The sequence below is a fragment of the Polaribacter marinivivus genome, from assembly GCF_042651285.1.
In the GTDB taxonomy this organism is placed as follows: Bacteria; Bacteroidota; Bacteroidia; order Flavobacteriales; family Flavobacteriaceae; genus Polaribacter; species Polaribacter marinivivus.
In genome coordinates, this window is record NZ_JBHSCY010000001.1 from 1,148,560 (window position 1) to 1,206,230 (window position 57,671).

The window sequence follows — 57,671 nt, forward strand, 5'->3', positions numbered from 1 at the left end:
ATGTTTTTACCAAAGGCTAAAGAACATAAAATCTTAGCTCAAATTTTTCAGGCTATTCGTATAGAAGTCAATGAAGAATTAGATGTTTTAAAAGAGTTTTTAGAGCAAATTCCAAATCTTTTAAAAGAAGAAGGTAGGTTAAGTGTAATTTCTTATCACTCTTTAGAAGATAGATTAGTAAAAAGATTTATAAGAACTGGTTTGTTTGAGGGTGAACCTGAAAAAGATATGTTCGGAAATTCAAATGAACCTCTAAAAAAAGTTGGAAAATTAATAGTTCCTTCAAAAGATGAAATTAAAATTAATAATAGAGCAAGAAGTGCAAAATTAAGAATTGCGACTTTAAAAAATTAGAATGACAAAAGTTAAAAAGGGAATATATGCTTTTTTAAGAGGTAGTTTTTTAACAGACGAATCTGCTGTTAAAAATTGGAGGATTATTGTCTTTGTTGTTGCGCTTTTATTAATAATGATTACAAGTGCTCATAGAATAGATAAAAAAGTAATAACCATTGCAGAGCTTAATAAAAAGAAGAGAGAATTAAGAGCAGAATATGTAGATACAGGTACTATTTTAATGCGAATGAAAATGGAATCTAGTATCAGAGAAAAAGCAATAGAAAGAGGTTTAAAACCGTCAGAAACACCACCAAAAAAAATAAAAGTAACCTATAAAGATTAATCAATTGGCAACTCAGAAAAAAAGCATACTTACCAAATTCTACATAGTAGCTGCTTTTATGACGCTTTTTTTGTTGGCTATTGTGTTTAGGGTTGTTAATATCCAATATATCCAAGGAGAAAAGTATAAGCAACTATCTACAGAACTTACTATTAAACAAGATACCATTTATGCAAATAAAGGAAATGTTTATGCTGCAGATGGTAATTTGTTAGCAACCTCGATGTCTAAATATACCATTAGAATGGATGTTGTAGCTGTAGATACTAATGTTTTTGAGAAAAATATTGCAGCACTTTCTAAAGAGTTGTCATCTATGTTTGGCAAACCTGTTAGCTATTATGAAAACAAATTAAGAAGAGCTAAAAGTAGAAAAAACAGATACCTACTAATTGCAAGAAATGTTGGGTATAATGATTATCTAAAAATGAAAACCTTTCCGATTTTTAACTTAGGTGTTTACAGAGGAGGTTTTATTGCAGAGCATAAAACAGTTCGCGAACATCCAATAGGAAAAATTGCAGAACGTACAATTGGCTATGATGATTTTAGAGGTGAAGCAGGTATAGAAGGAGCTTTTGCAGATTTTATGCAAGGTGAAAATGGTTTAAGATGGAAACAGAAAATTGCAAAAAATCAATGGAAACCAATTTCTGATGTTAACGAAAAAGAACCTGTAGATGGGCATGACGTAATTACAACTATAGATGTTAATATTCAGGATATTACTCATCATGCTTTATTAAAACAACTTGAAATTTTTGAAGCAGATCATGGGTGTGCAGTAGTTATGGAAACTGCTACAGGTGAAATAAAAGCCATATCAAATTTAGGTAGAACATCTAAAGGTAAATATTACGAAAAAAGAAATTATGCTGTTTGGGAGAGTCATGAGCCTGGTTCTACTTTTAAGCTTGCCAGTTTAATGGCTGCTTTAGATGATAAAGTAATCGATACTTCAACTGTTGTGGATACAGAAAAAGGTAAAATTTACATACATAATAGAAAAATAGAAGACTCTCATAGAGGTGGTTATGGTAAAATTTCTGCAGCAAGAGTGTTTGAAGTTTCTTCTAATGTGGGAATTGTAAAATTGATGAAAGAACATTATGATGAAAACCCAGAAAAGTTTATTTCTAAATTAGAAAAATACGGATTTACTAAGCCTGTTGGGTTCCAAATTAAAGGAGAAGGTAAACCGTTTATTCCAACTCCAGATAATAAAAGTAGATGGAATAAAATTTCTTTAGAATGGATGTCTTGGGGTTATGGAGTATCAGTAACTCCTATGCAAACATTAATGTTTTATAATGCTGTAGCTAATAATGGAGTTATGGTAAAGCCAAGATTTGTCAAAGAATTAAGAAAACAAGATAAAGCAGAAAAAGTTTTTAAAACTGAAGTTGTTAATCCAAAGATTGCTTCAGAAGAGACTTTAAAAAAGGTGAGAAAGGTGATGGAAAATGTTGTTGTAAAAGGTACAGCAGAAAATATTTATTCACCTAATTTTTCGATGGCAGGTAAAACAGGTACAGCCAAAAAATTTATTCCTAGAACAAAAAATAAAGATGGAGAATGGGTAGGAGGTTATTATTCTACAGAAAGATATGTAGCTTCTTTTGCAGGGTTTTTTCCAGCAGAAAAACCTAAATATTCTTGCATAGTTGTTATTCATGATCCAGATAAAAAGAAAGGTTATTATGGGGCCACTGTTGCTGCTCCTGTTTTTAAAGAAATCGCACAAAAAATATATACAACTACACCTATAGATAATCAATCTGTAAAAGATAAAACAGAGTTTGCTGCTATAGATAAAGATTATAAAAATTACGATAAAAAGTTAAGTAAAGAATATTCATTAATACCAAATGTTGAAGGAATGAATGGTATGGATGCTGTATCTCTACTAGAAAATATTGGGTTAAAAGTTGAATTTTCTGGTGTTGGAAAAGTAAACTATCAATCTTTAAAAAAGGGTGAAAAATTAGTTAAAGGAAAAACAATTGTTTTAAAATTATCATAAGCTGAAGAATTTAAAAGACATATTATATAAGGTTAGTATCAATCAAGTATTTGGTAGTACAGATGTTGCTATCAATCAATTAGTTTTTGATTCTAGAAAAGTTAAAAAGAATGATGTTTTTATAGCTCAAAAAGGAGTTAATGTAGATGGTCACTTATATGTTGATAAAGCAATTTCTTTAGGAGCTACAGTTATTATTTGTGAAAAAATTTCATTTGATAAACAAGAAGGAATAACCTATATAAGAGTTAATGATTCTAATGCAGCTTTAGCAATAATGGCTGCCAATTTTTATGATAATCCTTCTGCAAAATTTCCTGTAGTTGGAGTTACTGGTACTAATGGAAAAACTACTATTGCTTCTTTACTTTATCAATTATTTAATAAAGCAGGGTATAAAGTTGGTTTATTGTCTACAGTAAAAATTTTAGTTGATGAAACAGAATATAAAGCCACACATACTACTCCAGATTCAATTACTATAAATCATTATTTAGATTTAATGTTAGAAGAAGGTGTTGAGTATTGTTTTATGGAAGTAAGTTCTCATGGAATTCATCAAAAAAGAACAGAAGGTTTAACTTTTACTGGTGGTATTTTTACCAACCTTTCTCATGATCATTTAGATTATCATAAAACCTTTTCAGAGTATAGAGATGTAAAAAAAGAATTTTTTGACAACTTGCCAAAATCAGCTTTTGCATTAACAAATATTGATGATAAGAATGGCAACTATATGTTGCAAAATACACAAGCAAAAAAATATAGTTATGCTTTAAAAACGGTTGCAGATTTTAAAGCAAAAATTCTCGAAAAACAGATTTCTGGAACATTAATTTCTATTGATGGTATAGAGGTTTGGACTAAGTTAATAGGTGTATTTAATATCTATAATCTTACAGCAATTATTGCAACAGCAGAGCTTTTAGGGTTAGAAAAGTTTGAAATTTTAAGAATTGTAAGTGAATTAGAAAGTGTAAGTGGTCGTTTTCAATATACAATTTCAGATGATGGAGTAACTGCAATCGTAGATTATGCACACACACCAGACGCATTAAAAAATGTTTTAGAAACCATTAATGATATCAGAACTGGTAATGAGCAAGTGATAACTGTTGTTGGTTGTGGAGGAGATAGAGATAAAACTAAAAGACCAAAAATGGCTCATATAGCTTCTCATTTAAGTAATCAAGCCATTTTTACTTCAGATAATCCAAGAACTGAAGAGCCTCAATCTATATTAGATGAAATGGAATTGGGTGTTTCACCAGAAAATTATAAAAAAACACTAACAGTTTTAGATAGAAGACAGGCAATTAAAACGGCTTGTAAACTAGCCGTAAATGGAGACATTATTTTAATTGCAGGTAAAGGGCATGAGTCTTATCAAGAGATAAATGGTGTAAGATCTCATTTTAATGATTTAGAGGAAGTTAGTAATTGTTTTAATCAACTAAAAAACAAATAGAATGCTGTATTATTTATTTCAATACTTAGAAAACGAGTTTAGTTTGCCAGGAGCAAGTGTATTTCAATTTATCACTTTTAGAGCAGCAGCAGCTTTTATTTTATCATTGTTAATTTCTGCAATTTATGGTAAAAGAATTATTAATTTTTTAAGAAATCAACAAGTTGGAGAAACAGTAAGAGATTTAGGATTAGAAGGTCAAAAGCAAAAAACTGGTACTCCAACCATGGGTGGTTTAATCATCATTTTAGCTACATTAATTCCAGCAATTCTGTTGGCAAAATTAGATAATATATATGTCATTATTTTATTAATTACCACTGTTTGGATGGGTTTAATAGGATTTTTAGATGATTATATAAAAGTATTTAAAAAAGATAAAGACGGTTTAAAAGGAAAGTTTAAAGTTTTAGGTCAAGTTGGTTTGGGGCTTTTTGTAGGTGCTATGCTTTATTTTAACGATGGTGTAACTATAAAAGAGCAACTTCCTATAGAACAGCAAGTAGTGCAAGAAAATGGAAGAAAAAAAGTATTTGGTGAAGCACATAAATCAACTAAAACAACAGTTCCGTTTTTAAAAAATAACGAGTTAGATTATTCAAAAGCATTACAATTTTTAGGAGATGGCTATGAAAAATTTGGCTGGATTATCTTCATTTTTATTACTGTTTTTATAGTAACAGGAATTTCAAATGGAGCAAACTTAACAGATGGTATAGATGGTTTGGCTGCTGGTTCTTCTGCAATTATGGTAATAACCTTAGCCGTTTTTGCATGGGTTTCTGGTAATATCATTTTTGCAGATTATTTAGATGTTATGTACATCCCAAATTCAGGTGAAATGACAGTTTTTATCCTTGCTTTTGCAGGAGCTTTAGTTGGGTTTTTATGGTATAATACTTACCCAGCACAAGTGTTTATGGGAGATACTGGAAGTTTAACTATTGGAGGCATTATAGCAGTAATTGCAATTGCTATAAGAAAAGAATTATTACTTCCAATACTAGCAGGAATTTTTGTTGTAGAAAACCTATCTGTGATTTTACAAGTTTCTTGGTTTAAATACACTAAAAAGAAATTTGGGGAAGGAAGACGCATTTTTAAAATGTCGCCTTTACATCATCATTATCAAAAGTTAAGTTATCACGAAAGTAAAATAGTTGTTCGTTTTTGGATTGTTGGCATTTTGTTAGCAGTATTAACAATAGTAACATTAAAATTAAGATAAAAAAGAGCTTATCCTAGCTTTCCCTTGGGAGAGGATAGGCCTCTTTTATTAAAGATGAAAAATCAAGAAATAAATATAAGTAATAAGATTTCCAATAATATAGGAAGCAAAAAACTTGTGGTTCTTGGTGGTGGAGAAAGTGGAGTAGGTACAGCTATTTTAGGAAAGCAAAAAGGTTACGAAGTTTTTGTGTCAGACAAAGGCGAAATAGCAGAAAAATATAAAGAAGTTCTTTTACATAATAATATAGATTTTGAAGAAAAACAACATTCAGAAACAAGAATTTTAAAAGCTGATGTTGTTATGAAAAGTCCTGGTATACCTGATAATGTTGCACTCGTTGTAAAACTTAGAGAAAATAACATTCCTGTTATTTCTGAAATGGAGTTTACTCAGCAATTTACAAATGCAACTATTATTGGTATTACAGGATCAAATGGTAAAACTACAACAACTTTATTAACGCATCATATTTTAAAAAATGCTGGATTAGATATAGGTATTGCAGGTAATATTGGAGATAGTTTTGCCCTTCAAGTTGCCAATGAAAATAGAAAAAATTACGTGTTAGAAATTAGTAGTTTTCAATTAGATGGAATAGAGAAATTCAATAGCCATATTGCAATTTTAACAAATATTACTCCAGATCATTTAGATAGGTATGACTATGATTTTAATAAATACATAGCCTCAAAATTTAGGATAACAAAAAATCAAAAAGAGACAGATTATTTTATTTATGATGCAGATGATGAAGCTATAAATAATTGGTTAAAAAAAAATAAAACAAAAGCAAAATTAGTTCCATTTTCACTCAAAAAAGAGTTGAGCTTTGGAGCTTATTTAAAAGATGAAACAATAATAATAAATATAAATAAAGAGAATATACATATGCCACTATCAACCTTATCAATCAAAGGAAAACACAACACAAAAAATGCGATGGCAGCAACCATGGCTGCTCAACTTTTAAAAGTTAGAAAAGAAACAATTAAAGAAAGTTTGGCAAGTTTTGAAGGTGCAGAACATCGTTTAGAAAAAGTCGCTAAAATTAAAGATGTAGAATATATAAACGACTCTAAAGCAACCAATGTAAATGCAACTTTTTATGCTTTAGAATGTATGGATAAACAAACTGTTTGGATAGTAGGAGGTGTAGATAAAGGCAATGATTATACAGATTTACTTCCACTTGTAAGAGAGAAAGTTAAAGCAATAGTTTGTTTGGGTCTTGATAATGATAAAATTAAAAATACGTTTAGTAATGTAGTTGATATTATTGTGGAAACTGCAGGTGCAGAAGAAGCAGTTAAAGTATCAGAGAAATTATCAGAAAGAGGTGATGCTGTTTTATTATCACCAGCTTGTGCAAGTTTTGATTTATTTGAAAATTACGAAGATAGAGGTCGTCAATTTAAAAAAGCGGTAAGAAATTTATAAAAAGTGAAAACCATTTTTCAACATATAAAAGGTGATAAAACTATTTGGGCAATAGTTGCTGTTTTGGCAATATTCTCTTTTATGCCTGTATATAGTGCAAGTACAAACTTGGTTTATGTTGTAGGTTCTGGTTCTACTTTAGGGTATTTAATAAAGCACATGGTATTATTAATTATGGGCTTTGCAATTATTTATGGAGTGCATAAAATACCTTATCGTTATTTTTCTGGTGGTTCAGTTTTAATGCTTCCTATAGTTATTGTTTTACTTGTTTTTACTTTGGCTCAAGGCACCACAATTGGAGGTGCAAATGCAAGTAGGTGGATTCGAATTCCGTTTGTAGGTATTGGTTTTCAAACATCAACTTTAGCAGGATTAGTATTAATGGTTTATGTAGCAAGATATTTAGCTAAAAATAAAGAAAAACAAATAAAGTTTAAAGAAAGTTTGTTGCAACTTTGGTTACCTGTTGCAGCAGTTTTAATACTTATTTTACCTGCAAATTTTTCTACAACTGCCATTATTTTTGTCATGATTTTAATGGTTACTTTTATTGGTGGATACCCTATTAAATACATTGGTTTTATTATAGGAGCAGGTGTTTTGGCTTTAGCATTTTTTGTATTAGTAGCAAAAGCTTTTCCTGATGCAATGCCTAATAGAGTTCAAACATGGCAAAGTAGAATAGAAAGTTTTTCTAATGATGATGCAAAAGAAGCTTATCAAGTAGAAAAAGCAAAAATAGCAATAGCAACAGGAGGTCCTGTTGGTTTAGGTCCTGGGAAAAGTGTACAAAAAAACTTTTTACCACAATCTTCATCAGATTTTATTTTTGCAATAATTATAGAAGAATATGGTTTATTAGGTGGTATTTTAATAGTATCAATTTATTTTTTATTATTCTTTAGAATATTTGTTGTGGTTAAAAAAACAACTACAATATTTGGAACATTATTAGTTATAGGTGTTGGTTTTCCAATTATTTTTCAAGCAACCATTAATATGGCTGTTGCTACCAATTTATTTCCTGTAACAGGTCAAACATTACCATTAATAAGTAGTGGAGGTACTTCTATTTGGATGACTTGTTTTGCTTTAGGTATGATCTTAAGCGTTAGCGCATCAAAAGAAGAAACAGAAGAAGATATTTTAGACGATAACCCTTTAGATATTTTGCATGAAACCATATAATATACTTATTTCTGGAGGAGGTACAGGAGGACATATTTATCCTGCTTTAGCAATAGCAAATGAAATTAAATTGCGATATCCTGATGCAAATTTTCTTTTTGTTGGTGCAAAAGATAGAATGGAAATGGAGAAAGTACCACAAGCTGGCTATGATATAAAAGGTTTATGGATTTCAGGTTTTCAAAGAAAATTGACTTTAGATAATGTGTCATTTCCATTTAAATTAACGAGTAGTTTATTAAAGGCAAGAAATATAATCAACAATTTTAAGCCAGATGTTGTTATTGGAACTGGTGGTTTTGCAAGTGGGCCAACTTTAATTATGGCACAAAGAAAGGGAATACCTACATTAATTCAAGAACAAAATTCTTTTCCTGGAATTACTAATAAATTATTAGGAAAAAAAGTAGATAAAATTTGTGTGGCTTATGATAATTTAGAACGCTTTTTTCCAGTTGATAAAATCATAAAAACTGGTAATCCTGTACGTCAAGATTTACTATATATCCATACAAAAGTAGATCAAGGAAAATCTCATTTTAAACTAGATCATAAGAAACAAACTATTTTAGTTTTAGGTGGTAGTTTAGGAGCAAGAAGAATAAATCAATTAATTGAAGAGAATCTAGATTTTTTTAAAACTCAAGGAGTACAAATTATCTGGCAATGTGGAAAATTATATTTCGATGAATATAAAAAACACAATGATTTAGATTTTGTGCAAGTGCATGAGTTTATCAATACTATGGATTTAGCATACGCAGCTACAGATATCATAATTTCTAGATCTGGTGCAAGTTCAGTTTCAGAATTATGTATAGTAGGTAAACCAGTAGTTTTTATTCCTTCTCCAAATGTGGCAGAAGACCATCAAACAAAAAATGCAAAATCTATTGCAGATCAGCATGGAGCTATTTTACTAAAAGAAACAGATTTAGACACTTTTGCAATTGTTTTTGAGACTTTACTAAAAGATAAAGGTAAACAAGCGCATTTAGCAGAAAACATAAAAGAATTAGCATTACCAGGAGCAACAAATGCTATAGTTAACGAAATTGAAAAATTATTAAATAGTTGAATTTAAAAGAGATACATAACGTCTATTTTGTTGGTATTGGTGGTATTGGTATGAGTGCTATTGCTCATTATTTTGTATCTAATGGAAAACAAGTTGCAGGCTATGATAAAACACCTTCTCATATTACTAAAACCCTAGAAAATAAAGGAGTTATTATTAACTTTGAAGATAGTGTTAGTTTAATTCCAACTTCATTTTTAAATTCAAAAGAAACATTGGTTGTTTATACACCAGCAATTCCTAAAAAACATAATCAATTCAATTATTTTTTAGAAAATAATTTTACTGTTTTAAAAAGGGCAGAAGTTTTAGGAGAAATCACAAAAAATACGACCTGTTTAGCAGTTGCTGGTACACATGGTAAAACCACAACATCATCTATTTTAGGTCATATTATGACTGTAAAAAAGGCTACCTCTTTTCTTGGTGGCATTGCAGAAAATTACAATTCAAATTTAATTTTGGGTGATGATAAAATTTCTGTAGTGGAAGCAGACGAGTTTGATAGGTCTTTTTTAAAGTTATCCCCAGATATTGCTTGTGTAACATCTATGGATGCAGACCATTTAGACATTTATGGAGAAGCAAAAGAGTTAGAACTCTCTTTTAGAGCGTTTTCTGATAAAGTTTCTCATACACTTATAGTTGCTAATGGCTTGCCACTAGAAGGGTTAACTTATGGTATAGAGGATGATTCAGATTTTTGTGCTTATAATATAAAAATTGAAAATGGAGCTTACCTTTTTGATGTAAAAACACCAAAAGAAAATATAAAAAATATAATTTTTCATTTGCCTGGTAAGCATAATGTTATGAATGCTTTAGCTGCTTTAGCAATGGCAAATGTTTATGGGGTTTCATTAGAAATAATTAAAGAACAGTTAGCTAGTTTTAAAGGAGTAAAACGTAGGTTTTCTTATAAAATTAAAACTAATGATTTGGTGCTGATAGATGATTATGCGCATCACCCTACAGAAATAAATGCAGTAGAAAAAGCCGTTAGAGAAATGTATCCAAAAGAACGTGTTTTAGTTGTTTTTCAACCTCATTTATTTAGTAGAACAAGAGATTTTATAGACGATTTTGCAAATGCACTTACAAAGTTCAATGAAGTACTTTTATTAGATATTTATCCTGCGAGAGAGTTGCCTATTGAAGGTGTAAATTCTAATTGGTTATTATCTAAAATTGATAATAAAAATAAAAAAATAACAACTAAAGAAAATTTACTTTTCGATATTAAACAATCTTCATCAAAAATTGTTGCAATGTTAGGTGCTGGAGATATTGGAGTAATGATAGAAGAAGTTACAGAACAACTTTTAAAACCATTGACTAATGAAGTTTAAACGAATTTTAAAATATCTCTTATTTCTATTATTAATAATAAGTCTTGGCTTTTTATATAGTTTTTCTTCAAAGAGAAATTCAGATAAAAAAGTATCAGAAATTATTATCGAATTTGAAGATGGAGATAATAATTTTTTAACACATTCAATGGTTAATAAATTGTTAATACAAAAAAATAAAACGGTTAAAAACCAAGCAAAATCTGTAATAGATTTATACAAACTAGAAAACGAGGTATCTAAAAATCCGTATGTCGAAAAATCATCTGTTTTTTTGACCATAGAAGGTAAGCTAAAGACTGTAGTTAAACAACGTGCACCTGTAGCTAGAATAATTACTGATAAAGATTCTTATTATGTTGATAAACAGGGGGTAAAAATCCCATTATCTAACAATTACTCTGCTAGAGTAATGCTAATTTCTGGTGTAAAAAACATAGAAGATATTAAAGAAATTATGCCTTTAATATCTAATATTTTAAAGGATGATTTTTTAAAAAAAGAAATCATTGGAATACAAAAATCTGACGCAAATGAATTTCAATTTGCTGTAAGAAGTGGAGATTATAAAATTGATTTTGGAAAATTATCTGAGATTGATATAAAATTTAAAAAATTAAAAGCGTTTTATAATAAAACATTTGAAGATAAAACAATTCAAAATTATAAAACAATTAATATAAAATATCACAACCAAGTTGTGTGTACAAAATAAACTGAAATGGAGAATAATAAAATAGCTGTAGGTTTAGATATTGGTACAACCAAGATTGTTGCTATGATTGGTCGTAAAAATGAGTACGATAAAATTGAGGTTGTAGGTATTGGTAAAGCAAAAAGTTTAGGAGTAAAAAGAGGTGTTGTAAGTAATATTACCCAAACCATTCAATCTATTCAACAAGCAGTTGACGAAGCAGAAAGCGTTTCTGGTTTTAAGATAGAAAATGTAGTTGTAGGTATTGCAGGTCAACATATTCGAAGTTTACATCATAGTGATTATATCACAAGAGACAATGCTGACGAGGTAATAGAAGAAACAGATATAGATGACTTGGTAAACCAAGTTCATAAGTTAGTAATGTTGCCAGGTGAAGAAATTATTCATGTTTTACCACAAGAGTTTAAAGTAGATTCTCAAGCAGATATTAAAGAACCAATAGGCATGTATGGGGGGCGTCTTGAAGCCAATTTTCATGTAGTAGTTGGGCAAGTTTCATCTATAAGAAATATTGGACGCTGTGTAAAAAGTGCAGGTTTAGATTTAAGTGAAATTACATTAGAACCTCTTGCATCAGCACAAGCTGTGTTAAGTCAAGAAGAAAAAGAAGCAGGTGTAGCTTTGATAGATATAGGTGGAGGTACAACTGATTTAGCCATATTTAAAGATGGAATCATAAGACATACAGCAGTAATTCCTTTTGGCGGAAATGTAATTACAGATGATATTAAAGAAGGCTGTTCAATTATTGAAAAACAAGCTGAATTATTAAAAATAAAATTTGGATCTGCTTGGCCAGGAGAAAATAAAGAAACAGAAATTGTTTCAATACCTGGCTTAAGAGGAAGAGAACCAAAAGAAATAACGCTTAAAAATTTATCTAAAATTATACATGCTAGAGTTCAAGAAATTATAGAGCATGTCTTTTTAGAAATTAAAAATTATGGACACGATACTGCAAAAGGAAAACTAATTGCAGGTATTGTATTAACAGGTGGTGGTTCTCAATTAAAGCATTTACGTCAATTAGTAGAATATATCACAGGTATGGATGCTAGAATCGGTTTTCCAAACGAACATTTAGCTGGTGATTCAGATGAAGCTTTATCAAGTCCATCATATGCTACAGCTGTTGGTTTATTAATGGAAGGTTTAGATAAAGATGTAAAAGTAGTAGAAGAGGCAGTAGAAGAACAAATTGAAGAAGAAATTTCAACTAGTCCAGAAGAAGAATTAAAACCTCTAATTGAAGAAAAAGTTAAACCAAAAAAGAAATCTTTCTTCGAAAAGTTCACAGAAGGATTAAAAGATTTTTTGGATAACGCAGAATAAGACTAAAACAAATATCAATACAACAAAAACAAATAAACGTTATTATGAACGCAGAATTTGATAACATTATTTTTGAAATGCCCAAAACAAAGTCTAATACCATAAAGGTTATTGGTGTTGGTGGAGGAGGTAGCAATGCTGTAAACCACATGTACACACAACAAATAAAAGGTGTAGATTTTGTAATTTGTAATACAGATGCACAAGCATTAGAAAACAGTCCAATACCTAATAAAATTCAGTTAGGGGCAAGCTTAACTTCAGGTTTAGGAGCTGGTGCTAATCCAGAAATAGGAGCACAAGCAGCTAAAGAAAGTATGCAAGAAATTCAGCAAATGTTAAATACCCAAACAAAAATGGTATTTATTACTGCTGGTATGGGTGGAGGTACAGGTACAGGTGCTGCACCAATTATTGCAAAAATTGCAAAAGATATGGATATTCTTACTGTTGGTATTGTAACTATGCCATTTCAGTTCGAAGGTAGAATGCGTTCAAAACAAGCACAATTAGGTATAGATCAATTACGTCAAAACGTAGATTCGCTAATTGTTATTAATAATAATAAATTAAGAGAAGTTTATGGAAACCTTGGTTTTAAAGCAGGTTTCTCTAAAGCTGATGAAGTTTTATCTACTGCTGCTAGAGGTATTGCAGAAGTAATTACACATCATTACAAACAAAACATAGATTTACACGATGCTAAAACTGTACTTTCTAACAGTGGAACTGCAATTATGGGTTCTGCAAGAGAAGAAGGAACAAATAGAGCTAAAAATGCAATAGTTAAAGCATTAGATTCTCCTTTATTAAATGACAATAAAATTACAGGAGCTAAAAATGTATTATTATTAATTGTTTCTGGTACAAGTGAAGTTACTTTAGATGAGATTGGTGAAATCAACGATTACATTCAAGATGAAGCTGGTTATGATGCCAATATTATTATGGGTATTGGAGAAGATGAAGAATTAGGAGAAGCAATTTCTGTTACCATTGTTGCTACAGGTTTTGCAGCAGATCAGCAAAACTCAATTACTAATTCTGATGAAAAAAAAGTAATTCATACTCTAGAAGATGAACAAAAAGCAACCTATAATTTTAGCGAAGAAAAAGTTGTTAAAACGCCATCTCTAAATGAAGAATTACCAAAACAGAACAATGAAAAAATTATTCATGTTCTAAGTGATGAAGATGATGCTCCAAAAATGGATTTGGTAAAAACTTCAGAAATTATTGCGAACATGCCTGTTTATTATGATGAAATAACAGCAAAGCCAGAAAAAGAAATCGACTTTATTATTACTAATGTTACACCTCAAAAAGAAGTTGTTAGTGAGCAAGTAGAAGAAGATTTGGGTGAAAATTTATTATTTGATTTACCTCTAAATTCTTATACAGAAGTTACTCCAGAAAAAGAGATAAAACACGAGTTAGTTGAAGATTCTAAGATTAACATTAATGAAATAGAAGTTTTTGGAGCTGAAGAAATAAAGTTTGAAAAAGAAGCTACAAAAAGATATGTTTTAGAAGATTTCGATGCTCAGCCAACTATAGGTAAAAGTTCTGCATTTTCTAATACAGAAAAAGTACAGGAAGAAGAAGGATTAAACTTTGAGTTAAAAACTAAAATGCCTCAAGCAGAAATAAACGAAATTGAAACTGAAAGTGAAGAGATATCTCCTTTAAGTCTTAATATTTCTGAATTAAGAAAAAGATCTGAAGAAAGAAAACTTAAAATGAAAGGTTTTAATTACAAGTTCAATGATCAGTTAAATAAAAATATTGATGAGATAGAACGTCAACCTGCCTACAAAAGATTAGGTGTAGATTTAGATAAAAACGCAGTTTCTAGTAAAACAGAAACCGCTATTAAAAAAGAATCAGATGATTTGGGCTTAAAATCTAACAACTCTTTTTTACACGATAATGTAGATTAATTTTATAATTAAATATAATTAAAAAGCACATCAAAAACGATGTGCTTTTTTATTTTACCTTTTATCGAATATTTCTTTACCTTTTATCGATACTAAATTGTATAAAAACAGAAACCCCATTAAAAAAGACCTTTACTAAACTAATTTTGCTTAAAAATTAGACTATAATGCATATAAATTGGGTTTTATCATTAAGAAATTTAGTAAAAACATTAATCATTATAATAGGTGTTTTTGGATATGGTCAAGAAGACCCTTTTAATTGTGATTACAATGCATATTTATTTCAGTATAATGATATTTATGCATTAGATTTAGCTTCAGGTAATTCATATTTAGTAAAAAAAGATATTACACCTGGCAATATTAATGCAGTGGGTTATAATCCTGCAGATGGTTATATCTGGGGATCATTAAGTACACCATCTAAATCAATTGTAAAAATTGGTAAAAACTTTAGCACAGAGGTTGTTTATATCCCAGAGCTTCCAACATCTAACAGATATGTAGGAGATGTAAGAGAAGATGGAGTTTACTACTTAAAACCAGGAGGTTCTACGTACTATTTAGTGGATTTAAATCCAAACAGTAATACTTACAAACAATTCATAACTTCAAAAACATTATCATCTAATATAAATATTCACGATTGGGCTTTTAATGCTGTAGATGGTTTATTGTATACAGTAGAAAAAGGAACTAATATTTTATATAGAATAGATCCAGAAACAGGAGTAGCAACTTCATTAGGTGTAGTTCCTATTTTAAATGGTGTTAATTATACTTTTGGTGCAGTTTATTTTGATGTAGAAGGTAGATTTTACGTTTCTGCAAACCAAACAGGAACTGTATATGTAATACAAGACGTTCAAAATTTAGAAATCGGGTCTGTCATAGAATCAAATTTATTTGCATTTGGACCTTCTAGTAGTTTAAATGATGGTGCAAGATGTCCAACTGCTCCAGTACCACAAGAAGATTGCAGAAATGGTATAGATGATGATGGAGATGGTTTAACAGATTGTGATGATCCATCTTGTTCAGGAGTAGCAGAATGTCCTATAATAAGCCTTGAAGTATCTACAGGGAATGAAGGAGGTTTAGAAAGTAATGATAGATTATCTTCTTTAATAAATAAAAGAAATTATTTAAGAGCTAAATCAAACTATAAGTTTGATAAAAAATTAGCCAAAAAGATATTAAAATCTGAGTTTTACAGTAAAAATGTATCTAAAAATGCTAGTGTATCTTTAAGAGATTTAATTCCTTTAGATGTATTATCTGGAACAGAAACTATAGAATCTTCGCCATCAGATTTAATCTCTATGACAAATGCTACAGAACTGTATTCAGTAGATTATATAAAAGACAACAAAACCATTGCTGTAGTATTAGCAACTAAGACAGAAAATGGAGTATATGAGCATACTAAATACATTTGTGATAGACTATTAGGTGCAGAGTTATTGTCTGTTTCTACCATAGAAATTAGAGAACATACTTTTATAAAATCGATTATAAAAAACACAGATGGTTCTAAAGAATTTGTACTAAGTTTTTCAGGTAAACTTACAAATAACGACACTAATTTTGCTATTGATAGCCACTGGAATATTGATAAATATGAAAATAATGCTACGTATTATAATTTTCAAATTTGGACAAATCAAATAGATGATTTACTATTATTAGGAGAAAAAGCATTAGAATTATTTAATTCAAAAAGAGAGATTATAGCCTATAATAATTCAACTCCACCTGCAGTTTTCGTAAAAAAAGGGAAATACGTAAATGGTACTTTAGAATTAGAAGTAGTTAACAGAAATAAAACCGAAACTATTACTTACAGTTCTGGTTTTAAAAGAACAGAAACATCACAAACAGAATTTGCTAATAAAACAATTTCTTTAGATGGCTCTTATTTAAATTCTATGGTTATAAATACTGGTAATGTTTTTGACATAGGTTTTAGACTAGAAAATGGAATAGATACCCCAGATGATTTATTTATGTCTGATGGAGTTTGGGGTGCAGATGATTCTTCGAATGAAACAGCTTTAAATAAATTTGAAATTACTCAGAATGAGAATATTTATGTTGGTTCTGGTCATAGAGTAGAGAGAAATATTTCTTTAGAAGCAACTACAAGTTCTTATGTTGCTGCTTACAGATCTTTTACGCCAAGATTTATGCCTGTAGATTTATCTCAATTTGATGCTTTAGAGTTTAATGCAAATGGTACAGGAGAATTAGAAATTACCATCATTAAAAAAAGTATTAACGAATGGGAGAATCAGTTTAAAACTTCAATTAGTTTAAATGATACAGACAATCACTTCGTAATTCCTTTAGAATACTTTACTTCTAAAACCGTAAATAATATTGATTTAAATGATGCAGTAAGCATAGTATTTACAATGTCATCAAATGGTACAGATGTACAAACAAAGAAAATGAACTTAAAAGATATATTATTTTCTCAAAGAGCATTAAGTGTAAACGAAAATATTATAGAAGAGAATGAGTCTATAATTTATCCAAATCCTATGACTAATAAGTCTGAAATAAGCTTTTATTCAGAAGTAAACGCTAACACAAATATTGAAGTTTATAGTTTAACAGGAGCTTTAGTTAGAAAAATCGAAATTGATACTCAAATAGGAAATAATAAAGTAGAAATCTTCAAAGATGGATTAAAATCAGGACTTTATATTTTAAAAGTAACAAACGATTATAGAAAGTATAATACAAAAAAGTTAATTGTAAATTAAGATTAGATAGTCTCCTATTTATTCCCCAATTACTAAAAAACCTCTAAAATAAAAGCCACTAAAATGATAATTTAGTGGTTTTTTTTATTTTTTTTATTGATTGTCGTAAACCATCAATATTACAAAAATGATTATTATCTGCTTATTTTTAAATATTTAGGTTGTAACAAAGTTTTTTTCTTTTCGTCTTTATAGTGTAATCAATTTAAATCAAAAATTATGAAAACAACATATTCAACAACAATAGAAAGAGGAATTTTAACTTCTGCTTATAAGCGTGAAATTAAAGAAAGCATTAAAGCTACTAAAAGAGATTCTTTAGTAAAGTTTAAAAAGTTAATAGAAGATCATCATGCAAAAGCGCAAAGTCAAACAGGCACAATATTACAAGTAAGTTTATTTGCTTTTGCATTATTATTAGTTATTGTATAAAAAAAATCTCACAGAAATACATCTGTGAGATTGTAGTAAATATATTTTATTATAAATATTTAGTTTAAGGCTTCTTTGATTCTTTTTATAGCTTCTCTAATATCTTTTTCTGAAGCTGCGTAAGAAATACGAATACAGTTTGGAGAACCAAAAGCATCACCAGTAACAGTAGCAACATTGGCATTCTCTAAAATAAATAAAGAAAAATCGCTAGCATTTTCAATTTTTGTTCCTTTTATGGTTTTTCCAAAAAATTCAGAAATATCTGGAAAAACATAAAAAGCACCTTCAGGAACATTTACTTTAAAACCGTCAATTTCTCTTAATAAATCAATAACAATATCTCTACGAGTTTTAAACTCATCTACCATGTATTGTATTTTTGAAATTGGCGCTAAAACTGCAGTAATTGCAGCTCTTTGTGCAATACAATTTGTACCTGATGTTATTTGACCTTGCATTTTAGTACATGCTTTTGCAATCCATTCAGGAGCACCAATATAACCTATTCTCCAACCAGTCATAGCAAATGCTTTTGCAAGACCATTTACTGTTATAGTTCTGTCATACATGCTTTCGATAGCAGCAAAACTAAAAGGTTTAAAATCGTAATTAATATGCTCGTAAATTTCGTCAGATAATATATATATCTGAGGGTGTTTTTCTAAAACTTTAGCCAAAGCTTTATACTCAGCTTCACTATAAATAGTTCCACTAGGGTTGTTTGGTGAGTTAAAGAAAATCATTTTTGTTTTCGGCGTAATTGCAGCTTCTAATTGTTCTGGTGTAATTTTAAAATCAGTTTCAATAGAAGAAGGAATTTCTACATACTTAGCTTCACAAAGAGTGGCAATTGCAGAATAACTTACCCAATAAGGTGTAGGCAAAATTACTTCATCACCAGGATTTAATAAAACTTGTGCAACGTTTGCAATAGATTGTTTTGCACCTGTAGAAACTACAATTTGATTTGGTTTATAAGATAAATTATTATCTCTTTTAAACTTTTCGCAAATAGCTTCTTTTAATTCTCCATAACCATCTACTGGTGTGTAAGAATTATAGTTTTGATTAATAGCTTCTATTGCAGCATCTTTAATAAAATTTGGAGTGTTAAAGTCTGGTTCTCCCAAACTTAACCCAATAATATCTTTACCTTCTGCTCTTAATTCTCTTGCTTTTGCAGCCATTGCCAATGTTTGTGAAACTGGCAAACTGTTAATTCTGTCCGATAATGGATGTGACATTTTTACTTTAAATTGTTATTTTTTAATTTATGCTAATTCAGGTTTTTTTCCTAAAACTCCTAAATGTCTAAAATGCTCAATAATGGCTCTTCTTGTAGTTTCGTACTCATGATATGGCAAATTAAACTCTTTTGCAGTTTCTTTTACAATTTTAGCTAATTTGCTATAATGTACATGAGAAATATGTGGAAAAATATGATGTTCAACTTGATGATTTAAACCACCTGTATAAAAGTTTATCAACCAGTTACTAGGAGCAAAGTTAGCTGTTGTATATAATTGATGGACTGCCCAAGTATGTTCTAAATTTCCATTTTTATCTGGTGCTGGTGTTTCTGTTTTTGGTACAATATGAGCCAATTGAAATATTAAACTCAAAATCATACCTGCAGTATAGTGCATAACAAAAAAACCAATTAAAACTTTCCACCAAGCAATGTCTAAAACAGCAATTGGTAAAACTATCCAAAGAGAATAATAAATTAGTTTAGAAATCACCAATTTTGTCCATTCTGTTGTTGGGTTTGGAAACTCACCATAAGATAATTTCCTTTTTAAATACCTATGCATTTGTTTTACATCTGTAGTAATGGCCCAATTAATAGTTAACAAACCATATAAAAAAATAGAATAATATTTTTGGATTTTATGAATCTTTAACCATTTTGCATGCTTAGAAAAACGCATAATTCTACCTGCATCTAAATCTTCATCATGGTCTTGAATATTTGTAAAAGTATGGTGTAAAACATTATGTTGAACTTTCCAATTGTAAACGTTTCCAGCAAGTATGTAAATACTACTTCCCATTAATTTATTTACCCATTTTCTTTTAGAAAAAGATTCGTGGTTAGCATCGTGCATTACATTCATACCTACACCTGCCATACCAATACCTGTAACTACCATTAATAAGACCATAACCCATTGAGGCATAGATACTGTAAGTACTAAAATAAAAGGCACTAAAAAAGTAGCAAACATTAATATTGCTTTAGAGTAAAGCTTCCAGTTACCAGTTCTATTTACATTATTTTCTTTAAAATAATTATTTACCCTTTTGTTTAAGGTTCTAAAAAACTTAGCTTTATCTACTCTAGAAAAATTGATTGTATTCATATATTGTATTATGATGTAAAAATATAGATTTTAAAGTATATATCTTATAAACGATTAATTTTATTCTTAATTGTTTTCATATAACTCCTATTTTTGCATTGGTAAATATTTTTTCATGGAAATCATACACAAATACTTTAAAAATTTAAGTGACACTCAAATAGAGCAGTTTTCAAAACTTCAAGAGTTATATGAAGATTGGAATCTTAAAATTAATGTAGTTTCTAGAAAAGATATAGACGAGTTGTATTTAAGACATGTTTTACACTCTTTAGGTATTGCAAAAGTGATGCAGTTTATGCCTGACACAAAGGTTATGGATGTTGGAACTGGAGGTGGTTTTCCTGGCATTCCTTTAGCGATTTTATTTCCAGAAACACAGTTTCATTTGGTAGATTCTATAGGTAAAAAGATAAAAGTAGTAAATGAAGTGGTAGAAGGTTTAGGTTTAGAAAACTTAAAAACAACTCATGGAAGAGTAGAAGAGGTTAATGATACTTACGACTTTATAGTAAGCAGGGCAGTTGCACAAATGGAGACCTTTGTAAGATGGACAAAAGGTAAAATTTCTAAAAAACAGAATCACGAATTAAAAAACGGAATTCTCTATTTAAAAGGAGGCGATTTATCTGAAGAGTTAAAAAAATATACTACTGCAACTATTTATGATTTACCAAACTATTTTGATGAACCTTTTTTTGAAACTAAAAAAGTAGTGCATTTACCTATGAAATTTAAAAGTAAATAATTTTTTAGAGATCAAACTTTATAATTCCTAAAAACCCTAAAAGAATTCCAATAGCTATTGTCAATATTATTATTGTTACAAAAACTACAGCTAGACCAAATAAAAATCTAAAGAGTTTTTTAATACTTTGCCAAAAAGTTAGCTTAAAAAATTTGCCAAGTACATACATATAATAAAATATATATATAAATGTACTAGCAAAGTAAATTGAAGGGTGTATAACTATCGCAAAGAAAAATAAGATTAATGTTAAATAAGTAAGAAAACCATATAGAAAAGCATTAATAACTAAATGCTCACCAAAATTATAAGGTTTCCAAAATGTCCATTTGCTTAAAACTGCAAACAATAATAAAAAAACAAAGGTGAGTAAGTTTAAATAACGAAGCATAAATTCAATCATACCTTTATTAAACTTTAATTGCATTTGAGCAGATTGTTGCTCAACTTTTAGTTTTTTTACCTCTTTTTCAGATAAATTTTTTAATGAGGCAATGTCTAAGTTTGCTTTTTCTTGAAGTGCTTCTATTTGACTTGAGTTCATTGTTTGATTAATTTCAATGAAATCATCAGCAAAATAATTGAATACTAATAAAGAAATACCAGCAGCAATTGCTAAAAAAGAAAACGGATTCATGTAACGTTTTCTTACACCATTTAAATAATCGTGTAATAATAATTCTGGCTGACGAGCAACAGTTCTAAGAGTTATAAAAAAACGACTATCAAAACCAAAAACATTTACAAAAACATCTAATAATAAAGATTTAAAAGTGATGCGATTTACAACCACTTTTGCTCCACAATTATTACAAAAGTTAGCTTTTTCTGGTAGATTATTTAGACAGTTTTTACATTCCATATAATCAAAGATAAAAAAAGGAACAACATTTCTGTTATTCCTTCTTAAATATTTTAAAGACAGTTTATTATAGAGCTTCAACAAACAAACCTTCGTCTGTTTTAGAAACTTTAGCCACTTCTTTTTTAGTTAAACCTTTAATAGTTTTATCCCATTTCTTATTTGATAAACCAGATTGGGTTTTTAAAGCAGATAAATCAATTTTTTCTGCTTTTGTAATAATGGCTAAAACTGCTTTTTCTTCATCATTCAATTCTACAGAAGGAGCTTTTTTCTCTGGTCTCATCTGAGGGAAAAATAATACTTCTTGTATAGATTGATTATTAGTTAAAAACATAATTAATCTATCCATCCCAATTCCCATTCCAGAAGTTGGTGGCATACCATACTCTAAAGCACGTAAGAAATCATGATCTATAAATTCTGTTGCTTCATCATCGCCTTTGGCAGCTAATTTTAATTGATGTTCAAAACGTTCACGTTGGTCAATTGGGTCATTCAACTCAGAATATGCGTTTGCAATTTCTTTACCACAAACCATTAACTCAAAACGTTCTGTTAGTTCTGGGTTTTCTCTATGCTCTTTACAAAGAGGTGACATTTCTTTTGGATAATCTGTAATAAATGTAGGTTGAATGTAATTGCCTTCACATTTTTCACCAAAAATTTCATCAATTAATTTTCCTTTACCCATGGTTTCATCAACCTCAATACCCATAGCTTTAGCAGCTTCTCTAATTTCAGCTTCTGTTTTGTTATAAATATCAAAACCTGTAAATTCTAGAATAGAATCACGCATTGTAATTCTCTTATATGGAGCTTTAAAGTTTATTTTATGTTTACCAAATGTAGCTTCTGTTGTTCCGTTTACAGCTGTTGCACAATGTTCTAATAAACGTTCACAGAAGTCCATCATCCAATTGTAATCTTTATATGATACATAGATTTCCATAGCTGTGAATTCAGGATTATGAGTTCTATCCATACCTTCATTTCTGAAGTTTTTAGAGAATTCATACACGCCATCAAAACCACCAACAATTAATCTTTTTAGATATAATTCGTTAGCAATTCTCATATATAAAGGAATATCTAATGAATTATGATGTGTAACAAAAGGTCTAGCAGCTGCACCACCAGGAATTGGCTGTAATACAGGAGTCTCTACTTCAAAATAACCAGCGTTATTAAAGAAAGAACGCATTGCATTAAACAATTTTGTTCTTTTTACAAATACTTCTTTAACATGAGGGTTAACCACTAAATCTGCATAACGTTGTCTGTACCTTAATTCTGGGTCATTAAAAGCATCATATGTATTACCATCTGCATCTACTTTTGGTAATGGTAAAGGTTTTAAAGCTTTAGAAAGAATTTTAAACTCTTTTACCATTACTGTTTTTTCACCTACTTTGGTTGTAAAAAGTGTACCAGTAATTCCTATAAAATCACCTATATCTAATAATTTTTTATAAACATCATTGTACAAGGTTTTATCTTCTCCTGTACAAATTTCATCACGATTAAAATAGACTTGTATTCTTCCTTCACCATCTTGTAATTCAGCAAAAGAAGCTTTACCTTGTATACGTCTAGACATTAATCTACCTGCAATAATCACCTGTTTATCTTCAGCAAAGTTTTCTTTAATTGTTTTAGAGCTTGCATCTACAGGAAATAAATCTGCAGGATAAGGATTAATACCTAAAGCTCTTAATTTTGCTAACTTTTCTCTACGTACAACTTCTTGTTCTGATAATTGCATTTGGTGTATAATTTCTAATGTTAAATAAAGAGTGCAAAGATACAATGTATAGGCAAATAGACAATTCCGATAACAGCAAAAAAAGTGATATTTATTTTTAGATATGTAAAAACAACGTATATTTGCTCATCACTTTTTGTTAGAGTGATAAAGTTGTGTTGTTTTGGCACTTTCGTAAAAGTGTCGTGGTTTTGTTAACCAATGGAAAGCTTCCCTATTTTGGGACGCTTTTTTTGTTTTACAACATTTTTTGTTGCTTTTTGTAAAATGCTTCTGCTTGAATTTTCATTAATTCTCTAGCCATTTTTTCTTTATAGCTAACTAATTCTTCATCTTGAGTTAAATCTTTATAAACACTATTGTCTATACTAATATCTGCTTGTAGCATTTTTTCTCTTTGCTGTACTTGCTGCTTAACCCAGGTTTTAATAGCAGATTCACGTTCTTCTAGTTTAAAATCATATTCGCCTTTTGGCGCTAATAATTTTGCTATTATTGGTGATGTTTCTATAGCCAAAAACAACAAGAATATAAAGAAGGATGTAAAAAAGGGAAGTTTACCTAAAGCGTTTATTCTTGCCATTAGTCCATCAAAATTAGAAATAATAGGTTGTGATGCTTTTTCTGCTAATTTTTGATTTTCTTGTAAAGTTAAAATAGCTTTTTCTTTTTGATTTATTTTTACTTGATTCTCTTTTTTTAATTGATTTAATGCTAATAAAGAAGCATCATGTTTTGCTCTTTTTTCTGCATAAACAGGTCCTTTTCCAAGTTTTTTTGTTCCTTTCCTTCCTTCAGCTTCTGCTATATATGTTTCATATAATGCATCAGTTTCAATTTCTTTATTACTAATTTCTTGCTTTAAATTGTTAATTTCTGAATTAATTTTTGCAATTTCAGGACTAAACTGTTGTGCAATTTCTGTCTTGTTATTTAAAGTCATTTGGTTTTTTTCAGATAATAAAACCTGATTGATTTCTTTTTCGAATAACTTTAACTCTAGGGGTTTTGAAATTACAACAGCAATAATAATAGCCAAAATAATTCTTGGGGTTGCTTGTGCAACTTCTTTCCATTTAGAATCAGATTTTTTAATGGTAGACACAATAAATCTATCTAAATTAAATATGAGTAAACCCCAAATTAATCCAAAGAAAATAGCAGCATATAGGTTGTCAAAAACAGTATACAAAGCATAAGAACCTGCTATGGTTGCCATAATTGCAGTAAAAAAAACAGTAGCACCAATACCTACATATTTATTTTGTTCGCCATTTGCACATTCATTAATTAAGTTTTTATCAACTCCAGAACAGGTAAGAAAGAAATTTTTAAGCACGTTTTTGTATGTATTTGTTTAAATACAACGTTTTTAAAGTGAATTTGTTACATAAAAAAACCTCGAATTTTCGAGGTTTTTGTATTATTTGCTTTTAGCTTCGACTATTTTTGATCCGTCCTTAAGTTTTCTAATATTGATACTTTTAATTTTATTTGTTTCAACATTACTCAATTGTTTATAAGTAATTTTTTTTCCATCTAAAAAGTAACTAACATTTTCTCTATTTTTCTTCTTTTCTTCTTCTGTAAGATTTTTTAATGCATTTACAAATGATTCTTCTTTTAAAGTTTTACTGCTGTTAAAAGTAATTTTTGGTTTTACTTTTTTCTCAGGAATTGTATCTTTTACTTTTAAAGCACTTTTAACATTTTTACTTTTAATAATTTCTTTTTTTGGCTTTTTACTTTTTTTTGGAGCAGGAGGAATTTCATTTAAAGTATTACCAGTTCTTTTTTTCCAGTTTTCAAACTCCATTTTTGCTTTTTGCTTTTCTTCTTCAGAAGCATTCATTGGAACAGGTGGAGGAGGAAATAACAATTTATCTTCTTCAGTTAAATCTTTTCTTAACTTATAAAATACAACATCATTTTTCATTAACCTTACATAAGGTTCTTGTGGATGAATAGGTCTTTTTACCTTTGATTTATTTTCTTTAGATAATCTAAAATAAAGAGAACCTAGTTCTGAAAATAGATTATTTAATTTTTGTTGTCTTTCTGTATCACTTTTTATAAAATGAGGCTTTTTTATTCTTAACTCTTCATATTGTTTGTTTTTACTTTTATAAAGTTTGATATCAGTATAAATAGAAGTCTCTAGGATTTTAGCTTTAGTAAAATTTAAATCATTAATACTTTGTTTAGATCCTCTGCTACTTGGAGTATTATATTTCTTTTTTTGTTCTTTAACCTCAATTACTTCTTCTTCAACTTCTTCTATACCATGCTTTTCTTTTAAATATTTTAAAAAGTCATTTACTCTTTTTTGATTTTTACTTTTAAAATATTGTTTAGTTTCTAAACTAGCTTGATATTCTTGAGGGAATCTTTTACTTCTTGCATTTTTATGAACAAAACTTACAAAATAATGACTAAAATCTAAGTTGTTGTATTTGTTTAAATCACTATTTTTAGCAACTTTTCCATCAATCCAAATCGCATATTTTTCACTATTTTTTAAATCTTCAATTAATTTTGAAGTTGGTGTTTTTTTCTTTGTTTTTAATGGTGGAGGAGGTACTAAACCTTTCTTTTCTTCTTCAGATAATTCGTTATACTTTTTAGTTATACTTTTACCATTTTTATTTTTAAATGTATATCTACCTTTACTATATATATATTCTTTATACAATTTATTATTGCTATAATCTAATTGATTATCAGCTATTTTTTCAGTAATAGTTTCAATAGGGATTTCTTTTTCTTCTACTATAACTTCTTGCGCTTCAACTCTTTCTGCAAAGAGGAAGAAAAATCCTGCTAATAACGGAATTACCGCCAGTTTTTTTAACAAGATTTTTGTTGGTGAACTTTGTATTGTCATCATTTTTAATCTCTTTTTTGTTACTAAATAATTCAAATTACTGGCCAAGTAATAATCGTTTTTCCAAGATGCTTTATTAATTAATAAATGCTGGTATTGGAATGTGTTTTTATGTTTTGTAATTACAGTTTCGTCTGCTAAATATTCATGATTTAATTGAATTGCTTTCTTTAGAAATATAAATAATGGATTTATCCAAAATATAATCTGTAAAATCTCTATCAATAAAACATCTAGCGTATGTTTTTGAGTGGCATGTGTTAACTCATGGGTAAATAATTCTTGTTCTACTTTTTCATTAAAGTAGGCTTCTTTATTGATAAAAATATAATTCCAAAACGTATGAGGTAAAATCTTATCATCAACCAAAACCAAAACAGCTTTTTGATAATTAATTTTTTTGTTGATATATATTTTTCTGATGATTTTATATAAATTTATTCCAAATCGAATTAAAAATAAAAGCGATACAAAAGCATAAATACCAATTATTATAGATAGATAATCGATATTATTTTGTTCTATTATTACAGCATTTTTGTTGTTTTCTAAAACTGGCAAATAAGTTGATTCTGTCGCTTGTATTACTATAGGTTCAACATCAATAGTTATTGTAGCAAAAGGAATTACAAATGAGAAAACAACTCCAATTAAAAGATAAAATCGATTAAAATGATGCATTTTTTCTTTTTCTAAAATCAAATGATAAAAGAAAAGTATAAGTGCTAAACAAGCAGCAGATTTTAATAAATAGCTAATCATTTTTCTGTTCTTTTATTTGATGATCAATAATTTTTTTTAATTCTTCTAGTTCCTTTGTTGTTAAGTTGGTTTCTTTAGTAAAAAACGATGCAAACTGGCTAGCAGAATCATTAAAAAAGTTTTTAATTAAACCATTAACATGATTAGAAAAGTAATCAGTTTTTTTTATGATTGGATAATACTCTCTTGATTTTCCAAATAATTTGTAATCTATAAAACCTTTGTCTTTAATCCTTTTTAGTAAAGTAGCTACAGTTGTTGTTGCAGGTTTAGGGTTAGGAAAGTCCTCTAATAAGTCTTTTAAAAAAGCTTTTTTACGTTTCCATAAATACTGCATTAATTGCTCTTCTGTTTTAGATAATTGCATAGAAATGTATTTTACTCTACAAACATAGAATAAAATATTTAATTCTACAAATGTAGAGTTAAAAAATATTTAAAAGTTATTTGGTTATTTTTGTTTTGCTTAAATAGAAATAAATATGAAAAAAATATATGTAATTTTTTGTTTACTTTTTTTATCTGCTTGTGCATCAGTTAAATTCAAAGATAAATGGTTAACAAAACAAGCACCAGAAACTTTTAAAGCTCGTTTTGAAACAACTCAAGGAAATTTTGATATTCTAGCAAAGAGAGAATGGTCTCCTGCAGGAGTAGATAGACTTTATCAGTTAATTACTAGAGAATACTATCAAGATGTAGCTATTTTTAGAGTAGTACCAAAATTTGTTGCTCAATTTGGTATTCACAATGATACAGTTATCAATAATGCTTGGGGTAAAAAAGGAATTATTGACGAACCTGTGTTGAAAAAAAATGCTAAAATGACGATTGCTTTTGCTAGAGGAGGAGTAAAAACAAGGTCTAATCAGATTTTTATAAATTTAAAAGACAATTATAGATTAGACACTTTAGCTTATTCTGGAGTAACAGGATTTCCTGTAGTAGCAGAAGTAGTTGATGGTAAAGAAAATGTATTAAAATTTTATAATGGTTATGGAGATAAATTAGGATACAAACAAGACTCTATTTCTAAATTTGGTAATACATTTTTAAGAGAAAAATATCCAAAAGTAGATTATATAATTAAGGCTTATATTTTAAAAGACTAATAATATTTTATGAAAAAGATATTATTTTTCCTTTTACTAATTATTGTCTCTTCTCTACAATGTCAAGAAAAACTAGAAAGAGAATATCGAATTAAATCTACAGAAGCACCCAATAATGCACTAGATTTTATTGATAAATTAAACTTACCTAAAAAAGTAAAATGGTATATAGAAGCTAGTAATGAAGGTAAAACTTTTGAAGCAAAAACTTGTTTTGAAAACCATTTGTTTAGCGTTGAGTTTTCTGAAAAAGGAATTTTAATTGATGTCGAAATGAAAACATCTTTTTCTAAAATAGAAGCTTCAGTTAAAGAAAAAATTACAAAAACATTTAAAAACAGATTTGATAAATACAGAATTAAAAAAACTCAATTTCAATATAGAGGTTTCCAAAAAGAGCTTACCAAACTTTTTGTTAAGTATTACAATAATACAATTGAGGTTGATGTTTTTTATGAAATAGTGGTAAAAGGAAAAAAAGATAAAAACTATGAACTTTATGAGTTTTTATTTGATGCAAAAGGAGATCTTGTAAAATCATTAAAGTTTGCGATTCCAAATTCTGATAATCTTCAGTTTTAATGAAAACATTCTGCTGTTTTTTACTATCTTTTTGTTGTTCAAATTTACTTTTTGCACAATTTAATTTTAATACAGGATTTTTACCTAAAATAGTCGTTTCTAAAAAACTTTCTAATAAGAATATCTGGGTTAATAGTTTAGAATCTAGAACATTTATTCTTGATGATAATAATGAATTTTCACATAGTTTAGTTGATATATCTTCAATTATATCAATAAAAACAGACTTTGAACAATCTTTTAACTTTGGTTATATTCTTCGTTTTAGAGATGATAAAACTATTCATAGAATTTTTCAGCATTACAATTTTGTAAGTCAATTAACAAGTATAAAAATTGCGCATAGAATTGCTTTCGAACAATTTTATCAATCTAAAAGACAAACAATTTTTAGAACTAGGTATAGATTTACTTTAGAAAAACCCTTAAGTGGAGAAAGAGTTGATATTAAAGAGTTTTACTTAAAGCTAGGTAATGAATTATTGTATGATTTTACAGATTTAAAAATTAGAATAACTCCTTATTTAGGGTATCAAATTTCAAAAAAAGATAAAATAGAATTTGGTTTAGATTATAGATTGGGTGAATTTATAAAAAATAATACTCAGAATGATTTATGGTTTAGAACAACTTGGTATATTTCTTTAAACTAAAAAAGCATCAACATTTAAAATATTGATGCTTTTTTAAAATATTATTAAAGTTTTATCTTAATTTAAAAATAACTTTTCTAGCAAATTGTCTTGCAGATTTACCAACACTAGTATCTTCTCCACCACCAAAATAAGATAGTCTAGAAGGATTTATACCAGCAGCAACAAGTACATCATACACCTTTTTTGCTCTTTTTTGAGATAAAGTTTTATTTCTGTTAGCTGAGCCTGTTTCATCTGCGTAACCTATTAAGTCTGCACTTATAGTTGGGTTATCCATCAAAAATTGTTTTAAGTAGTTTACAGAATTTAAAGACCCTTCTTGAATTTCAGACTTATTTACATCAAAATAAACATTAATATAACCTCTATTTAAAAGCTCTTTGATAAAATTTACATTTCCTCCAGATACAACATCTGCATATTTATTTTCTTTTACTTCGTCTCTTTTGATATATCTAGCATCTAATTCTGTCATAATTAGATCTTTGTTTGGAGATGAAATAGTTTCTTTAGTTTTTAAATCTGCAATTTCTTTTTCTGCAGTAGTTAAACGCTTTTTAATTTTATCTAACTCACTTTCAACTGGAGTTTTTTCTTCGTAATAGAAATCAGCTAGTTTTCTATATCTACCAAAAGATATGTTTAAACCAATAGATGTATTAAAAAGACTAATATTTGATTCTCTAGAACTTGTAGCAGCTCCACCATCAAAATTTATGTCTTGATAAAAATTAATGATTGATGAAAAATCAGCAAAAACAGCAATTCTATCAGAAATTTTAAATTGTGGTGTAATTCCTACACTAAGTGGAAGTGTAAATACGTTACCAGAAACTACTGGATCAGTTACATTTACAATACCAACACCAATACCACCATGAGCAAGTAAGCTTATTCTTTTTGTCCAAGTATGAAATTTTAAAACATTACCCATATTAACAACTCCTTGTAAAGAAGCTCTGTAAAAATTAGAAGTAAATGGTTGGCTAAATTCATTAGCACTAAATTGATTGTATCCTAAGTCTAATCTTAAACCAAAACGTTCATTAAACATATATCTAACTCCTAAATTTCCTTGACCAAATATATTTTCTGAATATCCACTTGAAATTGGGGTTCCAATTTGATGAATACCACCCCCTAAATCTACAGACCATTTGTCAAAATTTTGACTATTTACTTGAAATGAAGCCAAAAAGATTAAAGAAACTATACATATTTTCTTCATTAATTCTACTTTAATTTTGTTTTGATTTTTCATTTTATCCCCTTTAAAATGCAAAGTTATAATTTATTTGTTGCAATATAGAAATATTATTCAATTTCATTGTTATTGGCTTCCATTTGAAACGATATTAACTTCAAATATTAAAGCTTAATTTATTATTGATTTTTATAAAGTTCTGTAAAATATTTATAAAAATATGGTATAGTTTCTATACCTTTTAAATAATTCCAAACCCCAAAATGTTCATTAGGAGAATGAATTGCGTCAGAATTTAAACCAAATCCCATTAAAATCGTTTTGCTTTTTAGTTCTTTTTCAAAAAGTGATACTATAGGTATACTACCACCACTTCTTTGTGGTATAGGTGTTTTTCCAAAAGTAGTTTCATATGCTTTACTGGCTGCTTGGTAGCCAATATTATCGATTGGAGTAACATAACCTTGACCTCCATGATGTGGTTTTACTTTTACTTTTACAGCTTTTGGAGCAATACTTTCAAAATGATTTTTAAATAATTCAGTAATTTCTTTCCAGTCTTGATTAGGCACTAAACGCATAGAAATTTTTGCAAAAGCCTTACTTGCAATTACTGTTTTAGCACCTTCACCTGTATAACCTCCCCAAATTCCATTTACATCTAATGTTGGTCTAATAGAATTACGTTCGTTTGTAGAAAAACCTTCTTCACCATAAACAGCATCAATATCTAAAGCTTTTTTATAATTCTCTAAAGAAAATGGGGCTTTTGCCATTTCTTCTCTTTCTTCTTTTGACAATTCTTCAACATTTTCATAAAAACCAGGTATAGTAATATGGTTATTTTCATCATGTAATGAGGCTATCATCTTTGTTAAGATGTTAATAGGGTTAGCTACAGCACCTCCATATAAACCAGAATGTAAATCTCTATTAGGTCCTATAACTTCTACTTCTACATAACTAAGCCCTCTTAAACCAGTTGTTATAGAAGGAATTGTATTAGCTATCATTCCAGTATCTGAAATTAAAATAACATCATTGGCTAATTTTTCTTTATTTCTTGGTACAAACCAAGACAAACTTTCAGAACCTACCTCTTCTTCACCCTCTATCATAAATTTTACATTACAAGGTAAATTACCAGTGGATGTCATGTATTCTAATGCTTTTACATGCATATACATTTGTCCCTTATCATCACAAGCACCTCTTGCAAAAATTGCACCTTCTGGATGTATTTCAGTTTCTTTTATAACAGGTTCAAAAGGAGGAGAAGTCCATAATTCTATTGGATCTGCTGGTTGCACATCATAATGCCCATATACAAGAACTGTTGGTAAGTTTTTATCAATTATTTTTTCACCATAAACTATTGGGTAACCAGGAGTTTCACAAAGTTCTACTTTGTCACAACCAGCTTTATGTAAGCTATTTAAAATAAAATCTGCTGTAAGTAAAACATCTTTTTTAAAAGCTGAATCTGCACTTACAGAAGGTATTTTTAATAACTCTATTAATTCATCTAAGAAAGTTTGTTTGTGTTCTTTTATATAAGATTTTATATGTGACATTTTTTATTAATTTGAAAGAAATTCAAAAATATAAAAATAATAATGAAGGGCTTTGTAATTTCAAGTGATTGTTTATATTTGCAGTCCAAATTGCAGGCGTGGTGGAATTGGTAGACACGCTAGACTTAGGATCTAGTGCCGAAAGGTGTGAGAGTTCGAGTCTCTCCGCCTGTACTTTTAAAAACCTTAACATTCTAATTTACTGATTGTTAGGGTTTTTTATTGCTCTAAATTGTACGATTATTGTATTGTAAGGTTGTTTTTGTCTTTTGAAACCAAAAAAACCTACCCAAAAAGGATAGGTAAATTGCTATGAAAAAGAAAGCAAATACTTGCTTTCTAAATTCAAATATAAAAATTTCATAAATATTTTTTCTATTTAAAACTTTACATTAAACATTTTTTTATGTTAATTTCAAATTCCATATTTTTTTTTCCAATCTTGAGTTTGTTTTTCCCAATCTTGAGTTCGTTTTTCTAAATCACTTTGTAAACTATTAATTCTTTCAGATATTTTATTTTCTGACCACTCTAATTTTACTTTAAAATTATTTAATCTATCAAGTTCTTTATCGATTTCTTTTTTGTTAAGGTGAGCTGTGTATCCATCAATTTTACTTCGCATTTTAGAAATTATCCAGTTTTTAGCCTCTTCAACAATGAATTTCATGAGATTTAAGTTACCATACTCTTTTATTTTAAATAAATAATCTTTTTCAAATTGTTCCCAAATGACATAAATTTGACTATTCCATTTATCATCACCATACTTGTGATTAATATCATTTAAATTATTATCAATATCATAAAAATCATTATATTCTTTCATGTATTTATTATGAAGTTCCTCATAATGTTTGTTATAAAGTTCAGAGCCCTCATAAAATTCCTCATCGCTTTCAATATCATAGGTGATTTGACCATTTCTATCATGATAACCATCCCTGAAATTACTTCCCCAATTAATATTTAAAGTAAGCTCTTCGATATCGTCAGAATCATTAATAAAGGGAGAACTATACTTAATAACAATTTTATACCTTAATTGATTGCATGGATATTCTATTATTCTTTCAGTTAATTTATTTGACTGAAGATTAATATTTATAATTTTAAAATCTTTTATTTTCATAATTTATTTTAAATGGACAAGCCTTAATTTCTGGAGAATAATATTCTTTTACTAAATTATTAATTTTTTATTTAGATTTTCCACACAGATAATTATTTAAAAGTTTTGAAACAATTAAATAAATTAAATAGTAAAGTAAAGTTTTTTTATTGTGCAAAAAAGATTCAATAAAATAATAATCTGTCAAATCAAAACCATTTTCAAAATTCGAATATCTAACTTAAAAGTTTCTGATTCTGAAACTTTGAACTTTAGTAATTTTATTTTTAATTGTGTTGTAAAAACATCAACAAAAAAATGTCGATAGCAAAAAGATTGAGCTTTAATTTATCTATGATTAATTTATTAATCTCATCTTCATCTTCAATCTTAATATCGTCTTTATAAAATTCTACCAAACCCTTTAATTGATATTTTTTTTTAAAATTTAAAAAATAAAGTTAATTTAAAGCTTCATTTTATACATTTACTACACAAAAAAACATCTATGAAAATTTTATCTACGCTTCTGTTTTTAATAATATCTCTTAGTGCTAATTGTCAAAATCCTAAAACTGAGTTTGAAAACTTTAAACTTCAGGATAATAAAAAAATTATTTGGGAAAAAATATTTGATAGAAATTTATCAAAAGACTCTATACTTAATATTATCTCTGAACACAAAAGTTCACAAAGATTTTTAAATAATATTGATTTAAAAGATGATTCTTTTAGTGGATTGTCAAATTTTATAAAAATATCTGATTTAAAAGGATTGCCTTTAGCTGTTCATACAGATTTTAATTGTTTTGTAAGAATAGATGTAAAAGATAATAAATATAGGGTAACCATTAATGATATTAAATTTAAACCAATTAATTTAAATTACGGTATGGTAGGAATGAATACTAATTTTACCTTAGAAGATATAGTTGTAAGAAATAAACACCACGAAATAAGAAAAAATAAAACAGCAAGAAAGGTGTTAACAAATCTAAATAATGATTTATTATCTATATTTAATTTTAAGATAAAAGAAAATAAAGGCTGGTAGATTATTTGAAATTTATTTTACTGTAAAGCATTTCAGGGTTTCTTCTTTTAGTTAGTTTATTTATTTTTTTTGTTAGTTCTAATTTCTTCATTGAAATTTCAACTTGATTTTCTAAACTATTTAAAGCTTCAATTTTACCCTCTAAATGAATAATTTTTAAAATATGTAAAAATTGTTCTTTATTTAATTTAGGAACATTATAAACATTTGTTTTATTAATAAAATATTCTAAGTGAGTCATTTTTAATTCTAAAAGGAATTACCTCCTTTACTATTAGGGAAAAATAATAGTAATAAGCATTTTATATTATATCTAATAAGCCTATAAAAATAAGGTTTCTTTTTTTTCTTTTTCATTTTATAAATTTAGTAATTCCTTTTTTTTATCGTGCGAAAATCAATTTAAATAATTAATTTTTTATTAATAAATATTATAATAATCTGCCAGATCGAAACCATTTTCAAAATTTGATTGCTCCAGTAATTTGCTTACTTGAATTTTAAAGCCTTTTTTGTTGAGTTCATTTGCTTTTTTATTCCAGTAAACAAATTCGCCTTTATCAGGAAAAGCAATGCAAAAACGATTTTTAATAGGTTTTAGTAATTGTTCTTTAAAGTTGCTTTTACTACCAGTAGCTAGCCAAATATATTGAGGTAAAAACATACTCATAATAATTGCTGTTTTCTCGCTTTCTACAATACCAATTTTTTTAGTGTAGTCTTCATTTATAAGGTGCAAACCAAATAAGCATTGGCAAAGTTTAAAATCAGCTACTTTTAAAGCATTATGAAGCCAATTAATATGATTGTAAGGCTCTTTTATTCTTTTGCCTGTATTCTTGTTATAAAGCATAATTTTTGCACCTCTTATCTGTTCTTTTGTATCTATTTGCCAAAATATTGTTGAGTTATTCCAAAAAAAATTTGAGCCAGTTAAATAATAATTTGAAACTGCATTATTAACCTTTTCAAAATCAAAATTTTCTAATAAATAATATGTCAAATTACAAACGTTATCTTTTTTATTATATTCCTTTATAATATTGTCCTGAAGCTTTAAACTATGATAGCTTATATTTTTTTGTAGAGGTTTTTCAACTGTTTTTACAACGTTTAAAAAAGAGGTAAAGTCTGAGTTAAAATATTTGCTTTCTTTATTTAGATAATTGATTTTAGAATTCTTTAAATACCATTCAGAAATAAAACAACTATTTTCTTTTTGCTCTAATATTTGCGACTTTGGTATTATCGAAATTAAGCCGTTTTTATCAACTAATTTAAAAGCCTTATTACTTATCTCTTTTAACGTTATAAAATCAATTAGAAACGCTTTTTTGCCCTTTGGTGGTGCTTTGTAGTATTGGCAATTTTGCTCCCTATCACATCTACCAAAATCAGTAGGTAAATATTCGCCCTTAACTGTATCAACAAATCTTACAAATGTTTTCTTATTACAGTTAGGGCAAATAAATTTTTTACTACTATTATCTAATGAGTATTTGTATTCAATCATTAAATAATTATTGTCTTATCAGTAGAAATATAAGCTACATTACCAATACTGATGCGTTTTACCATAATGTTAAAATGTCTTAATCTCTTTATAAAATTTGACTTATTCACATTGTGGAAACCGTCTTCTATACAAAACCTTTTGTATTGGTTGTATAGTTCACTTATTGAGGTGTAATCAATAGAGGGTTTATACTCTAATTCATCAATAAACATTTTAACGCTATCACTTTGTTTTTCGTAATTGCTTCGAGCCATTTCAACGGCTTTACATTTACTAAAATTTCTTTGTGATAAAACCCTTTCAAGTCCTGATAATATCCAATTAAAAACCCCTGACAATTCATTATTAATGATTTTTTTTGATAATTCTTTATCTTGTCTGTCTTCAGGTATTGTAGTATCAAAGCCAATAATTAAAAACCGTCTAAAAAATGCGTTTGTATGCTCTACATCTTTTGGTAAATCATTACAGTTAAAAATTAACTTTGCATACTCATTTAAAATAAAGGGTTCTCCATAAGGCAAACGTGCTTCGAGTGGTTCGCCTGATGCCATTTGTTTAAATACATCTGTTTCTAATTTGCCATTAAGTTCTGAAGCATAATTGACTAACTTATTTGCAATTTTTGCCCTGTGATATCCTGATTCATTTGTAAGACTTTGTAAAGAATAATTACTTACATTTTCATTGCCTAATAAGGCATTAAGAATATCAAAAAATACGCTTTTTCCATTTGCACCAGTACCATATAAGATAAGCATTTTTTCAAGCTTTAAAACTGTGGGTTTTATAAAGATATATCCACAAAACTCTGATAAAACATTTTGTTTTTCTTTATCAGGTAAAACCTCATCTAAATACTTTTTAAATAATGGTGCTTTTGCTTCAGGTTCGTATGAAAATGGTAACTGATGCGTTAAAAAATCATTTCTGTTAAACTCTCTTAACTGCCTTTTCTGTGGTGTAATTTCGAATGTACCATTTTCTAAATTTATAAGTACATTGTTTTTATTTGTCTTTGGTGTAGGCAAATAAGCATCAGATAAAAACTGTTTAAACAACTCATCTTTAAAAGTATGTATTTTACCTTTAAACTTTTCAACGCCCATTTTTAAAGCTACATTACCTAAAAAAGATTGAAAAGATTCTTTGTCTATTTCAGTCCAGTAATAACCATTATACAAATAAATGAAACCGTTCTTTTTGCACAAACCCCAGTTGTATGTTTTTGCAATTTTTAGAAGTTGTTCAATACAAATAATTAAATAATGATTCTTTGATAGTTTATAGCTTTTTAGTTGTTTAGTTAACTTAACGTATTTATCAAATTCAGCTTTATTTTCTTTATTATAAGAGCCGTCTTTATGATAAACAAATGGTTTTAGTAACTCAATTTCTTTTTCGATGTTTATACTATCAGGAAAAGCCAAAACTTTAAAATCTACTTTGCCAATAAAATTGGTAAGTTCATTTAAAACTTCATCAGTAGATTTTACAATATTGATTACAGTTTCTGCAAGTTGTTCAAAATCTTTTTGTACCAACTCATTTATTTTTTTATGTTCTAATTTCATTTTAAAATAGTTTAAGTTGATTAGACTTTGGAAACAAATCTTTATTGGTTGTTAAATACCATGCTTTAAAACCAGTAATTTCACATTCTTTTTTTTCTACTTCAGAAAGTATGCCTTGAAGTTCTAAGTCTCTTTTATATCTGCAAATTGATTTTTGAGGAATACCTGTTGCTTTTGCAATCATTGAACCAGTAGCAATATGCTTTTGTAAATATTGGAATATGGTTATTTTTTGGTTCTTATTTTCATTATTTTTGCCTTGTTTTATATCTTTAAATTGAAGGCTTTGTTTATTATTTATAATCATAGCCTTTATTTTTTGAGTTGTTTTAAGCTTTCTAATAATTCCGATTTTTTGTAATATCTACGGTTTCCAATGCCATAAGCAATTACTTTACCTTTATTTGTCCAGTGCCATAAGGTAGAGCTGTCTATTTTTAAAAAATTACAAGTTTCCTCTCTTGTAAGTAGTTTATCTGAATTATCAGAATTAATTGTTTCTTTGAAGTTTTCAAACACTTCTTTTACGCTATCTATAATAGCGTTTTGATAGTCATCAGGATTTACCTGAATAAACTGAATAAATTTGTTTTTACTCATATTATAAAATTTATAAGAGCAAACAAATAAGTAAAACTTTGATTTTGTTTAAAGTGTAAGAAAATTACTAATTATTTAAAAATGTATATACCATTTTAAATAATTTTTTGTAATTTTGTGTTGGATATAAGTAAAGTAAACTCTCACATAAACTTTACCTTTTAAACAAAATCAAAGAGTATGCTTAATAAGTTATACTCTTTTTGTTATTTAATACAAATCTATAAAATCTATTTCAACTTTATAAAAATATTTATTCACACTTATTAACAAAGTATTCAATGTTTATAAGGGTTTTGGTATATACAATTATGTATTTTATGTATCAAATGAAGACAATAAAACAACATTTCTTTTAGAAATATTTTGTTATTTCGAGTGCCAAATCTTTATTGCTTTTGCCTATGTAGTTTAAAAACATTGCTTCGGTTGTATGTCCTGTAATTTCTTTTAAAAGTGAAGTAGGTATTGTACCATAAAAATTGGTTGCAAAAGAACGTCTGCCAACGTGTGAAGTAATTAATTTGTATTTCTTATAAGTACCTGATTGCTTTCTAAATATTTTACTATCTTTTTCGGTTTCTAACATAAGACTGCCTTTTGTGGGTTGGTTAACCTCTGCAATTTTACATACCTCTTTTATGTAATCATTATATTTTTGGTCTGATATTCTGTAAGGAAAATTACCGTTTCTTTTATTGAGTATTTCTAAAACCTTTGGATGTAGAGGTACAGTCATATTTTTTCCTGTTTTCTTTTGTTTAAACTCAATTAACTGTTTGCTGTCTTCAGTTCTTATCAATTCTTTAGTAAACCTCATAAAATCTGAAATTCTTTGCCCTGTATAACAACTGATAATTAACCAGTCTTTTGCATTGTTTAAACTATCTGTTAACTGATTTTTACTGATGTTTTCAATTTTAGATAAGTCTTCAAAGGTTAAATAAATTCTATCTGTTTTTTTGGGTTTCTTAATGGTTAAACCGTCTAATTGATTGTGAGTTTCAATACCTAAAAAACGTGCGTGTTTGCATACGGTTTTAACCCATACAAACGCCCTTTGTATTGTTCCTGATGCGTATAATTCAGCTTTACAATAATTTACAAACTCATTTTTAAATTTGTCGTTTACGTCTTTTATAAAAATGGTTTCCTTTCTTGAAGCTTCAAAACGTATTAAAAGTTGTTTAACAACTCTAATCTTTTTTAGTGAACTTTCTGTAATTTCATTTTTACGATAATTAATATAGTAATCAAAGTAATTTATTAAATCAGTTGGTAAATCTTTTTTTTGTTGAGGTGGGTTGTAATAATAGTCTATTTGAGTATTTAACCATTCTTTATTTATACTTTCAGGATTAACAGAATTGAAAGCTTTAAGAATGTGGTTTTCTATTTTATTGAGTTCGTTGTTTATTTCGGTTTGATAATTAGTAATCTCAATATCTTTTGATTTCTTTTTATGTTGTTTGCTCCAGTAATATTTTGAAACTTCAATTTTTGTTTTGCCACCGAAAACAAAATCTTTGTCATTATATCTAAATAACAATCTTAAATTAAGTTTTGCTTTTTCTTTAGTTGAACGATACAGAAAATTTATAGTAGCCATACAAATACATTTAATTACAATACAAATGTATAATATTTGTACGATATTTGTACGGTAAAACTCAAATTACATCAAATTACATCAAAGTAGATAAAAACAATGAAAGGAGATAAAACCCTTTATTTATTTGATTAATCAATTTTTTTTCAAATAAAATAAGCTTTTTAATAGTGTCCAGTTTTGTTTAGTTTGTACTCTCTCCGCCTGTACAAAAAGCTTCTCTAATTATTGAGAGGCTTTTTTGTTTTTTATAATTGACTTATATTGTTGCTACAAATATTAAGTAATGAAAGCAATTATCTGTAATAAATTTGGTTTACCAGAAACATTAGAATACAAAGAAGTAGAAAACCTATTACCAAAAGAAGATGAGGTTTTAATTTCTGTAAAAGCTTGTAGTGTTAATTTTCCTGATACTTTAATTATACAAGGCAAATACCAATTTAGACCAGAATTTCCATTTTCTCCTGGGAGTGATGTAGCAGGAATTATAGAAAAAGTAGGAAATAAAGTATCTCATTTAAAAGTAGGAGATGAGATTGTAGGTTTTATTCCTTTTGGAGGTTATGCTGAAAAAGCAATACTAAAAGCAAAAGATTGTTTTTCAAAACCTAAAGGTATGTCTATGGTAAATGCATCTGCTTTTTTATTAGCTTATGGTACTTCTTACCATGCTTTAAAAGATAGAGCTAAACTTAAAAAAGATGAAACTATTTTAATACTTGGTGCTTCTGGTGGAGTTGGGTTAACTGCTTTAGAATTGGCTAAATTAATGGGAGCAAAAGTAATTGCTGCTGCTTCTACAAAAGAAAAATTAGACTTATGTAAACAATTTGGAGCAGATGAAGTAATTAATTATAAAGAAGAAAGTGTTAAAGATAAAGTTAAAGAATTAACAAACGGAAAAGGTGTAGATGTAATTTATGATCCTGTAGGGGGTCATTTTTCTGAGTTAGCTTTAAGAGCTATTGCTTGGAAAGGGAGACATTTAGTAATTGGTTTTGCTAATGGAGAAATTCCTAAAATACCTATTAATTTAACATTACTCAAAGGTGCAAGTATTGTAGGTGTTTTTTGGGGTGCTTTTGCACAAAAAGAACCTAAAAAAAGCTTAGAAAATATTAAAGAATTGTTAACTTGGTTTGCAACTGGTAAATTAAATCCTCATATAGACAAAACATACGCTTTACAAAATGCACCAAAAGCATTAGAAGATATGATGCAAAGAAAAGTAAAAGGCAAAATAGTAATTGATATGACTATTTAGCTTTTAGTATAATTTCTTTAAAATCATTTGTTTTTTCACTATTTTCAAATAGATGACTTGCTTCTTTTGGAGGAACAGTTAATTTACGTTTTGTTAAATCTAACCAAGCACCATAAACTTTTATGATAGCTGATAATTGTCTTGCCTCATTGAAAACTTCATGAGTTAATTTCCAACGTTCATTGTTTTTTGATAGTCCAGAGATTTTTAAATTAACACTTATGTTTTCACCTAAATGAATTTCTTTTCTAAAGCTAACATATTCTTCAAAAAGAATAGGGCCAATATTATGTTTGGTAAATTCTTCTATAGAAAAATTTTGTGCAGCAAAATATCTAATTCTTACTTCTGCAGCATACTCATTATAAGCAGTATGACGCATATGTCTATTAGGATCAAAATCAGACCATTTTGTGGCAAAGTTTACACTGTATTCCATACTTCAAAAATAAAAAAACCCGATATGTTTTTCTGGCATATCAGGTTTATATCATATCATTTAATTATTTAATTTTTTACAATTTCAGATTTTTCTCTAAGCTTTAATTCACTCAATACATTTAAAGCTTCAGAAATGTACATGTCTTTTGCTAAATTTTTATGCCAAGCCACTCTTTTGTCTTTTAAATCTGTATTTGCTTTAAATAAAGACATCTCATATTTTGGAGAAGTAAAAGTTAAGTTTGAAGAATAATCGAAAACAGATTTAAATTTTTCTCCTTCTTTTTCTTTCATTTCATTTTCTTTGAAAAACTTTTTATAATTTAAAGAATAGGTTGTGTTTTCTTGATTTTTCTTGAGCCACTTTGCGTATTCATTAATTAATTGAAAATTCTCACTATTTGCAATTCTGTTTTTACTGTTGTAAACAACATCAGCAAAATTTGAGTAAGAATTAGTTTGTGTATATTTTGCTTGGTCTACTTTATCCCATGCTAAAGCTCCATCTAAATCACGTTCTCCATATTCCATATAACTTAATCTACTTGGCATTGCTATATCTGAATACACTCCTTCTTTTTGAGTAGAACCACCATTAACTCTATAGAATTTTTGAATGGTTAATTTTAAATATCCTAAATCTTTTTTGTAATTAGGGTAAAACTGATTGATAGGTAATACGTTTTGCACAGTTCCTTTACCATAAGTTTGGTTACCTCCTAGAATTACAGCTCTTTTATAATCTTGCATTGCAGCTGCAAAAATTTCTGATGCAGATGCAGAAAACTCATTTACTAAAACAACAACTGCTCCATCCCATTGCATTTTAGGATCTATATCTCCTTTAACTATTGGATTTTCTCCTCTGTATTTAACTTGAACAATAGGTCCTTTGTCTATAAATAAACCAGAAATTTCTATGGCAGTTTTTAAAGAACCACCACCATTATTTCTTAAATCTATGATTAATCCTACAACACCTTCTGCTTTTAGTCTTTCAATTTCTTTTTCCATATCCTTAGCAGAATCTCTGTAATTATTGTCTGAAAAGTCTATATAAAAACTTGGTAAATCTATAATACCGTATTTTTTTCCGTTTTTCTCAACAATACTAGATTTTACAAAAGTTTCATCTAATTGTACAACATCTCTAATTATAGATATTGTCTTTATAGAACCATCTAGTTTCTTTTTAACTGTAAGTTGTACTTCAGTTCCTTTTGGCCCTTTAATAAATTTAATAGCATCATCTAAACGCATACCCACAATATCGATTGGTTCTTCATTACCTTGAGCAACTTTTAGAATGATATCTCCAGGTTCTAATTCGCCTTGTTTTGAAGCAGGACCTCCAGCAACAAGTTCAAAAACATGCGTGTAAATTCCTTTTTTTTGTAAACGAGCTCCAATACCTTCTAATTTACCAGACATAGTTTGGTCAAATCTTTCTTTGATATTTGGATCCATATAAGTTGTATGAGGATCAAAAGCACCAACTACAGAATTTAAAAAAGTAGAAAACCAATCTTCGTGCTCTAACTCTTCAATTCTAATATAAAGCTCATCCATATTTTTAAGTACTTCTGCTCTAGCTTCTTTTTCTAAAGTTTTAAAAGACTTTACTTTAAAACTCTTGTCTTTTTTTAGTTTAGCTTCTTGTAAATCAGTTTGTTCTTGAATTCTACTAAGCGTTTGTAATTTTAATTGCTTTCTCCAATAATCTATCAATTGATTATCGTTTTTAGCAAATGGTACTTTATCAAAATCTAAGTCTACAGTTTCGTTTTTATTAAAGTTAAATGGTTGTGCTAATAAATCTCCATAATAAGATTTTGCATTTTTTATTTTTTCTATAAAACGACCATAAACCAATTTGTAAAATGATAAATCATCTTGCAATAACTGGTTATCTATTTGATATTTATATTTAGAAAATTCTTTTAAATCTTGTTGTGTAAAATATCTTTTGCTTGGATCTAACCCGTTTATAAAACTTTTAAAAACTTGTTCAGAAAAATCGTCATTCATGTCTTTAACAACAAAATGACCTCTAGTAAGTATATTTTTTAAAACGTAAATTAGAACTTTATCTTTTTCTGGATCTGAGTTTGTAACTGTATTATTATTGTTCGCTTGAACTGATACTACATTTATTAGCAAAAAGAATGCTAAAAAAACAGATTTCATCTTTAAATTCGTCTTCATCTAATCTATTAAAATTGTTATTATTAATATTTTACTAATCTACTAAAATAGTGCCAAACTTTAAATGGCTTTTTTATAAATACCTCTAAAGGCTTCAGAAATTACTTTTCCTTGCTCATTAATATATTCCCAAACTTGAGTAACAGAACCATCATCATTTTTAGACCAAGTTATTTTGTTGATGTAATTTCCTTTATTGGTTTTAATAAGGTCACTTTTTAAAATCATTTTTCCATCTACTAAATTGCCTTTTAAGACTAACGAAAAGCCTGAATTATCTACCCAAACTTGATTCCAAGAATCATCTGTTTTGTTATAATAATTGTAACTGGTTCCTCTACTTTGGCTAGTTTTAGATTCCCAATTTTCTTGCATAACACAATTATTTTGCATTTTAATAAGCTTATTTGTACCTATTAATTTGTTTTGTGTGTTGTAAACATTCCAAGAACCTTCCCAAAAATCAAACTGGCTATATTTTTCTCCAGAACAAGGACTTATTGTTTGATTTTGTCCAATTATATTTGAGGAAATAAATACAGTAATAAGAAATAAAAAATAGGTTATTAAACGTGCCATTTTTAGAAAATAATCTATTACAATGTTACTGAAAATAAGCATGATATATTCTTTACAAAATGTTAAAAAGAAAATCGTTTAAAATAAATTACATTTGTATTTTAAATTCAATTTTATGCAAGAAAGACCATTAATTTTAGTTACCAATGATGATGGAATTACAGCTCCAGGTATTAGAGCTTTAATAAGAATAATGAATAAAATTGGTGAAGTAGTTGTTGTAGCTCCTGATAGCCCACAAAGTGGAATGGGGCATGCTATTACTGTTGATAATGTGTTAACCTGTAACCCAATAACAATTGATGATGGACCACAATTAGAATATACCTGTTCTGGTACTCCTGCAGATTGTATTAAAATGGCTGTGAGCGAAATTTTAAATAAAAAGCCAGACCTATGTGTTTCTGGTATAAATCATGGTTCAAATTCATCTATAAATGTAATTTATTCTGGCACTATGAGTGCTGCTATAGAAGCAGGAATAGAAGGAATACCTGCAATTGGTTTTTCGCTTTTAGATTTTAAATGGCATGCAGATTTTAAACCTGCAGAAGATTTTGTAAAAAATATCACTTTAAATACCTTATTAAACGGATTGCCTGAAGGAGTTGTTTTAAACGTAAACATACCTAATCTTAAGAAAGAAGAAATTAAAGGAACTAAGATTTGTAGACAAGCTATGGGTGTTTGGAAAGAAGACTTTGATAAAAGAAAGAGCCCTTTTGGTAAAGAATATTATTGGCTTTCAGGAGAATTTGTTAATAAAGATAAAGGTCAAGATACAGATGTTTGGGCTTTAGATAATGGTTTCATTTCTATTGTACCTGTTCAGTTTGATTTAACTGCACATCATATGATACAAAAATTAAATTCTTGGGAACTTTAAAAAAAGAAATATTAATTGGTGTTTTAATATCCATATTTGCAACTGCAGCAGGTGCTTTTTTGTATATAGAATATTTTTCTAAAGTAAGTTTTTTAGAAACTTTACAACTAATTAAAGAAGGTAATTTGTATGGTAAAATATTATCAATAGCAGCTATTCCAAATTTATTTATATTCTTTGTTTTTATTAGAAAAAAACAAGATTATAGAGCAAGAGGAGTTTTGCTTATGACCATATTAATTGCATTAACCACTTTTATTTTAAAATTTATCTGATGAAATATTACATTATAGCTGGAGAAGCATCAGGAGATTTACATGGTTCAAACCTTATGAAAGCAATTTATAAAAAAGATAAAAAAGCTGACATTCGATTTTGGGGTGGAGATTTAATGCAAAGTGTGGGTGGTACTCTTGTAAGCCATTATAAAGAAAGAGCCTTCATGGGTTTTTTTGAAGTGATTAAAAACTTAAATAAAGTTTTAGTATTTATTAAGTTTTGTAAAAAAGATATTAAAAAATTTCAGCCAGATGTTGTAGTTTTTATAGATAACTCAGGATTTAATTTACGAATTGCAAAATGGGCAAAAGAAGAAGGCTTTAGAACTAACTATTATATATCTCCACAAGTTTGGGCAAGTAGAGCTAGTAGAGTAAAAAAGATAAAAAGAGATGTAGATAACATGTTTGTTATTTTACCTTTCGAAAAAGAATTTTATAAAAAGTTCGATTATCAAGTTGAGTTTGTTGGTCATCCATTAATTGATGCAATTGCAGATAGAAAACAAATAGATGAATTTACTTTTAGAGAAGCACATCAGTTAGGAGAAAAACCAATAATTGCTTTATTACCTGGCAGCAGAAAACAAGAAATTACAAAAATGCTTTCTGTAATGTTGTCTTTAACTAATGATTTTTCTGATTATATTTTTGTAATTGCTGGTGCACCAAGTCAAGATTTTTCTTTTTATCAACAAATAATAGGTAATAAAGAAGTTAAGTTTATAAATAACAAAACATACGATTTATTATCTGTTTCAACAGCAGCATTAGTAGCTTCTGGTACTGCAACTTTAGAAACAGCTTTATTTAAAGTGCCACAAGTAGTGTGTTATAAAGGTGGCTTTATTTCATATCAAATTGCAAAAAGAATTATTACACTTAAGTTTATTTCTCTTGTGAATTTAATTATGGATAAAGAGGTAGTAACTGAGTTGATTCAGAATGATTTTACTACATCTAATCTTAAAAAAGAATTGACTAAAATTTTAGATAACACTTACAGAGAAAAGATGTTTCTACATTATTTTGATTTAGAAAAGAAACTAGGAGGTAAAGGCGCTTCAGAAAAAACAGCACAACTTATAATTGACGGATTAAAAAGTTAGTAACTTTAAAATAATTTTGTAACTTTATTTCGCTATGAAAAGGTTACTAAATTACTTACCAGTACATTTTGTAATTTTCTTAATATTAGGTATTTGTGTTCAGTTTTATTACAAAATCTGGTGTTTTGGATTTTTACATTTCCTGTCTGTTTTTGGGATAATTCTATTGACTTTATTTCTAGTGAAGTCTAAAATTATAAAGACATTTCTTAGTTTTTTTTTATTCTTTTTTATAGGTATTTCAACTGTATATTTTCAGAATAAACAGCATTATACTAATTATTATCAAAATTTTATTGATAATAACTCAACTAAAATTTTGAAAATAAATAAAGTACTTAAACCAGGGTTTTATCATTTTAAATTTGAAGCTAAAGTTATTCAAATAGATGATTTTAAAACTTGTGGTTCAGTACTTTTAAATCTTAAAAAAGACACTTTACATTCAGGTATTAATGTAGATGATATTTTACTAGTTAAAACAGATTTCTTAGATGTAATGCCTCCTTTAAATCCTCATCAATTTGATTATAAAAGCTATTTAGCTAAAAAAGGAATTACTCAGCAAATGTTTATCGCTGAAAACGAATTTAAAAAACTTGTAAATAATGATATTTCTCTATTTGGTTTGTCTGCAAGTTTTAGAAATAAAGTACAAAATTCTTTAAAAAAACATCATTTTAAAGACGATGAACTTGGAGTAATAAGTGCGCTTTTATTAGGGCAAAGACAAGATATTTCTAAAGATTTAATTGATGATTATTCTAAAGCTGGAGCCATTCATATCTTAGCAGTTTCTGGTTTACATGTAGGTATAATTTTACTCATTTTAAATTGGCTTTTTAAGCCTCTAGAGATGTTTAAAAATGGAAAAATTGTAAAAACAATTGTAGTTATAATATTTCTATGGAGTTTTGCATTTGTAGCAGGTTTGTCTGCATCTGTTATTAGAGCAGTAACCATGTTTACTTTTGTTGCTTTTGGATTATTTTTTAGAAAACGAAATTTTGTCGAGTTTTCTTTAATCAGCTCAATGTTCTTTTTACTTTTATTTAAACCAATGTTTTTATTTGATGTTGGCTTTCAATTAAGTTATTTAGCTGTTTTTGTTATTGTTTGGGTGCAACCAAAATTAGTCCAAATATGGCATCCAAAATTAAAAATAATTAATTTCTTCTGGAGATTGTTTACAGTTTCTATTGCAGCACAAATAGGAATTTTACCTTTAAGTATCTATTATTTTCATCAAATTCCTGGGTTGTTTTTATTGTCGAATTTGATAATTATTCCTTTTTTAGGAGCTATTTTACTTGGTGGAATTATCGTTATTTTACTTTCAGTTTTAAATATTTTACCTCAATTTTTTGCAGATTTCTATGGAAAAATTATATCTATCATAAACAGTTTTGTTCAATGGATTTCTAATCAAGAGGCATTTTTATTTGAAGAGTTATCATTGTCTTTTTGGATGATGATTAGTATGTACTTAATTGTTTTTAGTTTTGTGTTATTGGTATTTAAATATTCACCAAAGAAGTTGCTTTTTTTCTTAGGATCAATAATTGTGTTACAGTCAGTTTTATTGATAGAAAGTAAGCAAAGAGTTTCTAAAGAAGAATTTATCGTTTTTCATAAAAGCAGATATTCTATTCTTGGAGAAAGGTTAGGTAATCAATTAACGATTTATCATACTACAAATAGTAATAATCATAAATTCTTAAACTCTTATAAAGTTGGTAAAAAAGTAAGTTTAAATTACACTAATCAATTAAAGAATATTTATTCAATTAAAAACAAGAATATACTAATTGTAGATAGTTTAGGAGTTTACAATATAAAGCAGTTAAAAAATCCTATTGTAATTTTACAGCAATCGCCTAAAATTAATTTAGAACGTTTAATAAAGGTTATTAAGCCTATGCAAATTATTGCTGATGGAAGTAATTACAAAAGTTATATGAATTTATGGGAAGAGGTTTCATTAAAAGAAAATATACTTTTTTATAATACAAGTAAAAAAGGTGCTTTTATTATAAAATAACTATTTAATATTGCTTTTAAAATTCTTTTCAAATTCTGGCCAATCTGTATCTATGTATGCTTTAGTATTAAAAAAAGCTAAAATTTTCTCAAAGTGTTTTGTAGATAAATAACCAGGAATTTGTTGAAGCATTTGCTCTTTTTCGTTCATGAAAATGGTTGTTGGATAAGATAGTCTACCATTCATTAATGCAGCAGATAATTCGTGATATTTAGATCTACCTTCTCCTTTTAGCTTAAAAGTATAGCCTTTATAAGTAATATCTTCTTTGCCTTCACCATCAAGTTTTATAGCATAAAAATTATTGTTGATATAGTCTATAATTACCTTATTAGAATAAGTTTCTAAATCCATTTTTTTACAGTAACCACACCAATCTGTGTAAACATCAATTAAAATAGGTTTAGGGCTTTTTTTGTTTAACTCAATTGCATCTTCAAAGCTTAACCAATTAATTTTGTTTTGAGCATTTGTAAATAAGCTAGTACAAAATAATAATATAAGTAAAACTGATTTCTTCATAATTATTGAGTCGCAAATCATATGCCAAATTTACAAAACTGTAAATAAAAAAAACTCAACTTGAAAACCAAGTTGAGTTTTAAATAAGTTATTAATGTACGTTGCCTAAAAGCTTTTTCATTAAAGGAGAGAATACTAAAACAACAGCACCTGCACCTAATGAATAAAGACCAATTAAATTAAAACCATCTGTATAAACTGCTAAGGTTTCCATACCTCCAACATTAACATCTGTACTTTCTATAGCCAATTGTTTAGAAATAAAACCTACAATCTGAAAAGCAAATGCAGATGATAAAAACCAAACTCCCATCATAAAAGCAACAATTCTTTTAGGTGATAAATCAGTAATTTTTGATAATCCAACAGGAGACATAAATAACTCTCCAATAGATAATATAAAATACATAATTACTAAATAAGCCATTGGTACTAATCCATTTTCATTAGCACTAGCTCCACTTAAACCTAACACATAAAAACTTGCACCAGCTAAAACTAACCCTAATCCAAATTTATATGGTGTTCTTGGGTTTAAATTTCTTTTAGATAAATATGCCCATAAAAGCGATACAGGTATAGATAATATGATTATAAAAACAGGGTTTAAAGAGTTTGTTTGAGCTGCATTTAACCAAGTTAAATCTACATTTCTATCAGCAAAAAGTGTAATTATACTTCCTGATAATTCATGAAAACCCCAAAAAAGAGTCATAAAAAACGTAATCAAAACTGCCATAACTAGTTTTTTACGTTCATCTGCAGCAGCTTTAGCGATTATAATTACCATATTAATTAATACAGCAATACCAATTAAAACAAATAGAAGATTTACTATGTTTTTATCACCTAAAAAAGTTTCTCCACCACCAACAGCTTTATATTCTGATAATAAATAAGCAATTACAGGAGCAGCTAAAAAAGAGACAATAGGTACAAATGTTTTTTGAGGAATACCCATTATTTTCTTTTCATATATTTCTGGGTTTGGAGGTAAACCTCTATCACCAAAAACATTATTTTTAATTCCACTCCAAAAGAATGCTAAACCTGTTAACATTCCAATACCTGCTAAACCAAAACCATAATGCCAGCCATAAGTTTGTCCTAACCATCCACATAAAAGAGGAGAAACAAAAGCACCTATGTTTATACCCATGTAAAAAATGGTGAAACCAGAATCTTTTCTTCTGTCTCCATCTTTGTATAAAGATCCAACAAATGTTGAAATGTTAGGTTTAAAAAAACCATTACCTACCACAATAAAAGCCAATGCTAAAAAGAAAGCAATGTCATTTTCTATAGCCAAAACAAAATGACCTAAAGACATTAAAATACCACCAAGAAATATAGAAGCACGCATTCCTAAAATCTTATCAGAAATTCTACCTCCAATAACTGTAGAAGCATATACTAAAGAACCATAAGAAGCATAAACAGCTGCTGCTGCTGCATCTTTTTCGGCTAAAGCTTTAAAGATTTCGTTAACCATGTAAAGCATTAATAATGCTCTCATTCCATAGAAACTAAAACGCTCCCATAACTCAGCAAAAAATAAGTAGAACAATCCTTTTGGATGTCCGAACATTTCTGGTTCTTGTGTTGTTGTGCTTACTCCTTTATCTAACATAATTATCCTTTTATTTCAGTTGTTGTATTAATTAAATTTTCTTCTACAAAATTGGTCATTTTTGTAAATAGATTTAAACGCATTGTGCTTCCTTTTCTAATTCCATGAGCTCTATCTGGAACTATAAACATATCAAATTGTTTGTTTGCATCTATTAAAGAATTGATCATTCTGTATGTGTTTTGTACATGTACATTATCATCTCCTGTACCATGAACCAATAAGTATTTTCCTTTTAATTTTTCTGGATAATTTATTGGTGAATTTTCATCATAACCAGCAGGATTTTCTTGAGGTGTTCTTAAAAATCTTTCTGTGTAAACAGTGTCATAAAAACGCCAAGAAGTAACTGGAGCTACAGCAATAGCCATAGAAAAAACATCATTACCTTTTAGTAAGGCATTTGTACTCATATGTCCACCAAAACTCCATCCCCAAATACCAATATTATTTTCATCTATATAAGAACGTTCTGCTAATTTTTTTGCAGCTGCTATTTGATCTTCAGTTTCATATTTTACCAAGTTTAAATAGGTAGATTTTTTAAAATCTGCTCCTTTAAAACCAGTTCCTCGTCCATCAACACAAACTACAATAACACCTTTTTGTGCTAACATATTATGCCAATAATCATTTGCTCCATTCCATCTATTTGCTACCTGTTGAGAACCTGGACCTGAATATTGAAACATTAACATTGGATATTCTTTATTAGGATCAAAATCTGCAGGTTTTATCATCCACATATTTAAATCGTTTCCATTGATTTCTATAGTAGAAAATTCTTTTGGACTCATTTTATAAGTTGATAATTCTTCCTCTAAATCAACATTATTTACAATGTTTTTAATTTTATTTCCTTCAGCTGTATATAAATCATAAACAGGAGCAGTAGTTGCTGAAGAATAGGTGTTTATAAAGTAGTTTAAATTTGTACTAAAAGCAGCACTATTTTGGCCTTCTTCATTGCTTAATAAATTTTTATTAGATCCATCTAAATTTATAGAGTATACACCTCTATTTATAGAACCATTTTCAACTGATTGATAATAAATGGTTTTTTTACTTGAGTTAAATCCGTAATAATTAGTTACTTCCCAATTTCCTTTGGTAATTTGGTTGATTAATTTTCCATTAAAATCATAATGATAAATATGATTGTAACCATCTTTTTCACTTGTCCAAATAAAACTATTATCATTTAAAAAAGTTAGATTGTCATGTATATCAATATAGGCTTTATCAGTTTCATTTAATAAAATAGAAGAAGATGTTCTTAATGCATTAACTTTATGTAATTTTAAATTGTTTTGTTGGCGATTTAAAGTTGTTGCTACCAAAACAGCAGGTGTGTTACTCCATTTTATTCTTGGGATGTATTCGTAATCTCCTAAGCTAATTTTTGCAGTTTTTGAATTATCAACATTGTATGTATGTAAAGTAACCTTTGCATTTTCTTCACCCGCTTTTGGGTATTTAAAAACTTGTTGATTAGGATATAATTCTTTACCTACAATATCCATAGAAAAAGTAGGAACATTGGTTTCATCAAAACGTAAAAAAGCCAAATATTTACTGTCTTTACTCCATTCAAAAGCTCTTACAAAACCAAATTCCTCTTCATAAACCCAATCTGTAATTCCGTTTATAATACTATTCTTTTTACCATCTTTAGTAATTTGAGTCAACTTATTCTTAGAGAAATCTTTTATAAAAAGGTTATTATTTTTTGCAAAAGCAACTTTTTGATTATCAGGAGAAAAAATAGGCTCTTGAATGTCTTCGCCAATTAAAGATAATTTTTTTGAGGCAATATCATATGCATAAAAAGTACCAGTGTAAGAACGTCTGTAAATTTTATTAAAATTTGTCCCTAAAATTAATTTTGTTTCATCGTTGTTAAAGCTATAAGATTCAAAAGAATTTAATTCTTTTAAATCTTTACTATTAACTATAGTTTCCACTTTTTCTAGCGTTTCATAGCTGTATTTGTCTACAGTTGTATTTCCATTTTCATCACTATTTAATAGAGAGTAAAAATCTCCATTCATAGAGTTTAAAGCATTCATTCTTTTTGGAGAAAATGTACCATTCCAAATTTCTTCGAGTGTAATTTCTTTATCTCCAGTAATGATTTTTGAGGATGTGTCAGATGATTCTTTGCAACTTATTAAAGAAATAAAAGTTGCTATAATAAACAGTTTTTTCATTAGAAAATTAGTTTTTAATAAAGATTTGCCAAGTTTACGGAAAAATCGGCAAAATAATAGCTAAAAATTCAGAAATCTTAATTCATGATACTAGTTTCAATGTATTGAATTATATTTGTTCTGTAGAGTATACAAAGACCTAAATGAGCAAAATAATATCTGGATTTTCGAAATTCACCAAGCAAGAAAAAATTGATTGGTTAACAGAAAATTTCTTTCAAAACCCAAGTGAAATAAAACAAACTATTCAACAATACTGGAATACTAATGCTGATTTGCAAAATCTGCATGATGATTTTATAGAAAATACAATTACTAATTTTTACATGCCTTTTGGGGTTGCTCCAAACTTTGTAATTAATAACAAAGAGTATGCAATACCAATGGTTATAGAAGAAAGTTCTGTGGTTGCAGCAGCTTCTTTAGTAGCTAAATTTTGGAGTAAAAAAGGAGGGTTTAAGACCGAAGTTTTAGGTACAACAAAAATTGGGCAAGTGCATTTTATGTATGCAGGTCATAAAAATGATTTAGAAGATTATGTTAATAAAAATAAAACAGAATTATATGCTGCAACTGCTTCTATCACAAAAAATATGGAAAAACGTGGTGGAGGTATTTTAGATATAGTTTTAGTTGATAAAACAGATAAACTTGCTAATTATTATCAATTACATGTCACCTTTGAAACTAAAGATTCTATGGGTGCTAATTTTATAAACTCTTGTTTAGAAGCCATAGCAAATAAATTTAAGAATGATGAGATAGAAATTGTGATGAGTATCTTGTCTAATTACGTTCCTGAGTGTTTGGTTAGAGCAGAGGTGAGTTGTAAAATTGATGATTTAGGTGTTGAAAATCCACAGAAATTTGCACAGAAATTTAAACAAGCTGTAGATATAGCAAAAGTAGAACCTTACAGGGCAGTTACTCATAATAAGGGAATAATGAACGGAATTGATGCAGTAGTTTTAGCCACTGGAAATGATTTTAGAGCTATTGAAGCTGGTGCTCATGCATATGCTTCTAGAAGTGGTTCTTACTCTAGTTTATCACATTGTACAATTGATGATGGTATTTTTAAATTTTGGATAGAAATTCCTTTAGCTTTAGGCACAGTAGGTGGCTTAACAGCTTTACATCCTTTAGCTAAATTTTCTTTAGAGTTATTGCAAAAACCAACAGCAAGAGAGCTAATGCAAATTATGGCAGCAGCTGGTTTAGCTCAAAATTTTGCAGCTTTAAGAGCTTTAACTACAAAAGGTATTCAGCATGGACACATGAAAATGCACTTGCAAAATATTTTAAATCAATTTAATGCTACTGAAGCTGAAAAAGAACAAATTGAAAAGTATTTTGAAAAAGAGACAGTTTCCCATTCTGCTGTTGTAGAAAAGTTAGAAGAGATTAGAAAACTTAAAATAAATTGGATTAATTTCTTAGATGAATCATTAATTCGAGAAAAATTAGAAAAGTTAAGTAGTGATTCAAAACCAATTTTTGGTAAAATGAATGCACAACAAATGATAGAGCACCTAAGTTTTGTAACTCAAATTGCTAACAATACAGTGAAAACAGGTTTGTTTGTTTCTGATGAAAAAACAGCGAGAAGAAAACCTTTTTTAGATACAGATAATGAGTTGTCTCAAGGGTTTAGACCATCATTTTTATCAGATGAACCTAATGCTTTACAATTTGAATCTCTTACAGAAGCAATAGATGATTTAGTACATCAAGTCAAAAAGTTTGAGAACTATTATAAAGCTAATCTAAAAGCAACAATCGTACATCCATTTTTTGGAGAACTTGATTACGATTATTGGAAAAAATTTCAAGTAAAACATTTTACACATCATTTTAAACAATTTAACTTGTTGTAATGGAATTTTATTCGAATGGAAAATTATTATTAACAGGAGAATATTTGGTTTTAGATGGAGCCAAAGCTTTAGCTTTACCTACAAAATTTGGACAAAATTTAATTGTAGAAAAAATTGTAGAACCTCAATTAATTTGGGGTAGTTTTACAAATACTGGTGAATGTTGGTTTGAAGCTGTTTTTGACTTGCCAAAATTAAGATTAGTATCTGCTACATTTAATTCAGATAAAGAAGGTAGTGCAGATTTTATTGCGGAAACATTACTAGAAATACTTGAAGAAGCTAGAAATTTAAACCCAGATTTTTTAAATGTTGATGGAGGTTATATAGTAAAAACCAAATTGACTTTTCCAAGAAATTGGGGATTAGGAAGCTCATCAACATTAATTAATTCGATTGCTTCTTGGGCAAAAGTAGATGCTTTTAAATTACTTTGGAATTCCTTTAAAGGAAGTGGTTATGATATTGCATGTGCTCAAAATAATACAGCTGTTTTTTATCAAATAAAAGATAAGAATCCAATTATAGAACAAGTTAATTTTAATCCTATTTTTAAAGAAAATCTATTTTTTGTTTTCTTAAATAAAAAACAAGATTCTAAAGAAGGTATTGCAAAATTTAGAGAAAGTAAAAAAGACTTTTCAGTTGAATTAAAAAGAATCTCAGAGTTATCTGAAGCTTTTTTGGTTGCTGAATCTTTACAAGACTTTGAAAAACTTATCATAGAACACGAACAAATTATTAGTTCAATCATCAAAATAAAGCCAGTTAAAGAGAAACTATTTTCAGATTATTTTGGAGAGATCAAAAGTCTTGGTGCTTGGGGAGGTGATTTTGTTATGATTACAGGAAATGAAAAAACTCCAAGTTATTTTAAGAATAAAGGATTTGAAATAGTTATTTCTTATTCAGAAATGATAAAGCCCACCTTAATCCTCCCAAAGGGAGGAAATTAGCAAGTTTGAAAGCAAAAACTAAAGTTTAGAACAAATCATAAAATAAAATTTGAGCGAAAAAAAGAACATAACAAGACCTAATAATCAAGTTTTACCCCCTTTGGGGGAAAGGGGGCTCGTAATAATTATTGGTGGTGGAGCAGCAGGTTATTTTACTGCAATTAATGCAAAAGAGAATAATCCAGAATTAGATATTACCATTCTAGAAAAAGGAAAAGATGTATTGCAAAAAGTAAAGATTTCTGGTGGAGGAAGATGTAATGTTACTCATGCTTGTTTTATTCCTAAAGACTTAACTGAATTTTATCCAAGAGGGAAAAAAGAATTATTAGGACCTTTTCATCAATTTATGACAGGTGATACTTTCGAATGGTTTGAAAATAGGGGAGTTCCTTTAAAAATTGAAGAAGATAATCGTGTTTTTCCAGAAGCAAATACAAGTCAAGCTATCATAGATTGCTTTCAAAATGCTGTTGATAAGTTGAATATTAAAGTGTTGACAAACTGTGGTGTAAACTCAGTTTATCAACAAGAAGAAAAATGGGTTATCAACACAAAAAGAGAAACTTTTGTTGCTGATAAAGTGGTAGTTGCAGCTGGTAGTTCAAAAAAAGTTTGGGAATTATGTAAAACGTTAGATCATACTATAATAGAGCCTGTTCCTTCTTTATTTACCTTTAATATAAATGATAAAAGAATCACAGATTTATTAGGTATTTCTGTGCCTAATGCTACAGTGCAACTTGTAAATACAAAGTTAGAAGCATCAGGACCTTTATTAATTACACATTGGGGTTTGAGTGGGCCAGCAGTGTTAAAACTTTCTGCTTTTGGAGCTAGAATTTTAGCAGAAAAAAAATATCAATATAATGTAGAAGTGAATTGGTTATCTAGACCTACAGATAAAGTTTTAAATGTTCTTTTAAATTTAAAGAAAAAAGAACCTAGAAAAACAGTCGTTTTAAAATCACCTTTTACAGAAATTTCAAAAAGATTATGGGAACGTTTTGTTTTGTTTTCAGAAATTAAAGCAACACAAAATTGGGCAGATTTAAATAATCATCAATTGCAAAATCTAGCAAATCAGTTAACAAAAGGAGTTTATAATGCTAATGGTAGAACTACGTTTAAAGATGAATTTGTAACAGCTGGAGGAGTAGATTTAAAAGAAATAAATTTTAAACGTTTTGAAAGTAAAATTCATAAAAACCTCTTTTTTGTGGGTGAAGTATTAAATATTGACGCAGTAACAGGAGGCTTTAATTTTCAAAATGCATGGACAGGTGGTTATATTTGTGCAAAAGCAATTTCAGAGTAATTGATGAAGCACAAAAATCTACAAACTATCAACGAATAAACATAAACCAAGAAAAAAAATGGCAAGAACAGAATCAAATGAATTTGCAGTTGGTAAAAAAGCACCAGATTTTACATTAGTAAATACTGTTGATGATAAAAAATATACTCTAAACGATTTAAAAGGTAGTAAAGGAACAGTAATCATGTTTATTTGCAATCATTGTCCTTTTGTGATTCATGTTAATTCAGCCTTAGTGCAATTAGCAAATGATTATCAGCAAAGAGGTATTGCCTTTATTGCAATTAGTGCTAATGATATCGAAAATTACCCACAAGATGCTCCTCATTTAATGAAAAAAGTAACTGTAGAAAATCAATATCCTTTTCCTTACTTGTATGATGAAACTCAAGAAGTAGCTAAGGCTTATGATGCAGCTTGTACACCAGATTTTTATGTTTTTGATGCCGATTTAAAATCCATTTATCATGGTCAATTAGATGACTCTAGACCAGGAAATGAAAAACCTGTGACAGGAAAAGATATGAGAGCAGCATTAGATAATTTATTAGAGAATAAACCAGCATTAGAAAATCAAAAACCAAGTGTTGGGTGTGGAATTAAGTGGAAATAATTACAAGAGCAAGTAAATAAAAAAGAGAAATACTACAATATTAATTACATATCCATGTGTATTTAACCAGTTGTTAGCTTTTTCTATATATGAGTCTCCATTTTTACC

General features: G+C 28.2%; 51 protein-coding genes and 1 tRNA gene (2 of these 52 only partly in view). 29 read left to right on the plus strand and 23 right to left on the minus strand.

All coding sequences use genetic code 11. The annotated features are described in order from the left end of the window. The 14 genes from rsmH to ACFOWD_RS05420 form a co-directional block, all read left to right on the plus strand. Positions 1-354: the final stretch of a 16S rRNA (cytosine(1402)-N(4))-methyltransferase RsmH gene (rsmH, locus tag ACFOWD_RS05355; protein WP_377408737.1), read on the plus strand. The gene continues 546 nt to the left of window position 1, outside the view; only the last 354 of its 900 coding nucleotides appear in the window; its start codon lies off the left edge, out of view; it ends in the stop codon at positions 352-354. Position 355: 1 nt separating this feature from the next. Then, positions 356-682: an FtsL-like putative cell division protein gene (locus tag ACFOWD_RS05360; protein WP_298991598.1), complete on the plus strand. Its 327-nt coding sequence runs from the start codon at positions 356-358 to the stop codon at positions 680-682. A gap of 58 nt (positions 683-740) precedes the next feature. Continuing rightward, positions 741-2,705: a penicillin-binding protein gene (locus ACFOWD_RS05365; RefSeq protein ID WP_377409611.1), complete on the plus strand. Its 1,965-nt coding sequence runs from the start codon at positions 741-743 to the stop codon at positions 2,703-2,705. 1 nt (position 2,706) lies between these two features. Then, positions 2,707-4,173: a UDP-N-acetylmuramoyl-L-alanyl-D-glutamate--2,6-diaminopimelate ligase gene (locus ACFOWD_RS05370; RefSeq protein WP_377409613.1), complete on the plus strand. Its 1,467-nt coding sequence runs from the start codon at positions 2,707-2,709 to the stop codon at positions 4,171-4,173. A gap of 1 nt (position 4,174) precedes the next feature. Next, complete coding sequence (gene mraY, locus ACFOWD_RS05375) at positions 4,175-5,401, plus strand: phospho-N-acetylmuramoyl-pentapeptide-transferase (RefSeq protein ID WP_377408738.1); 1,227 nt, start codon at positions 4,175-4,177, stop codon at positions 5,399-5,401. A 54-nt stretch (positions 5,402-5,455) separates the two neighbouring features. Beyond that, positions 5,456-6,841 (plus strand): UDP-N-acetylmuramoyl-L-alanine--D-glutamate ligase, encoded by a 1,386-nt coding sequence (murD, locus tag ACFOWD_RS05380; RefSeq protein ID WP_377408739.1) that lies wholly within the window; start codon positions 5,456-5,458, stop codon positions 6,839-6,841. Between the two features lie 3 nt (positions 6,842-6,844). Beyond that, positions 6,845-8,032, plus strand: a complete 1,188-nt coding sequence (locus ACFOWD_RS05385; protein ID WP_298991605.1) for an FtsW/RodA/SpoVE family cell cycle protein — start codon at positions 6,845-6,847, stop codon at positions 8,030-8,032. After that, positions 8,019-9,110 carry an undecaprenyldiphospho-muramoylpentapeptide beta-N-acetylglucosaminyltransferase gene (gene murG / locus ACFOWD_RS05390; RefSeq protein WP_377408740.1) on the plus strand — a complete coding sequence of 364 codons (1,092 nt, stop codon included), beginning with the start codon at positions 8,019-8,021 and terminating at the stop codon, positions 9,108-9,110. The genes ACFOWD_RS05385 and murG overlap by 14 nt, the downstream gene beginning before the upstream one ends. Next, positions 9,107-10,459, plus strand: coding sequence for a UDP-N-acetylmuramate--L-alanine ligase (gene murC / locus ACFOWD_RS05395; protein ID WP_377408741.1), 1,353 nt, complete (start codon positions 9,107-9,109; stop codon positions 10,457-10,459). Before murG ends, murC begins: the two co-directional genes overlap by 4 nt. Further along, positions 10,449-11,174 carry a cell division protein FtsQ/DivIB gene (locus ACFOWD_RS05400; RefSeq protein ID WP_377408743.1) on the plus strand — a complete coding sequence of 242 codons (726 nt, stop codon included), beginning with the start codon at positions 10,449-10,451 and terminating at the stop codon, positions 11,172-11,174. The genes murC and ACFOWD_RS05400 overlap by 11 nt, the downstream gene beginning before the upstream one ends. Before the next feature lie 6 nt (positions 11,175-11,180). After that, a complete protein-coding gene (gene ftsA / locus ACFOWD_RS05405; protein ID WP_298991615.1) occupies positions 11,181-12,509 on the plus strand; it encodes a cell division protein FtsA in 1,329 nt (442 codons plus the stop codon). A gap of 44 nt (positions 12,510-12,553) precedes the next feature. Further along, on the plus strand, positions 12,554-14,449 hold the full coding sequence (gene ftsZ, locus ACFOWD_RS05410) for a cell division protein FtsZ (protein WP_377408745.1): 1,896 nt from the start codon (positions 12,554-12,556) through the stop codon (positions 14,447-14,449). A gap of 167 nt (positions 14,450-14,616) precedes the next feature. Further along, positions 14,617-17,220: a DUF6923 family protein gene (locus ACFOWD_RS05415; RefSeq protein ID WP_377408747.1), complete on the plus strand. Its 2,604-nt coding sequence runs from the start codon at positions 14,617-14,619 to the stop codon at positions 17,218-17,220. A gap of 219 nt (positions 17,221-17,439) precedes the next feature. Further along, positions 17,440-17,652, plus strand: coding sequence for a hypothetical protein (locus ACFOWD_RS05420; protein ID WP_298991620.1), 213 nt, complete (start codon positions 17,440-17,442; stop codon positions 17,650-17,652). Positions 17,653-17,711: 59 nt separating this feature from the next. Here the strand turns inward: ACFOWD_RS05420 and ACFOWD_RS05425 are convergent, their stop codons facing one another. Both ACFOWD_RS05425 and ACFOWD_RS05430 read right to left on the minus strand, forming a co-directional pair. Continuing rightward, positions 17,712-18,899 (minus strand): pyridoxal phosphate-dependent aminotransferase, encoded by a 1,188-nt coding sequence (locus tag ACFOWD_RS05425; RefSeq protein WP_377408749.1) that lies wholly within the window; start codon positions 18,897-18,899, stop codon positions 17,712-17,714. A 27-nt stretch (positions 18,900-18,926) separates the two neighbouring features. Beyond that, the gene (locus tag ACFOWD_RS05430; protein WP_298991624.1) at positions 18,927-20,018 is read right to left on the minus strand and encodes a fatty acid desaturase family protein; all 1,092 of its coding nucleotides are present in this window, start codon (positions 20,016-20,018) and stop codon (positions 18,927-18,929) included. Between the two features lie 115 nt (positions 20,019-20,133). On the opposite strand from ACFOWD_RS05430, the gene rsmG reads away from it, so the two are divergent. Further along, positions 20,134-20,766 (plus strand): 16S rRNA (guanine(527)-N(7))-methyltransferase RsmG, encoded by a 633-nt coding sequence (gene rsmG / locus ACFOWD_RS05435; RefSeq protein ID WP_377408751.1) that lies wholly within the window; start codon positions 20,134-20,136, stop codon positions 20,764-20,766. A 4-nt stretch (positions 20,767-20,770) separates the two neighbouring features. Here rsmG and ACFOWD_RS05440 read toward each other — a convergent pair whose 3' ends face one another. The 5 genes from ACFOWD_RS05440 to ACFOWD_RS05460 form a co-directional block, all read right to left on the minus strand. Then, complete coding sequence (locus tag ACFOWD_RS05440; RefSeq protein ID WP_377408753.1) at positions 20,771-21,628, minus strand: DUF3667 domain-containing protein; 858 nt, start codon at positions 21,626-21,628, stop codon at positions 20,771-20,773. 67 nt (positions 21,629-21,695) lie between these two features. Beyond that, entirely contained in the window at positions 21,696-23,393 is a 1,698-nt protein-coding gene (gene lysS / locus ACFOWD_RS05445; protein ID WP_377408755.1) for a lysine--tRNA ligase, read from the minus strand. Between the two features lie 238 nt (positions 23,394-23,631). Beyond that, positions 23,632-24,732 carry a DUF4407 domain-containing protein gene (locus ACFOWD_RS05450; RefSeq protein WP_377408757.1) on the minus strand — a complete coding sequence of 367 codons (1,101 nt, stop codon included), beginning with the start codon at positions 24,730-24,732 and terminating at the stop codon, positions 23,632-23,634. Positions 24,733-24,816: 84 nt separating this feature from the next. Continuing rightward, entirely contained in the window at positions 24,817-27,039 is a 2,223-nt protein-coding gene (locus ACFOWD_RS05455) for a M56 family metallopeptidase (RefSeq protein WP_377408759.1), read from the minus strand. After that, the gene (locus ACFOWD_RS05460; RefSeq protein WP_377408761.1) at positions 27,032-27,406 is read right to left on the minus strand and encodes a BlaI/MecI/CopY family transcriptional regulator; all 375 of its coding nucleotides are present in this window, start codon (positions 27,404-27,406) and stop codon (positions 27,032-27,034) included. The genes ACFOWD_RS05455 and ACFOWD_RS05460 overlap by 8 nt, the downstream gene beginning before the upstream one ends. A gap of 115 nt (positions 27,407-27,521) precedes the next feature. On the opposite strand from ACFOWD_RS05460, the gene ACFOWD_RS05465 reads away from it, so the two are divergent. From ACFOWD_RS05465 to ACFOWD_RS05475, 3 genes are read left to right on the plus strand one after another with little or no spacing between them, the layout of a single operon-like run. Next, positions 27,522-28,151, plus strand: a complete 630-nt coding sequence (locus tag ACFOWD_RS05465) for a peptidylprolyl isomerase (protein ID WP_377408763.1) — start codon at positions 27,522-27,524, stop codon at positions 28,149-28,151. Between the two features lie 9 nt (positions 28,152-28,160). Next, on the plus strand, positions 28,161-28,733 hold the full coding sequence (locus ACFOWD_RS05470; RefSeq protein WP_377408765.1) for a hypothetical protein: 573 nt from the start codon (positions 28,161-28,163) through the stop codon (positions 28,731-28,733). Further along, positions 28,733-29,386 (plus strand): DUF2490 domain-containing protein, encoded by a 654-nt coding sequence (locus ACFOWD_RS05475; protein ID WP_377408767.1) that lies wholly within the window; start codon positions 28,733-28,735, stop codon positions 29,384-29,386. The genes ACFOWD_RS05470 and ACFOWD_RS05475 overlap by 1 nt, the downstream gene beginning before the upstream one ends. A gap of 52 nt (positions 29,387-29,438) precedes the next feature. On the opposite strand, the gene ACFOWD_RS05480 is transcribed toward ACFOWD_RS05475, so the two are convergent. Both ACFOWD_RS05480 and ACFOWD_RS05485 read right to left on the minus strand, forming a co-directional pair. Beyond that, on the minus strand, positions 29,439-30,650 hold the full coding sequence (locus ACFOWD_RS05480; protein WP_377408771.1) for an OmpA family protein: 1,212 nt from the start codon (positions 30,648-30,650) through the stop codon (positions 29,439-29,441). A gap of 122 nt (positions 30,651-30,772) precedes the next feature. Next, a complete protein-coding gene (locus ACFOWD_RS05485; protein ID WP_377408773.1) occupies positions 30,773-32,167 on the minus strand; it encodes a dipeptidase in 1,395 nt (464 codons plus the stop codon). Positions 32,168-32,259: 92 nt separating this feature from the next. Between ACFOWD_RS05485 and ACFOWD_RS05490 the strand changes: the two genes are divergently transcribed. Further along, positions 32,260-32,341: transfer RNA gene (locus tag ACFOWD_RS05490), tRNA-Leu, on the plus strand. Between the two features lie 241 nt (positions 32,342-32,582). On the opposite strand, the gene ACFOWD_RS05495 is transcribed toward ACFOWD_RS05490, so the two are convergent. Continuing rightward, positions 32,583-33,299 carry a hypothetical protein gene (locus ACFOWD_RS05495; RefSeq protein WP_377408775.1) on the minus strand — a complete coding sequence of 239 codons (717 nt, stop codon included), beginning with the start codon at positions 33,297-33,299 and terminating at the stop codon, positions 32,583-32,585. Positions 33,300-33,786: 487 nt separating this feature from the next. On the opposite strand from ACFOWD_RS05495, the gene ACFOWD_RS05500 reads away from it, so the two are divergent. Beyond that, on the plus strand, positions 33,787-34,332 hold the full coding sequence (locus tag ACFOWD_RS05500) for a hypothetical protein (protein ID WP_377408777.1): 546 nt from the start codon (positions 33,787-33,789) through the stop codon (positions 34,330-34,332). A 1-nt stretch (position 34,333) separates the two neighbouring features. Here the strand turns inward: ACFOWD_RS05500 and ACFOWD_RS05505 are convergent, their stop codons facing one another. The 6 genes from ACFOWD_RS05505 to ACFOWD_RS05530 all read right to left on the minus strand — a co-directional run bounded on the left by ACFOWD_RS05505 (position 34,334) and on the right by ACFOWD_RS05530 (position 39,631). Beyond that, positions 34,334-34,573: a hypothetical protein gene (locus tag ACFOWD_RS05505; RefSeq protein ID WP_377408778.1), complete on the minus strand. Its 240-nt coding sequence runs from the start codon at positions 34,571-34,573 to the stop codon at positions 34,334-34,336. 180 nt (positions 34,574-34,753) lie between these two features. Further along, positions 34,754-35,845: a DUF6371 domain-containing protein gene (locus ACFOWD_RS05510; RefSeq protein ID WP_377408780.1), complete on the minus strand. Its 1,092-nt coding sequence runs from the start codon at positions 35,843-35,845 to the stop codon at positions 34,754-34,756. Further along, the gene (locus tag ACFOWD_RS05515; RefSeq protein WP_377408782.1) at positions 35,845-37,422 is read right to left on the minus strand and encodes a DNA primase family protein; all 1,578 of its coding nucleotides are present in this window, start codon (positions 37,420-37,422) and stop codon (positions 35,845-35,847) included. The genes ACFOWD_RS05510 and ACFOWD_RS05515 overlap by 1 nt, the downstream gene beginning before the upstream one ends. A gap of 1 nt (position 37,423) precedes the next feature. Further along, entirely contained in the window at positions 37,424-37,729 is a 306-nt protein-coding gene (locus ACFOWD_RS05520) for a hypothetical protein (RefSeq protein ID WP_377408784.1), read from the minus strand. A 5-nt stretch (positions 37,730-37,734) separates the two neighbouring features. Further along, a complete protein-coding gene (locus ACFOWD_RS05525) occupies positions 37,735-38,022 on the minus strand; it encodes a helix-turn-helix domain-containing protein (protein ID WP_377408786.1) in 288 nt (95 codons plus the stop codon). 355 nt (positions 38,023-38,377) lie between these two features. Then, a complete protein-coding gene (locus ACFOWD_RS05530; RefSeq protein ID WP_377408788.1) occupies positions 38,378-39,631 on the minus strand; it encodes a tyrosine-type recombinase/integrase in 1,254 nt (417 codons plus the stop codon). 286 nt (positions 39,632-39,917) lie between these two features. On the opposite strand from ACFOWD_RS05530, the gene ACFOWD_RS05535 reads away from it, so the two are divergent. Continuing rightward, a complete protein-coding gene (locus tag ACFOWD_RS05535) occupies positions 39,918-40,898 on the plus strand; it encodes an NADPH:quinone oxidoreductase family protein (RefSeq protein WP_377408790.1) in 981 nt (326 codons plus the stop codon). Here the strand turns inward: ACFOWD_RS05535 and ACFOWD_RS05540 are convergent. From ACFOWD_RS05540 to ACFOWD_RS05550, 3 genes are all read right to left on the minus strand, one after another. Further along, on the minus strand, positions 40,891-41,337 hold the full coding sequence (locus ACFOWD_RS05540) for an acyl-CoA thioesterase (RefSeq protein ID WP_377408791.1): 447 nt from the start codon (positions 41,335-41,337) through the stop codon (positions 40,891-40,893). The two genes, ACFOWD_RS05535 and ACFOWD_RS05540, sit on opposite strands and share 8 nt — an antisense overlap. A 68-nt stretch (positions 41,338-41,405) precedes the next feature. Then, positions 41,406-43,544: a carboxy terminal-processing peptidase gene (locus ACFOWD_RS05545; protein ID WP_377408793.1), complete on the minus strand. Its 2,139-nt coding sequence runs from the start codon at positions 43,542-43,544 to the stop codon at positions 41,406-41,408. A gap of 60 nt (positions 43,545-43,604) precedes the next feature. Further along, positions 43,605-44,123: a hypothetical protein gene (locus ACFOWD_RS05550; protein ID WP_377408795.1), complete on the minus strand. Its 519-nt coding sequence runs from the start codon at positions 44,121-44,123 to the stop codon at positions 43,605-43,607. 115 nt (positions 44,124-44,238) lie between these two features. Between ACFOWD_RS05550 and surE the strand changes: the two genes are divergently transcribed. The 4 genes from surE to ACFOWD_RS05570 are packed head-to-tail and all read left to right on the plus strand — an operon-like array spanning position 44,239 to position 48,437. Then, complete coding sequence (surE, locus tag ACFOWD_RS05555) at positions 44,239-45,009, plus strand: 5'/3'-nucleotidase SurE (protein ID WP_377408796.1); 771 nt, start codon at positions 44,239-44,241, stop codon at positions 45,007-45,009. After that, complete coding sequence (locus ACFOWD_RS05560; protein ID WP_298991658.1) at positions 44,997-45,284, plus strand: hypothetical protein; 288 nt, start codon at positions 44,997-44,999, stop codon at positions 45,282-45,284. Before surE ends, ACFOWD_RS05560 begins: the two co-directional genes overlap by 13 nt. Next, on the plus strand, positions 45,284-46,396 hold the full coding sequence (gene lpxB, locus ACFOWD_RS05565; RefSeq protein ID WP_377408799.1) for a lipid-A-disaccharide synthase: 1,113 nt from the start codon (positions 45,284-45,286) through the stop codon (positions 46,394-46,396). The genes ACFOWD_RS05560 and lpxB overlap by 1 nt, the downstream gene beginning before the upstream one ends. 34 nt (positions 46,397-46,430) lie before the next feature. Further along, the gene (locus ACFOWD_RS05570) at positions 46,431-48,437 is read left to right on the plus strand and encodes a ComEC/Rec2 family competence protein (protein WP_377408802.1); all 2,007 of its coding nucleotides are present in this window, start codon (positions 46,431-46,433) and stop codon (positions 48,435-48,437) included. On the opposite strand, the gene ACFOWD_RS05575 is transcribed toward ACFOWD_RS05570, so the two are convergent. The 3 genes from ACFOWD_RS05575 to ACFOWD_RS05585 all read right to left on the minus strand — a co-directional run bounded on the left by ACFOWD_RS05575 (position 48,438) and on the right by ACFOWD_RS05585 (position 52,799). After that, entirely contained in the window at positions 48,438-48,959 is a 522-nt protein-coding gene (locus tag ACFOWD_RS05575; protein ID WP_377408804.1) for a thioredoxin family protein, read from the minus strand. 91 nt (positions 48,960-49,050) lie between these two features. Then, positions 49,051-50,589 (minus strand): peptide MFS transporter, encoded by a 1,539-nt coding sequence (locus ACFOWD_RS05580; protein ID WP_377408806.1) that lies wholly within the window; start codon positions 50,587-50,589, stop codon positions 49,051-49,053. Positions 50,590-50,591: 2 nt separating this feature from the next. Beyond that, entirely contained in the window at positions 50,592-52,799 is a 2,208-nt protein-coding gene (locus ACFOWD_RS05585) for a S9 family peptidase (RefSeq protein WP_377408808.1), read from the minus strand. 143 nt (positions 52,800-52,942) lie between these two features. Here ACFOWD_RS05585 and ACFOWD_RS05590 point away from each other — a divergent pair, with 143 nt between their 5' ends. The 4 genes from ACFOWD_RS05590 to ACFOWD_RS05605 all read left to right on the plus strand — a co-directional run bounded on the left by ACFOWD_RS05590 (position 52,943) and on the right by ACFOWD_RS05605 (position 57,563). Continuing rightward, entirely contained in the window at positions 52,943-54,676 is a 1,734-nt protein-coding gene (locus ACFOWD_RS05590; RefSeq protein WP_377408810.1) for a hydroxymethylglutaryl-CoA reductase, degradative, read from the plus strand. Beyond that, a complete protein-coding gene (locus ACFOWD_RS05595; protein ID WP_377408812.1) occupies positions 54,676-55,632 on the plus strand; it encodes a GYDIA family GHMP kinase in 957 nt (318 codons plus the stop codon). The genes ACFOWD_RS05590 and ACFOWD_RS05595 overlap by 1 nt, the downstream gene beginning before the upstream one ends. Before the next feature lie 100 nt (positions 55,633-55,732). Next, on the plus strand, positions 55,733-56,950 hold the full coding sequence (locus ACFOWD_RS05600; protein WP_377409615.1) for a BaiN/RdsA family NAD(P)/FAD-dependent oxidoreductase: 1,218 nt from the start codon (positions 55,733-55,735) through the stop codon (positions 56,948-56,950). A 58-nt stretch (positions 56,951-57,008) separates the two neighbouring features. Continuing rightward, positions 57,009-57,563 carry a thioredoxin family protein gene (locus tag ACFOWD_RS05605; protein ID WP_377408813.1) on the plus strand — a complete coding sequence of 185 codons (555 nt, stop codon included), beginning with the start codon at positions 57,009-57,011 and terminating at the stop codon, positions 57,561-57,563. Here ACFOWD_RS05605 and ACFOWD_RS05610 read toward each other — a convergent pair whose 3' ends face one another. After that, positions 57,564-57,671, minus strand: the end of a protein-coding gene (locus tag ACFOWD_RS05610) for a GAP family protein (protein WP_298991677.1). Its footprint extends 510 nt past the window's final position; only the last 108 of its 618 coding nucleotides appear in the window; its start codon lies beyond the right edge, outside the window; its stop codon occupies positions 57,564-57,566.

Excerpts from the sequence above, each read along its gene's own strand:
- ACFOWD_RS05360 (WP_298991598.1), top strand. The coding sequence starts at position 356 with ATGACAAAAGTTAAAAAGGGAATATATGCTTTTTTAAGAGGTAGTTTT.
- ACFOWD_RS05530 (WP_377408788.1), bottom strand. The coding sequence starts at position 39,631 with ATGGCTACTATAAATTTTCTGTATCGTTCAACTAAAGAAAAAGCAAAA.
- ACFOWD_RS05495 (WP_377408775.1), bottom strand. The coding sequence starts at position 33,299 with ATGAAAATAAAAGATTTTAAAATTATAAATATTAATCTTCAGTCAAAT.
- ACFOWD_RS05575 (WP_377408804.1), bottom strand. The coding sequence starts at position 48,959 with ATGAAGAAATCAGTTTTACTTATATTATTATTTTGTACTAGCTTATTT.
- ACFOWD_RS05545 (WP_377408793.1), bottom strand. The coding sequence starts at position 43,544 with ATGAAGACGAATTTAAAGATGAAATCTGTTTTTTTAGCATTCTTTTTG.
- ACFOWD_RS05365 (WP_377409611.1), top strand. The coding sequence starts at position 741 with ATGACGCTTTTTTTGTTGGCTATTGTGTTTAGGGTTGTTAATATCCAA.
- ACFOWD_RS05525 (WP_377408786.1), bottom strand. The coding sequence starts at position 38,022 with ATGAGTAAAAACAAATTTATTCAGTTTATTCAGGTAAATCCTGATGAC.
- ACFOWD_RS05510 (WP_377408780.1), bottom strand. The coding sequence starts at position 35,845 with ATGATTGAATACAAATACTCATTAGATAATAGTAGTAAAAAATTTATT.
- lysS (WP_377408755.1), bottom strand. The coding sequence starts at position 23,393 with ATGCAATTATCAGAACAAGAAGTTGTACGTAGAGAAAAGTTAGCAAAA.
- ACFOWD_RS05440 (WP_377408753.1), bottom strand. The coding sequence starts at position 21,628 with ATGGAATGTAAAAACTGTCTAAATAATCTACCAGAAAAAGCTAACTTT.
- ACFOWD_RS05425 (WP_377408749.1), bottom strand. The coding sequence starts at position 18,899 with ATGTCACATCCATTATCGGACAGAATTAACAGTTTGCCAGTTTCACAA.
- ftsZ (WP_377408745.1), top strand. The coding sequence starts at position 12,554 with ATGAACGCAGAATTTGATAACATTATTTTTGAAATGCCCAAAACAAAG.
- ftsA (WP_298991615.1), top strand. The coding sequence starts at position 11,181 with ATGGAGAATAATAAAATAGCTGTAGGTTTAGATATTGGTACAACCAAG.
- ACFOWD_RS05460 (WP_377408761.1), bottom strand. The coding sequence starts at position 27,406 with ATGCAATTATCTAAAACAGAAGAGCAATTAATGCAGTATTTATGGAAA.
- murG (WP_377408740.1), top strand. The coding sequence starts at position 8,019 with ATGAAACCATATAATATACTTATTTCTGGAGGAGGTACAGGAGGACAT.
- rsmG (WP_377408751.1), top strand. The coding sequence starts at position 20,134 with ATGGAAATCATACACAAATACTTTAAAAATTTAAGTGACACTCAAATA.
- ACFOWD_RS05515 (WP_377408782.1), bottom strand. The coding sequence starts at position 37,422 with ATGAAATTAGAACATAAAAAAATAAATGAGTTGGTACAAAAAGATTTT.
- ACFOWD_RS05605 (WP_377408813.1), top strand. The coding sequence starts at position 57,009 with ATGGCAAGAACAGAATCAAATGAATTTGCAGTTGGTAAAAAAGCACCA.
- ACFOWD_RS05480 (WP_377408771.1), bottom strand. The coding sequence starts at position 30,650 with ATGAAAAATCAAAACAAAATTAAAGTAGAATTAATGAAGAAAATATGT.
- ACFOWD_RS05400 (WP_377408743.1), top strand. The coding sequence starts at position 10,449 with ATGAAGTTTAAACGAATTTTAAAATATCTCTTATTTCTATTATTAATA.
- ACFOWD_RS05420 (WP_298991620.1), top strand. The coding sequence starts at position 17,440 with ATGAAAACAACATATTCAACAACAATAGAAAGAGGAATTTTAACTTCT.
- ACFOWD_RS05475 (WP_377408767.1), top strand. The coding sequence starts at position 28,733 with ATGAAAACATTCTGCTGTTTTTTACTATCTTTTTGTTGTTCAAATTTA.
- ACFOWD_RS05590 (WP_377408810.1), top strand. The coding sequence starts at position 52,943 with ATGAGCAAAATAATATCTGGATTTTCGAAATTCACCAAGCAAGAAAAA.
- ACFOWD_RS05520 (WP_377408784.1), bottom strand. The coding sequence starts at position 37,729 with ATGATTATAAATAATAAACAAAGCCTTCAATTTAAAGATATAAAACAA.
- ACFOWD_RS05505 (WP_377408778.1), bottom strand. The coding sequence starts at position 34,573 with ATGACTCACTTAGAATATTTTATTAATAAAACAAATGTTTATAATGTT.
- ACFOWD_RS05535 (WP_377408790.1), top strand. The coding sequence starts at position 39,918 with ATGAAAGCAATTATCTGTAATAAATTTGGTTTACCAGAAACATTAGAA.
- ACFOWD_RS05485 (WP_377408773.1), bottom strand. The coding sequence starts at position 32,167 with ATGTCACATATAAAATCTTATATAAAAGAACACAAACAAACTTTCTTA.
- surE (WP_377408796.1), top strand. The coding sequence starts at position 44,239 with ATGCAAGAAAGACCATTAATTTTAGTTACCAATGATGATGGAATTACA.
- ACFOWD_RS05415 (WP_377408747.1), top strand. The coding sequence starts at position 14,617 with ATGCATATAAATTGGGTTTTATCATTAAGAAATTTAGTAAAAACATTA.
- ACFOWD_RS05540 (WP_377408791.1), bottom strand. The coding sequence starts at position 41,337 with ATGGAATACAGTGTAAACTTTGCCACAAAATGGTCTGATTTTGATCCT.
- ACFOWD_RS05470 (WP_377408765.1), top strand. The coding sequence starts at position 28,161 with ATGAAAAAGATATTATTTTTCCTTTTACTAATTATTGTCTCTTCTCTA.
- ACFOWD_RS05570 (WP_377408802.1), top strand. The coding sequence starts at position 46,431 with ATGAAAAGGTTACTAAATTACTTACCAGTACATTTTGTAATTTTCTTA.
- mraY (WP_377408738.1), top strand. The coding sequence starts at position 4,175 with ATGCTGTATTATTTATTTCAATACTTAGAAAACGAGTTTAGTTTGCCA.
- ACFOWD_RS05430 (WP_298991624.1), bottom strand. The coding sequence starts at position 20,018 with ATGAATACAATCAATTTTTCTAGAGTAGATAAAGCTAAGTTTTTTAGA.
- ACFOWD_RS05550 (WP_377408795.1), bottom strand. The coding sequence starts at position 44,123 with ATGGCACGTTTAATAACCTATTTTTTATTTCTTATTACTGTATTTATT.
- lpxB (WP_377408799.1), top strand. The coding sequence starts at position 45,284 with ATGAAATATTACATTATAGCTGGAGAAGCATCAGGAGATTTACATGGT.
- ACFOWD_RS05465 (WP_377408763.1), top strand. The coding sequence starts at position 27,522 with ATGAAAAAAATATATGTAATTTTTTGTTTACTTTTTTTATCTGCTTGT.
- ACFOWD_RS05595 (WP_377408812.1), top strand. The coding sequence starts at position 54,676 with ATGGAATTTTATTCGAATGGAAAATTATTATTAACAGGAGAATATTTG.
- murD (WP_377408739.1), top strand. The coding sequence starts at position 5,456 with ATGAAAAATCAAGAAATAAATATAAGTAATAAGATTTCCAATAATATA.
- ACFOWD_RS05455 (WP_377408759.1), bottom strand. The coding sequence starts at position 27,039 with ATGATTAGCTATTTATTAAAATCTGCTGCTTGTTTAGCACTTATACTT.
- ACFOWD_RS05580 (WP_377408806.1), bottom strand. The coding sequence starts at position 50,589 with ATGTTAGATAAAGGAGTAAGCACAACAACACAAGAACCAGAAATGTTC.
- ACFOWD_RS05585 (WP_377408808.1), bottom strand. The coding sequence starts at position 52,799 with ATGAAAAAACTGTTTATTATAGCAACTTTTATTTCTTTAATAAGTTGC.
- ACFOWD_RS05500 (WP_377408777.1), top strand. The coding sequence starts at position 33,787 with ATGAAAATTTTATCTACGCTTCTGTTTTTAATAATATCTCTTAGTGCT.